Source organism: Streptomyces mesophilus (assembly GCF_040300965.1).
GTDB lineage: Bacteria > Actinomycetota > Actinomycetes > Streptomycetales > Streptomycetaceae > Streptomyces > Streptomyces mesophilus_A.
On the sequence record NZ_JBEPEW010000030.1, the window covers coordinates 28,958 to 70,436 of the forward strand.

A 41,479-nucleotide genomic window follows, 5' to 3' on the forward strand; every position below is an offset into this window, starting at 1 on the left:
TGTCACGACGCTCGAAGGAACGGCCGCCACGGTCGTCACGGCGGAAGCCGCCACGGTCGTTGTCACGGTCACGGTTGAAGCCGCCACCGCGGTTGTCACGGCTGTCGCGGTTGAACCCGCCACGGTCGTTGTCACGACGCTCGAAGGAACGGCCGCCACGGTCGTCACGGCGGAAGCCGCCACGGTCGTTGTCACGGTCACGGTTGAAGCCGCCACCGCGGTTGTCGCGGTTGAAGCCACCGCCGCGGTTGTCACGGCTGTCACGGTTGAAGCCGCCACGGTCGTTGTCACGACGCTCGAAGGAACGCTCGGAGCGGTCACGGCGCTCGTAGTTGCCCCGCTCGTCGCGGCGCTGCGGACGCTGGTCCGAGTAGGAAGCGGCGGGACGCTCCTCGGTCACCGGCTGCTCCGGCACCTCGGCCACGGCCGCGGCCGCTTCCTCGACGACGGCCTCGGCCGCACGCTCGGCGATGGCCTCGTCCGGGTCGTCGCCGCGCTCACGGGCCGCACGCGCGGTGAGGCGGTCGGCCTCCTCGCGCAGCTCGGTGGCGCGACGCTGCGCGCGCTCCAGCTCCTTGGTCAGCGAGGTGACGTCGCGCTCGGCCTGCTGAGCGGCCTTGTCCGCGGAGTCGGCCTGGACCTCGGTCAGCGAACGCGCACCGGTGATCTCGGCGACCTCCGGGTCGAACGCGCCGGCGCCGCCCACGATGTGACGCGTGGCGTCGACGCCGGCGTCCTCCATGAGACGGAAGATCTGGCGGCGCTGGTGCGGCAGCGAGAGCGAGACGACGGTGCCGCTGCGGCCGGCACGGGCGGTACGGCCCGAGCGGTGCAGGTAGTCCTTGTGGTCGCCGGCCGGGTCCACGTTCAGGACCAGGTCGATGCCGTCGACGTGGATGCCGCGGGCGGCGACGTCGGTGGCGACCAGGGCGTTGACGTAGCCCTTCTTGAAGTCCTCGAGGACGCGGGTACGAGCGCCCTGCGTCATGCCGCCGTGCAGCGCGTCGGCCTTCACACCGGCGTCGCACAGCTGCTCGGCGATACGGTCGGCGCCCAGCTGGGTGCGGACGAAGATGATCGTGCGGCCCTTGCGCGCGGCGATCGCGGCGGTGACCGGAGCCTTGTCGCGCGGCTTCACGATGAGGATGTGGTGCGTCATGGTCGTGACGTTGCCCTGGGCGCTGTCGACCTCGTGCGTCACCGGGTTGTTCAGGTAGCGCTTGACCAGCGTGGAGATCTCGTTCTCCATCGTGGCCGAGAACAGCATCCGCTGGCCGCCGGCCGGCACCTGGTCGAGCAGCTCGGTGACCTCGGGCAGGAAGCCCAGGTCGGCCATCTGGTCGGCCTCGTCGAGGACGGCGACCTCGATGTTCTCGAGCGAGCAGGCGCCACGGTTGATGAGGTCGCGCAGCCGGCCCGGGGTGGCGACGAGGATGTCGACGCCGCGCTCGAGCGCGTAGATCTGGTTGCCCATGGACGTTCCGCCGCAGACGACCTTCATCTTCAGGCCGAGGACGTCGCCGTACGGCTGGAGCGCGTCGGCCACCTGCATGGCGAGCTCACGGGTCGGCGTGAGGATCACACCGCGCGGCTTGTGCTTCTCGGTGCGGCCCTCGGTCAGACGGGCGAGCAGCGGAAGTCCGAAGGACAGGGTCTTGCCGGAGCCGGTACGGCCACGGCCGAGGATGTCCTTGCCGGCCAGGGCGTCCGGGATGGTCGCGGCCTGGATCGGGAAGGGGGTGGTCACACCGTTCTGCGCGAGCTTGCGCACGACGCCCTCGGGCAGACCCAGGTCGGCGAAGGTGACCTCGGGGGTCTCGGGGGTCTCGTCGGCCTCTACGACGGTCTCGAGGACCGCCTCGTCCTCAACGGACGCGGGCATGACGGAGTGATCGGTACTGAAAGTGGACATGCGAAACTGAAACCTCTCGGAGTCTCGGCACGCGCCCATAACTCCGTGAAGTCACAATTCGACCGCCTCAATGCGGTCCAGTCACGGCAAGGGAGAGTACGCGCCTCACGGCGCTCTTCTCTGCGGCGCCGGGCAAATGGGATCAAACGATCTACCACTGTACGCACCCCCCGCACCAAAAGGCAAACCGGCCCCCTTCGGGGCAACTGCACCCAGGCCCTTTACGCAGGTCAGGGGCGTCCCGGACCACTCAGGCAGGGCCCCGGCGAGGCGAAGGCTCCCGCTCCTGGATCTCCTCGTACCGCTCTTCCTGGGACAGCTGCGTCTGGTGCGCTCCCGCCGAATCCGAGGGCTGCGGCGACGGCTCCTCACTCGGCGTCGGGGTCGGCGAGGGCTCCGGCTCGGGGGGCTCCTGGGACGGGCTGGGCCTCGGCTCCTTCGTGCGGGTCCGCGTCGGCGTCGGATCCGGGTCGGCCGGGCCCGCGGACGGCTCGACGGCGCCCGAGGGGGACGCGCTGGGCGTATCGGAGCCGGACGCGCTCGGGCTCGCCCCGTTCTTCGCCGCGGGCTGCCCGCCGCGCGCGCCGCCGGAGACCACCGCACCCCCGTCGGGCCCGGTTCCGTCGCCCTGCTGCGAGGAGGAGGGTCCCGGCGCGGGCTTGTCCCCGTCGCCCCCGAGGCTCACGCATCCCGCACTCGCTGCGACCGCGAGCAGCACGGCGGCCCACCGCAGCGAACGGCCGTATGGCGGGCGGTCGGGAAAGGGCGGCTGGCGCACGGCGGCACCTCCGGGGCACGGCGACAGGGATCGCCGTGCCCAACTCCCGTACGGCGTAAGAAGACACGGATGCGACAGGTGTGGCACCAGGTCCGCTCTGTTGCGGACATGCGGCACCACGGCCGAACCGACCCCGCCACAAACCATCACCCGCCGATCAGAAACCGGCCCAACCGACGGCCCGACGAAAACCGGCCGCCTCGCGGACAATGGCGATGTGCTGGAGATGACGCGTGAAGCCTTCGAAGAGCTGGTGAGCGAGGCGCTCGACCAGATTCCGCCGGAATTGACCCGGGTCATGGACAACGTCGCGGTGTTCGTGGAGGACGAACCCCCCGCCGACGACCCCGAACTGCTCGGCCTCTACGAGGGCACCCCGCTCACCGACCGCGGCGAGTGGTACGCCGGCGTGCTGCCGGACCGTATCTCCATCTACATGGGCCCGACCCTGCGCTACTGCGAGACCTCCGAGGACGTCGTCCACGAGGTCGCGGTGACGGTGGTCCACGAGATCGCCCACCACTTCGGCATCGAGGACGAGCGGCTGCACGAGCTGGGCTGGGGCTGACCTCGGCATCCCTGGGCGGGGCGAACCCCGTACCCAGACCCGGGCATAACCCCGTACCCATCCGGGCATACGGGCCCAATGGCCCGCGACCCGTACGCCGCCATAGCCCGCCTACGCCACGCAGCAGCACGCGTGCGCCGCACGACAACCCCCTTCCTGTGTCGTGCGGCGCGCGTACGGAACACACCTCGCGCACTCGTACGCCATTACCGCGCACGCCACCCGCACCCCGTCCCCGAACTGGTCCACCCCCCGCATCCCTACGCCCGCGCGCTCGGCATGGTGGCCGTGGTGCTGCTCGGCGCGTGGCTCGGGCTCCTGATCGTGGGCAGTGTCCGCACCCCCGTGGGTCCGATGGACACCAAGATGACGCTGCGACCCTCCGTCAGCGGCGGCACGAAGATCAATATCTCGCCGCTCGGCTCCCTGCGGCTCGAGTCGCACCGCGCCCCCATCCGGCTCGACGTCGACGTCGACCGCCTCGACCCGGACCGCGCCCAGGCCCTGGTCGACCACCCCGAGCGCTTCTCCGGACTACAGGACGAGGTCACCGCCGACGTCACCTCCGGCACCCGCGACCTGGCCCTTCGCTCCTGCATCGCGGTGGTGTCCGGCGCCACCGTGCTCGGCCTCGCCGTCTTCCGCACCCCGCGCCGCGCCCTCGCGGCCGGCGGCACGGCCCTCGCGCTGCTCGCGGCCTCCGGGCTCTCGGCCTTCGCCACCTGGAACCCCAAGTCGGTCCTGGAGCCGAAGTTCGACGGCCTGCTCGCCTCGGCCCCCTCCCTCGTCGGCAACGCGCGCAGCATCGTCACCGAATTCGACGTCTACCAGAAGGAGTTGGCGCGCCTGGTCACCAATGTCACCAGGCTGTACGACGCCGCCTCCACGCTCCCGCAGTACGCGGCCGACCCCACCACCATCCGCCTCCTGCACGTCTCCGACATCCACCTCAACCCCGCGGCGTGGCAGATCATCGGCTCCCTCGTCGAGCAGTACGACATCGATCTGATCGTCGACTCCGGCGACACCATGGACCACGGCAGCCCCGCCGAGAACCCCTTCCTCGACCCGGTCCAGGACCTCGGCGCCCCGTACGTCTGGGTCCGCGGCAACCACGATTCACAAGCCACCCAGGCGTATCTGGAGGGCCTGAAGAACGTCCACGTCCTCGACGACGGCGAAGCGGCCGACGTCGCGGGGCTGCGCATCGCCGGCATGGGCGATCCGCAGTACACCCCGGACCGCTCCGTGGCCGCCGAGGGGGATCCGGCGGAGGAGATCGCCGGGTCCACCCTGGCCTCGGCGCTGTGGGCACAGCGCTCCCGCGGCACCCCCGTCGACATCGCGGTCGCCCACAACCCGGTGGCGGCCCGCCAGACCGACGGCGCGGTCCCGCTCGTCCTGGCCGGGCACGTGCACCACCAGGAGATGGAGGTCATGGACCGGGGCACCCGGCTCCGTATCGAAGGGTCCACGGGCGGCAGCGGTCTGCGCGCGGTCGAGGTCGACGAGGGGGACGACCCCGACCCCATCGAGGCCTCCGTCCTCTACCTGGACCGCGAGACCAAGCACCTCCAGGCCTGGGACGAGATCCGACTCGGCGGTCTGGGGCTGACGAAAGCCGAGGTCAGCCGCCATCTCCCGGAGGAGAACACCCCTGGCGCGACCCCCTCCCCGACGGGGCCTCCCACGCGCTCGAGCCGGGGTCCGTAAACCGTTTTGGCGATACCTCCCCCCATCCCATATGCTTCTCACGTCCCCGACGCGCTGCGCAGTGTTCATTCACCGAGTGGCGCCCAGGCGGGCCGATAGCCCTCATCGTCTAGCGGCCTAGGACGCCGCCCTTTCAAGGCGGTAGCACGGGTTCGAATCCCGTTGGGGGCACGCACCACCCTGTGCGACACTTGAGTCGCGCAACAGCATGGTCCTGTGGAGCAGTTTGGAGTGCTCGCCACCCTGTCAAGGTGGAGGCCGCGGGTTCAAATCCCGTCAGGACCGCTGAGGTTTTTTCCAAACCTCGTGGCTGGGTAGCTCAGTTGGTACGAGCGATCGCCTGAAAAGCGATAGGTCGCCGGTTCGATCCCGGCCCCAGCCACCGCCCCTGAAAAGGGAACAAGGCCCCTCCGAGGTTCTCGGAGGGGCCTTGTCGTTGCCTCCCGCGCGGTCGCCGTCCGCACCGGCGCCGCCAACACCCGTACTCAGCGCGCCCGTCGGACCAGCCGGTCCAGGCTCGGCTCGACGACGGGGCGCAGCACCGTACGCACCGGGCGGGTGCACAGCAGGGTCACCACGGCGGCCGCCGCGAGGGAGACCGCGACCCGGCCCGCCGGGGTCGCCAGGAACTCGTGGTCGTACCAGCCGAGATAGGACGCACCCCGGATCACGAAGCCGTGCAGGAGATAGCCGTAGAGCGTGCCGGCGCCGAGCGTGGTGAACCACATACGGCGCCCCGGGGTCCACGCCAGGAAGCACACGCCGAGCACGAGGGCTGCGGCGAACAACGCGAACGTCATGACCGGTCCTGTCCAGGCGGCCATGCCCAAGTCCTGCGCGTTGTAGCGGTGGAAGAACCAGGATGTGTTCATGCGCGGCACCGCCCAGTAGGCCACGAGCAGAGCCATCGCGACCACGGGGACCGCCGCGATACGCACGCGCCGGTCCCGCACCCGTGCGATGTGCTCGGGCCGCAGGCACAGACCGAGCACGAAGTACGGCAAGTACTGCAGGACCCGCCCCAGGTCCAGATCGTCACCGATCCCGCCCGCCACCGACGCCACCGCCGCGACCAGCAGAGCGAGCGGGAGCGGCCACCGCACCGCGCGCCACACCGGTACGGACAGGCGCCACAGGAACAGCGCGGGCAGGAACCACAGGATCCAGTACGGATCGGCCAGGGAGAGCGGGAAGTCGGGCTGCCGCAGCTGCCGTTGGAAGAGCGTGTACGCCACTTCGAAGACCACATACGGAACCAGCACCCCGCCGAGGAGCCGCTGCACCTTGGCCGTACTGCCGTCGAAGGTGCGGGAGAAATAGCCGGCGATCATGATGAACACCGGCATGTGCACGGCGTACACCAGCGTGTAGACCGCCTCCACGATCCGTCCGCTGCCGGGCAGTGGCTCCCATGCGTGTCCCATCGCGACCAGCACGATGGCCAGGTACTTCGCATTGTCGAAGAACGCGTCCCGGCCCGGACGCCGGCGGACGACCTCCGGCGCCGGGACGGGCAGGGCGGGTGCGGTGCGTATCGCGTACATCAGCTGTGCCACCCAGGCACCCTAGCCACGTCACGCCCTCGGCGCTGCGGCCTGCATCACGGCCCCTCCACGGCGGCCGGCTCCGCGGTACGGAGCCGTCGGCGCCACTCCCGTACGCCGAAGAAGGTCCCGACCGCGGCCACCACGCCCGCGAGGACGGCCCAGTCCGGCACCGCGTCGCCCACGCGGCGGGCCCACTGCTCGACCGTGAACGAGGAGTCCACGGAGAGGAGTCCGGGCAGTGCTGTCGTGCCGTCGAAGGCGAGGAACAGGGTGCCGAGGAGGATGAAGAAGAGGCCCGAGGCCAGCGAGGTGGTGTGCAACGACAGGCGGCCGAGGCGGAGTTCACGGCCGCGAAGCCAGCGCCGCCGGCCGAGCGAGAAGCGGTCCCACAGCAGGGCCAGGACGAAGAGCGGGGCCGCCATGCCCAGGGCGTACACGGCGAGCAGCGCACCGCCGTACGCCGGATTGCCGCCGAGGGCCGCCACCGTGAGCACGCTGCCCAGGATCGGGCCCGCGCAGAAGCCCGCGAGTCCGTAGACCGCGCCGAGCGCGTACACGGAGAGCGCGGAGGTGGGCCGGATCCGGCCGGAAAGCTCCGCCATACGGCGGGAGGCGAAGCCGAGGCCCAGGATCTGCAGCACGCCGAGCGCGATGATCAGCCAGCCGCCGAGCTGTACGAGCAGATCGCGGTTGCCGTAGAAGAAGCGGCCCGCGAAGGAGCCCGCCGCGCCCAGCGGTACCAAGGTGGTCGCCAGGCCCAGGTAGAAGATGCCCGTGCGGGCCAGGAGCCGGCCGGTGCTGTCGATCGTGTACGCGAAGAAGGCGGGCAGGAGCAGCGCGCTGCACGGGCTCAGGAGCGCGAGGAGGCCGCCGAGGAAGGCGGCCAAGTAGCCGATGTCCGCCGTCACTTGGGGTCCCGGTCGGCAGCGGCGAGCGCCTCGTCGATCGCCTGCGTGAAGGTCTCGGCGGGCTGCGCGCCCGCGATCGGGCGGCCGTTGACGAGGAAGGACGGCGTCGAGGCCGCCCCCAGTCCGTAGGCCTCCTGCTGGTCCCGGGTCACGGCCTTGCGGGCCTCGTCGCTCGCCACATCCCGTACGAAACGGTCCACGTCCTTGACGCCCGCCTGCTCGGCCAGGGCCTTCAGACGGTCCGCAGCGAACCCCTTCTCCTTCGCGCCCTCCGCGTACGCCGCCGCGTGGAACTCCCAGAAGCGGCCCTGCTGCCCGGCCGCCCAGGCGCCCCGCGCCGCCGCCTCCGACTCCTCGCCGAAGATCGGGAAGTTGCGCCACTCGATCCGCAGCTTCCCCGCGTCCACGTACTTCTTCACAAGGTCCGGCTCGGTGTCCCGCGCGAACTTGCCGCAGAAGCCGCACTTGAAGTCCGCGTACTCGATCATCACGACGGGTGCGTCGGCACGCCCCTGTGCGAGCGGGTCCTTCGCGTCGCGCCGCGCGAGCTTCGCCAGTTGCGTGTACGTGTCGTTCTGCTCGGGAGCGGACTCGGGTGTGGACACGTCGGCCACCGCGTCCGAACCGGAGGGGCCGGAGGCCGACTCGGGCTTGGTCGCCGAGTACGAGAACCAGCCGAAGAGCAGCGCGGCGGCGACCACACCGGCACCGATGGCCAGACCCCGCTTCTTGGGGTCACGGGCGGGGGGCTGCTGAGAAGGCGCTGTGGAGTTGGACATGGAGTTCTCCGTGAGGGAAGGCTGCGGCAAGGGCGACGGCCCTGCGGCAAGGCGTTCGGAAGCCGGGTGCGCGCAGGAAGGTCGTACGGGCAAGGCGAAGTAGCGCGCGGTGCGGGCTACACGCGCAGCACGGAGAGAGTGACGGGAGTGGGCGGGTCACCCGGCGGCGGGCCGCGCTCGGGGGTGACACCCACGAAAGCGCCGCAGTCGGCGAGGCCGGCCGGTGCGGCGGCCTGGCCGGCGAGCAGTTCCTGCGCGCCGGTACCGCGCGAGGGCGCGGCCGGCTGGGACCCGCGCTCGGCCGGGTCGCTCTCGCCGCAGCCGGGCAGCGCGTCGTCCACGACGGTGACGGCGGCCGAAGCCCCGTAGGACGAAGAGGATGAAAAAGAGGAAGAAGACGCCGGGGCGGCGGCGGAGGCCCCGCAGAGCACCCCCACCACGGCGAGCAGCACGCCCACGAGCAACGGCACCGCGAAGAGGCGGCGGGCGGGGGCGGCGGGCATGGGGACCAGTGTGCCCTACGGGACACAGGGGGCTGTTACCGGGACACAAGGGGCGGATGCGGGGGACGCAGGGGCACAGGCAGGGGGACGGAGGTGGGGGACACAGAGGGACGGAGGTGGGGGACACAGGGGACAGAAATGCGTTCGCCACCGCCGAGGCCCGGGTGAGATCCTGGAGTCCGTATGTCTACTTCCTTCGACGATCTCGCAGCCCTCCTCGGCGAGAGTTCGCTCCGCGACGCCCACCGCCTCGGCCGCCGGCTCGAGGGGGCCCGCCGTATCCGCAAGCCCGAGGCGCGTCAGGCGGTGCTCGACGAGATCGCCGGCGAGGCCGAGAAGTCGGCTGCCCGCATACGGGAGCGGCGGGCCGCGCTGCCGGCGATCACGTATCCCGAGCAGCTGCCGGTCAGCCAGAAGAAGGACGAGATCGCCGCCGCGATCCGCGATCACCAGGTGGTGATCGTCGCGGGCGAGACCGGCTCCGGAAAGACGACGCAGATCCCGAAGATCTGCATGGAGCTCGGCCGCGGCGCCCGCGGCATGATCGGCCATACGCAGCCGAGGCGCATCGCCGCCCGTACGGTCGCCGAGCGCGTGGCCGAGGAGCTGAACACCCCGCTCGGCGAGGTCGTCGGCTGGAAGGTCCGCTTCACGGACCAGGTCAGCAACTCCACGTACGTGAAGCTGATGACGGACGGCATCCTGCTCGCCGAGATCCAGACGGACCGCGAGCTGCGCGCGTACGACACGATCATCATCGACGAGGCCCACGAGCGGTCCCTCAACATCGACTTCCTGCTCGGCTATCTCGCCCAGCTGCTGCCCAAGCGCCCGGATCTGAAGGTCGTCATCACCTCGGCGACCATCGACCCGGAGCGGTTCTCCCGGCACTTCGGCGACGCCCCGATCGTCGAGGTCTCGGGGCGTACGTATCCGGTCGAGGTCCGCTACCGCCCGCTCCTCGAAGACGACAGCGAAGATTCCGACCGCGACCAGATCACCGCGATCTGCGACGCCGTGGAGGAGCTCCAGGGCGAGGGCAAGGGCGACATCCTCGTCTTCCTCTCCGGTGAGCGCGAGATCCGCGATACGGCGGACGCGCTGGAGAAGAAGAAGTACAAGTTCACGGAGGTCCTCCCCCTCTACGCGCGCCTGTCGCACGCCGAGCAGCACCGGGTCTTCCAGCCGCATACGGGCCGCAGGATCGTCCTCGCCACGAATGTCGCGGAGACCTCCCTCACCGTCCCCGGCATCAAGTACGTGATCGATCCGGGCACCGCCCGTATCTCGCGCTACAGCCATCGCACCAAGGTCCAGCGGCTCCCCATCGAGGCGATCTCCCAGGCGAGCGCGAATCAGCGCAAGGGCCGCTGCGGCCGTACGTCGGACGGCATCTGCATCCGGCTGTACTCGGAGGAGGACTTCGAGTCCCGCCCGGAGTTCACGGACGCCGAGATCCTCCGTACGAACCTGGCCTCCGTCATCCTGCAGATGACCGCGGCCGGCCTCGGCGACATCGAGAAGTTCCCCTTCATCGACCCGCCGGACCACCGCAACATCCGCGACGGCGTCCAACTCCTGCAGGAACTGCACGCGTTGGACCCCACGCAGAAGGACGTCCGCAAGCGCCTTACGCCGATGGGCCGCAAGCTCGCCCAGCTGCCGGTCGACCCGCGTCTTGCCCGCATGGTCGTGGAGGCCGACAAGAACGGGTGCGTACGCGAGGTCATGGTGATCGCGGCCGCCCTGTCCATCCAGGACCCGCGCGAGCGCCCGGCCGAGAAGCAGACGCAGGCGGACCAGCAGCACGCGCGGTTCAAGGACGAGACGTCCGACTTCCTCGCGTATCTGAATCTGTGGCGCTATGTGCGCGAGCAGCAGAAGGAGCGCGGCTCCAGCTCGTTCCGCCGCATGTGCAAGCAGGAGTATCTGAACTTCCTGCGCATCCGCGAGTGGCAGGACATCTATACGCAGCTGCGCACCGTCGCCAAGCAGATGGGTATCCATCTCTCCGACGAGGACGCTCCCGCCGCCGACCAGCAGGTCCACGTCTCGCTCCTCGCGGGCCTTCTCTCCCATATCGGGATGAAGGATGTGAAGGACGGCGCGAAGAACGAGTATCTGGGCGCCCGCAGCGCCAAGTTCGCGATCTTCCCGGGTTCGGCGCTCTTCAAGAAGGCCCCGCGCTTCGTGATGTCCGCCGAACTGGTGGAGACCTCGCGCCTGTGGGCGCGGGTCAACGCGAAGATCGAGCCCGAGTGGATCGAGCCGCTCGCCGAGCACCTGGTCAAGCGCACCTACTCCGAGCCGCACTGGGAGAAGGACCAGGCCGCGGTGATGGCGTACGAGAAGGTGACGCTCTACGGCGTCCCGATCGTCACCGAGCGCAAGGTGAACTACGGGCGGATCGACGCGGAGGTCAGCCGCGAGCTGTTCATCCGCAACGCCCTGGTCGAGGGCGACTGGCGTACGCACCACAAGTTCTTCGCCGACAACCGACGGCTGCTCACCGAGGTCGAGGAGCTGGAGCACCGGGCCCGGCGCCGCGACATCATGGTCGACGACGACACCCTCTTCGACTTCTACGACGAGCGCGTGCCCGAGCACGTCGTCTCCGGCGCTCACTTCGACTCCTGGTGGAAGCAGAAGAAGCGCGAGGAGCCCGAGCTGCTCGATTTCGAGCGCTCGATGCTGATCCGCGAGTCCGCGGAGGCCGTCACCAAGGACGACTATCCGGACTCCTGGCGGCAGGGGCAGCTGAAGTTCCGGGTGACGTACCAGTTCGAGCCGGGCGCGGACGCGGACGGCGTGACCGTCCACATCCCGCTGCAGGTCCTCAACCAGGTCACCGACGAGGGCTTCGACTGGCAGATCCCGGGGCTGCGGGAGGACGTGGTCACCGAGCTGATCAGGTCGCTCCCCAAGCCGATCCGCCGCCATTACGTACCGGCGCCGAACTACGCGAAGGCCTTCCTGGAGCGGGCGACCCCGCTTCAGGAGCCGCTTCCGGTCACATTGGCCCGTGAGCTGAAGGCAATGGTGGGCGTCCCGGTCACGGCCGAGGACTTCGATCTCACCCGCGTACCGGACCACTTGAAGATCACGTTCCGGATCGTCGACGAGCGCCGCAAGAAGCTCGCCGAGGCCAAGGATCTGGAGGCGCTGCGGCTCCAGCTCAAGCCGAAGGCACGGCAGGCCATCTCCAAGGCGGCCGCGGCGACGGCCGAACGCTCCGGCGGCGAGGCCATCGAGCGGTCCGGTCTGACGGACTGGACGATCGGCACGCTCACGAAGGTCTTCGAGACCCGGCGCGCGGGCCAGCCGGTCAAGGCGTACCCGGCGCTCGTCGACGCGGGCTCCGCCGTGGACGTACGGCTCTTCGACACCGAGGCCGAACAGCAGGCGGCCATGTGGAAGGGCACCCGCCGCCTGATCCTCCTCAACATCCCGGTCAACGTCTCGAAGTTCGCCTCCGGCAAGCTGACGAACCAGCAGAAGCTCACGCTCTCCGCCAGCCCGCACGGCTCGATCCAGGCGCTCGTCGACGACTGCGTGACGGCCGCCGCGGACCGGCTGATCGACGGCTTCGGCGGCCCGGCCTGGGACGAGGAGTCCTACCGGAAGCTGTACGAGAAGGTCCGCGCCGACATCGTGGACGCCACCGTGCACACGGTCGGCCAGGTGCAGCAGGTGCTCGCCGCATGGCAGGCCTGTGAGCGCCGTCTGAAGTCCACGAGGAGCGCGGCGCTGCTGCCCAACCTCCAGGACGTACGGAAGCAGTTGGACGCCCTCGTGAAGCCGGGCTTCGTGACGGCGACCGGGCTGCGGCGCCTTCCCGACGTGATGCGCTATCTCGTCGCGGCCGACCGCCGGCTGCAGCAGATGCCCACCTCCGTGCAGCGGGACACCTCGCGCATGGAGAAGGTGCACGAGATGCAGGACGAGTACGCCTGGCTCCTGGAGCAGTTGCCGCAGGGGCGGCCCGTGCCGCAGGAGGTCCTGGAGATCCGCTGGATGATCGAGGAACTGCGCGTCAGCTACTTCGCGCACGCCCTCGGCACCGCGTATCCGATCTCCGACAAACGCATCGTGAAGGCGGTGGACGCGGCGGCCCCGTAGGCGGCCTGGGCTGTGACGATCCCGTCGCGATAAGTGAGTTCGACCGGCGGGCCTGCACTGCTGTACAGTCTCTTCTCGCAGCGCAACGCAGAAATAAGCGCCGCGAAACCTGGTCCTGTGGAGCAGTTTGGAGTGCTCGCCACCCTGTCAAGGTGGAGGCCGCGGGTTCAAATCCCGTCAGGACCGCAGTAAAGAAGGCCCGCACCGTTCGGTGCGGGCCTTCTGCGTATCCGGGCCGGTTGTTCCGGACCTCCGGGCCGGTGCCGCACGCCTGAGCCGGCGCCGCACGCCCGGGACCGCCCCGCTTGTCCTGGACCGGCCGCACGCGGCCGAGGCCGTCTTGACGCCCGCGCCGGCCCCCGGTACTTCAACAGGGAGGCAGGAACTCCTCGTACGCCAGGAGGTGGCGCATGGCGGCATCCGCGCGGCATGAGACCCGAGCGCTCCTGCGTGCCCATCTCTCGGCCGCGACCGGCTATCGCCATCTCACCCGGCACTGCGCGATCTGCCACCGGCTCCTGAGGCTCGCGATGCAGCCGGAAGGGCAGGAGCCTCGGGAGGGCCAGGAGGCCCCCGAGGACGAAAGTCCCGTCAAGGGATGACCAAAGCCGATTCCGGGCACCCGTGCCCGGTGGGAAGCTGATGCCGGGTCACGGATGTTCCTCCCGGCTCCCTACCGCAGTCACGTCATATGCCACAAGCGGTCTGACCTGTGACGGGTGTCACCGAACGGGTTTTGGGAAAGCCGGAACTTACACCCCTCCTACAACAGGTCGATTTAATATGTGCAATTGCACCGCCTCGTGGAGGGTACCGAGGGGCACGCACCAAGCCTGAGCAGAGTCGAACAAGGCCGCTCAGCAACCGCCCGGACAGGGCGTCGAGCAGGGCTCCGAGCGCACAAAAAAGATCGCGCTGGACCCGGCGGAGTCCAGCGCGATCGACGACGCACCCGAAAGTCTTGGGCAGGGCTCCCGTTGGGGCGGGGACCCGGTGTCGTATGGAGCTATATGCGGGCAGATACCGAGTTGGGGGACCCGGAACAGCCCTTATGCGGAGCTAAGGGGTGGTTCAGGCCTCGCTGCGCTGCTGCGGAATGCCCGCAAGCAGTGCGCGGACCTCAGCCTCGCGGTAACGACGGTGCCCACCCAGCGTGCGGATGGACGTGAGCTTGCCGGCCTTCGCCCAGCGCGTGACCGTCTTCGGGTCGACGCGGAACATCGTGGCGACCTCAGCCGGGGTCAGCAGCGGCTCGGCATCAGGGGTGCGAGCGGTCATGAGCGGCCTCCTCGGGAGAACCGAACCTTCTCGGTTCTTTCCTTTAAATTCTGCACCTTGACCCGCGTTGCCCGATATGGCGGACACGGGTCGAGTCGGTTATAGGACGAACGGCTTGTCCTCGGCACTACAACTACACCATCCGTCCAGCCGCGTCGGCCAAACCGATGGAATTGCCCTCTCAGGTGTCCATCAACGACGGAAGCCGATGGACCATGCCATAGCGGACAGTCACGCCATTGTGACGATCAGTCACAGCGTGATCAGAAGTCATCAGGCCCCCCAATCAGAGTGCAATGCCGAGCGTTCCGCCCCCAGTTGGGCGGATGGAGCCCTCCCCGGACTCCTTGTCCTATTTTGGCATGGAGCAAGGGGAAGGATGCAAGGGTGATGTAAGTGCGGTCCGTCACGCTTGACCCAATGGCCCGGATCGGGACCTACGTCCTCGCAGTCCTCCGACCATAGCCCCAAGCGAGATGCGCAAAAGACCCGAGAGTTTGCGAGATGTACCGATTTGGTCAGCTTGCGAACTGCATCGCGCGAACCGTCCGCCACCGTTCCATAAGTCGTGCATACGCGACACCGGCCCGCTCGCCGTCGCCCTGACGGAGCGCTGCGATCCCCTCCGCGACATCCGCGGCCGAGTGGTCCTCGTCGAGGTGATCGGAGGGCAGGGTGTGCACGAGCCCGCCGTAGTCCAGCTCGACGAGGGAACGCGGATGGAACTCTTCGAGCCACCGCCCGACATCCATCAGACCGTCGATCAGCGGCCCCTCCTCGAGGGTGTCGCGCAGCGTCTTCAACGCCCGCGCGACCCGTCGACGGGCCTGCACCATCGGTGTGCGGTAGCGCAGCAGGGGCGCACCGTCGCCCGCGCCCGCCTCCTCCTCGGGCGCCGGCTTCTCCTCGTACAACCGCTCCTCGTCGGTGAAGAGGACGAACCAGCTCAGCGGGACATGCCAGGTGGCGGAGCGGATCCAGGGGCGGGCGTCGGGGTTGCGCTCGAGCCAGGACTCGTAGTCGGAGGCCGTCTGCCGGCGCAGCACGGGCGGCAGGACCGCGTCCAGTACGGGCTTCGGCAGCTGCTCGTCCAGTGCACCGAGCGCCTGCCAGCCGCGCAGCCGGGTGCGCCAGGGGCATACGCACAGCACCCCGTCCACGTACGCGACGAAGGCGTCACTGCTCTCGTGGACCGGGACCGGGACGGGCGGGGTGGGCACCAAGTCCCTCAGCGAGCGGCGGAGTTCGTCCTGGTACGAGGGGCGCTCCTCGCGCTCCGCGTACCGCACCCAGTGGGTGCGCTCGGGCTCGGGAAACGCGGCCAGCGGCTCGTACACGCGCAGATAGGACGCGTAGGGGACACACACCGCCGAAGCCTTGGCCACGCCTGCTCCCTCCCCTGCGGGTCGCCTCGGAAACCCGCCGAGGACCCTCGGAACTTGTTCCGAATCGTCCCACGGCCCTCCTTCACGAGAGAGTGATCCGCGGCACTCCGGTGCTGGGCGGGCCCGACAGGTCTTAATCTGCTGTCCAACGGCCTCCCCACCCACAGGAAGCCGCTCCAACCGCCGCAATATCCATGGGAGTCACCACCGTGACCGAAGTGACCGGCGCCCCTGCCGACGTGCTGCACACCCTGTTCCACTCCGACCAGGGCGGCCATGAGCAGGTAGTGCTCTGCCAGGACCGAGTGAGCGGCCTCAAGGCCGTCATCGCCCTCCACTCCACCGCTCTGGGCCCCGCCCTCGGCGGCACCCGTTTCTACCCGTACGCGAGCGAGGCCGAGGCCGTCGCCGACGCGCTGAACCTCGCGCGCGGGATGTCGTACAAGAACGCCATGGCCGGACTCGACCACGGCGGCGGCAAGGCCGTGATCATCGGGGACCCCGAGAAGATCAAGAGCGAGGAACTGCTGCTCGCCTACGGCCGTTTCGTCGCCTCCCTCGGCGGCCGCTATGTGACGGCCTGCGATGTCGGTACGTACGTCGCCGACATGGACGTGGTCGCGCGCGAATGCCGCTGGACCACCGGCCGCTCCCCCGAGAACGGCGGCGCGGGCGACTCCTCCGTGCTCACCGCCTTCGGCGTCTACCAGGGCATGCGCGCCAGCGCCCAGCACCTGTGGGGCGACCCGTCGCTGCGCGGCCGCAAGGTCGGTGTCGCCGGCGTCGGCAAGGTCGGCCACCATCTCGTGGAGCACCTGGTCTCCGAAGGTGCCGAGATCGTCATCACGGACGTCCGCGAGGAATCCGTACAGCGGATTCTGGACAAGCACCCGGGCCTTGTGACCTCGGCCGCCGACACCGACGAGCTGATCCGCGCCGAGGGCCTCGACATCTACGCCCCTTGTGCGCTGGGCGGCGCCCTCAACGACGTCACCGTGCCGATGCTCACCGCGAAGATCGTCTGCGGTGCGGCCAACAACCAGCTCGAGCACCCGGGCGTGGAGAAGGACCTCGCGGACCGCGGCATCCTCTATGCCCCCGACTACGTGGTGAACGCCGGCGGCGTGATCCAGGTCGCCGATGAGCTGCACGGTTTCGACTTCGACCGCTGCAAGGCCAAGGCCTCGAAGATCTACGACACGACGCTGGCCATCTTCGACCGCGCCAAGGCGGACGGCATCCCGCCGGCCGCGGCGGCGGACCGGATCGCGGAGCAGCGGATGGCAGAGGCGCGGGCGGCCAGGCGTACGGCCTGAATTCATGCGTTTGGGCGGGTCCTGGACGCCTTTTGTTCGGGACCCGTCCATGTCATCGGGGAGACAAGGCTCACGCTCGTCGGCGGGTCGCACGCCAAGAACAGGTTAAAATCGGGGCTGACCAGCGGGGACGGGGCTCTTCGCAGGTCCTCGCAGCAGGCGCGTCCTGTGGGCGGCGTACCGTATGGGCGCCGAAGCAGGTACCGTTGAAGCCCTACGGCACGGTCTCTCCACGGAGAGTCCGTTCCTGATCATGAACGCGTGTCAAGACTCTGGGGCCAGTGCGCCCCATATCCAAGGGGGTCGAGCCATGGGGCGCGGCCGGGCAAAGGCCAAGCAGACGAAGGTCGCCCGCCAGCTGAAGTACAGCAGCGGCGGGACTGACCTGTCGCGTCTGGCCAACGAGCTGGGCGCTTCGACTTCGCAGCAGCCGCCTAATGGCGAGCCGTTCGAGGATGACGAGGAAGACGACCCGTACGCCCAGTACGCGGATCTGTACAACGACGACGAGGATGAGGACGAAGAGTCCGATCCGCCGTCGTCTCAGCGCCGCGGCGCTTGACCTCGTAAGGCGATAACAGAACCCGGTCCGGCGAAGTCTGCCGGACCGGGTTCTGTGCTGCGTTCATTTTGTGGCGGCAGCACAGGTCTTGTCCGCCGGGCACACACAACGGCGCCCGCTCCTCGTGAGGAGCGGGCGCCCTTGCGCAAAGGTCAGGCGCTGTAGTCGCCGACCATCTCGGCACCCACCGTACGGTCGCCGCGGTCCGTGATCTCGCCCGCGACCCACGCCTCGACCCCACGGTCCGCCAGCGTCTGAACGGCGACCTCCGCGGACTCCTCCGGAACGATCGCGATCATGCCGACGCCCATGTTGAGCGTCTTCTCCAGCTCCAGGCGCTCGACCGAGCCCGCCTTGCCGACCAGGTCGAAGACCGGGTCGGGGGTCCAGGTGGAGCGGTCCACGGTGGCGTGCAGACCGGACGGGATCACCCGGGCCAGGTTGGCCGCGAGGCCGCCGCCCGTGACGTGGCTGAACGCGTGCACCTCGGTGGTGCGCAGCATCGCCAGGCAGTCCAGGGAGTAGATCTTCGTCGGCTCAAGGAGCTCCTCGCCGAGGGTGCGGCCGAGTTCGGCCACCTCCTGGTCGAGGCGCATGCCGGCGCGGTCGAACAGGACGTGCCGTACGAGCGAATACCCGTTGGAGTGAAGACCGGAGGACGCCATCGCGATGACCGCGTCCCCCTTACGGATACGTTCCGCGCCCAGGACCTGGTCCGCCTCGACGGCGCCCGTACCCGCGCCCGCGACGTCGAAGTCGTCGGGACCGAGCAGACCGGGGTGCTCCGCGGTCTCGCCGCCGACGAGCGCGCAGCCCGCGAGGACACAGCCCTCGGCGATGCCCTTGACGATGGCGGCGACCCGCTCGGGGTGGACCTTGCCGACGCAGATGTAGTCGGTCATGAAGAGCGGTTCGGCGCCGCAGACCACGATGTCGTCCATGACCATCGCGACGAGGTCGTGGCCGATGGTGTCGTAGACCCCGAGCTGCCGCGCGATGTCGACCTTGGTGCCGACGCCGTCGGTGGCCGAGGCGAGCAGCGGGCGGTCGAAGCGCTTGAGCGCGGAGGCGTCGAAGAGGCCGGCGAACCCGCCGAGGCCGCCGAGACCGGTGGTCTCGGGGCGCTGCGTCTTCTTCACCCACTCCTTCATCAGCTCGACGGCGCGGTCGCCCGCCTCGATGTCCACGCCGGCGGAGGCGTAGGACGCACCGGACTGGGTGCCCGGGGACGGAGTCCCCTGATGCGGCTCAGCAGACATTGCCTGGGATCTTTCGGTCGAGAGAGGTGAAGGTGGCTTACGGCCGGCGGATCGCGTCGGTCGCTGCCGTGGCGGCGGCGCCCGCCGCCAGTTCCGTCTCCAGAAGCTGCTTGCCGAGCAGTTCGGGGTCCGGAAGCTCCATCGGGTATTCGCCGTCGAAGCAGGCACGGCACAGATTCGGCTTGGCGATGGTGGTCGCCTCGATCATGCCGTCGATGGAGATGTACGAGAGGGAGTCGGCCCCGAGGGACGTGGCGATCTCGTCGACCGTCATGCCGTTGGCGATGAGCTCGGCGCGGGTCGCGAAGTCGATACCGAAGAAGCAGGGCCACTTCACGGGCGGCGACGAGATGCGGATGTGCACCTCGGCGGCGCCGGCCTCGCGGAGCATCCGGACCAGCGCGCGCTGGGTGTTGCCGCGGACGATCGAGTCGTCGACGACCACCAGGCGCTTGCCCTTGATGACTTCCTTGAGCGGATTGAGCTTGAGACGGATACCGAGCTGGCGGATCGTCTGCGAGGGCTGGATGAAGGTGCGGCCGACGTAGGCGTTCTTCACCAGGCCCGAGCCGTACGGGATGCCGCTGGCCTCGGCGTAACCGATGGCGGCGGGCGTGCCGGACTCCGGTGTCGCTATCACCAGGTCGGCCTCGACCGGGTACTCCTTGGCGAGCTTGCGGCCCATCTCCACGCGGGAGAGGTACACGTTGCGGCCGGCGATGTCGGTGTCGGGACGCGCGAGGTACACGTACTCGAAGACGCAGCCCTTCGGCTTGGCCTCGGCGAAACGTGAGGTGCGCAGGCCGTTCTCGTCGATGGCGATCATCTCGCCGGGCTCGACCTCGCGGACGTACGCGGCGCCGCAGATGTCGAGGGCCGCGGACTCGGAGGCCACGACCCAGCCGCGCTCGAGGCGGCCGAGTACCAGCGGGCGGATGCCCTGCGGGTCGCGGGCCGCGTACAGCGTGGACTCGTCCATGAAGACGAGCGAGAAGGCGCCACGGACCTCGGGCAGGACCTTCGCGGCGGCCTCTTCTATGGTCAGCGGCTTGCCGTCGTCGTCCTGCTGGCCCGCGAGGAGCGCGGTGACCAGGTCGGTGTCATTGGTCGCGGCGACCTTGACCGAGCGGCTGCTGTGGTCCTGGGGCAGATCGGCGACCATCTCGGCGAGGTGGGCCGTGTTGACCAGGTTGCCGTTGTGGCCGAGCGCGATCGAGCCGTGCGCCGTGGCGCGGAACGTCGGCTGTGCGTTCTCCCACACCGAGGCGCCGGTCGTCGAATAGCGGGCGTGACCGACCGCGATATGACCCTGGAGCGAACCGAGGGAGGTCTCGTCAAAGACCTGGGACACGAGGCCCATGTCCTTGAAGACGAGGATCTGGGAACCATTGCTGACCGCGATTCCCGCGGACTCCTGGCCCCTGTGTTGGAGGGCGTAAAGCCCGAAGTAAGTGAGTTTGGCGACCTCTTCGCCGGGAGCCCAGACACCGAAGACGCCGCAAGCGTCCTGGGGGCCTTTCTCGCCGGGGAGCAGATCATGACTGAGTCGACCGTCACCACGTGGCACGCCCACGAGTGTAGGCGAGATCGACCCATGCTCCGAATGCGGTACCCCTGGATCTTCGTACGAACGTACGGGAGGCCCCCCGGACGTGGGACGTTCGGGGGGCTTCCCGTGTGGGGGAGGGTCAGTCGGTGATCGCGGACTGCAACAGCGGTGTGGAGACCTCCGGGACCTCGCCCACCTCCGGCACCTCGGGCGCCGTGGGGACCATGGGCAGCTGGGTCTCGAAGCTGCCGTACCAGTCGGCCGTCGCCGTCTGCGTGGTGATGACCGTCGGCTCGGCGGCAGCCTGCCGCTCGGCTGCGCGGTCCGTGGGCAGAGCGCTCGGCACCGCACTGGCCGTCGGCGACGGGGGCTGCGAGACGGGGGGCTGCGAGGCCGGGGGCTGCGAGGCCGGGGGCTGGACGCCACCGAGGAGTCCGCCGAGGATCCCGTCGACCGTGCCGAGCAGGCCGCCCTCGATCTTGGCGCCGACATTGGCGTCGAGCTTGAGGCCGAGGACCGCGAGCAGGTCGATGTCGTTGAGCAGCGACAGGGTCGCGTTGACGTTCAGGAGCGGGGAGCCGCCGACGAACAGGTCCACGCCGAGGTCGGCGTTGAGCTTCGCGGCCACAGCGGCGTCGAGTGCGACGTCGGCGTCGAGCATCACGCTGTTCGTCTTGGCGTCGACGTTGCCCTTGGTGAGCTTCGGCGCCGTGAACGTGCCGAGCTTCACCTCGGCCGAGGCCTTCGCGTCGGCGAGCGTGCCGACGATCGCGCCTGCGGTGAGGTCGGCCTTGAGGTCCTTGAGCAGGACGGCCGTCTTGGCCTTGGTGTTCACCAGGCCGAGGCAGGTCTTCGCGAGCTCCAGATTGCCGGCGACCTTGGCGTCCACCGAGGCGAGACCGCCGGCCTGCACACCGAGGCTGAGTCCGGTGGCGAGCTGGAGGAGCTCCTGGCCCTTGTCGTCCTTGGGGACCTGGCAGTCGGCGGTCAGCTGGGTCAGGATCAGGCCCTTGGCCTTGAGATCGGCCAGCAGCTTCGCGTCGAGGTCGAGCTTGACGATGCCGCCGTCGACGGGGGCGGTCTTCCCGTCGGCGTTCGCGGCGGCCGGCGGCGGTGTGGGCTCGGCGGCCGCGGTGGCGGAGGCGATGGGCAGGGCGACGGCGGTGGCCGTGAGCGCGGTGGCGAGCAGCGCGGCAGGTATGTGGGGCTTCATGCGTCTCTCTCCTTGACGGGTTGCGCAAGTACGCACAGTCGAGCCAAGGGCACGGAGAGTCACTCCGCGATTCCTGGGGGTGCGTACGGGGGACTGCGCCATTCCGGCGTACGGGGACTGAGCCCATTCCGGCGTACGGGGACTGCGCCCCTCCCGGCATTCGGGCGGCTGCGCCCCTTCCGCCCGCTCCCGCCATGTCGTACGGCGGCTTGATTCTTAGCCGGGCCTTAAGCGGGCCCTAAGGCAGGGAGAGGAGGGGACCGATTCCGGCATGTGATCGCTAGCGTGCGCCGGGCACATCGGAGTTGATCGCAGTTCGCAGTCCGGAAGGATCCCCCCACATGCGTCTGTCCCCCCGCACCCTGCTGATATCGGCCACCGCCGTCGCCCTGGCCGGTATCGCCGCGCCGGTCCAAGCCGCCGACTCCCCTCAGGAGCGCCGGGTGCAGGTCGTGATGGTGAACTTCTCCGACAGCACGTTCCCGGACCCGGGGGCGACCAAGTCCCTGCTGCAGAAGTCCTACTTCGGCGAGAACAAGTCGCTGACCTCGTACTACAACGAGGTGACCCGGGGAGCCACGACCTTCGAGGCGGCCGGTGGAGGCATCCTCGATCCGATCGAGCTGCCCATGTCGGCGGCCGGCTGCGACAGCTCGAAGATCTCGGACCTGACGTACCAGGCGCTGGAGAAGAAGGGCATCACCGAGGAGGACTACGAGCATGTCTCGATCGTCTTCCCGAACCAGAAGACCGACTGCGACTATCTCGCGCTCGGTTCCGTAGGCGGCGGCACGACCTGGATGCCGATCGACGGCGCGGAGATCTCGATGACGGCCCTGGTGCACGAGTTCGGGCACAACTTCGGCTACAGCCACCAGCTGCGCGAGCGCTGCGCCTCCGCCGATCTCGCGAGCTGCAAGGCGAGTGAGGACACCAGCCACAAGACGCCGATGGGCGGCGGTGGTTGGGCCGCGGGGCTCACGGCGCCCGAGCTGATCCACAGCAAGTGGCTGTCGGGCGATGAGGCGGTGAAGGTCGCCAAGTCCGGTACGTACACGGTGCGTTCGCTGTACGGCAGCGGCACCGGGGTGCGTGCCCTGGACATTCCGCTCGGTGAGGACCGGCTGGTGGTCGAGGTGCGCGGTGCGTCGGGGACGGTGGACGGGCGGATCTCGGGCGTGCACGCGTACCGGGCGCCGAAGGGCGACTACGCCGAAGCGGCCCTTGTGGACACCACGGACGCCGACCACTGGTCCGACAAGGGGGAGGCGGACGCGGACGCGCTGGCCGAGGGCACGACGCTGACCGACGCGGGCGAGAAGGTGTCCGTGAAGGTCCTCGCGTCAGGCGGCGGCAAGGCGACGGTCGCGGTGAGCCTGGACGGCGTACCGGCTCCGGCCGAGGCACCCGCGGAGAAGCCCGCGCAGGACACCTCCTCAGGAGACTCCGCGCAGAAGCCCACGGACAAGCCCGCCTCGGGAGCCGAGCCCCAGACCGAGAGCGAGCAGCCCGCCCCGGCCTCCGATGACGAGGAACTCGCCGAGACCGGGGCCGAGTCGGACACCGCCGTCCCCGTGGCCGCGGGTGGTGCGCTGCTGCTCGCGCTGGGCGCGGTCTTCGCGGCACGCGGCCGTCGTCGCGCCGCTACTGTCCGCTCGGGGCGGCATTCGCGCTGATTCCGCTGCCGTCCTTGGTCAGCGTCAGTGCGCGATGCGTGACCTTGTAGTCGACCGTGCCGTCGAAGAGCTGGAGCAGCGCGCGCTCCGTCTTCATCTGGTCGTCCGGACACATCTTTCGGGTGGTGCCGGCCGGCCCGAGGGTGAGGGTGCCGTTCTTGTGGACGGTGGCCTTGGCGTTGACGTTGTTGCAGCCAAGGCTGCCGGTCACCCGGCCGTCCTTGCCGAAGGTCAGATGCGCCTTCGCCTCCTTCGGCAAGGACGCCGCCGTGTCTCCCTTGAGCACCGCGGTGACCTGCCACTTCGTGCCGGTCAGCGGGGCGGGCTCGACGCGCTTGAGCGTGATGAAGTCGCCCTTGGCGCCGGTCAGTTCGACCTTGTCGCCGTCCGCCTTCGCCTTCAGCTCGCCCTCGAACACGGAGAACGCGCGGTCCTCGAAGTCGTCACCGCAGTGCATCTCGGTCCGCGCGAGCGAGCCCACCTTGACCGTGCCGCCGGTGAGATCGACCTTGCCGGAGAAGGAGTTGCATCCGAAGGTCCCCTGGACCCGGCCGTCCTTCGAGATCTCGAAGTACGCCCCGCCGCGCGGCGGCTCCGCCTTCTTGCCGCCGACGGTGAGGCTCTCGACGCCCCACTGGACGCCGGTGAGCTCGGGTCCGGTCGCGACGGAGGTCTTCCCGGAGCCCGCACCGCCGCCCCCGGTGGCCTTCTCGTTACCGCAGGCGGCGAGCAGTCCGAGCGCGGCGAGCGCGGCGGCGGAGCTGATCACTGCCTTGTGTGTTCCTCGCTGGGTGTGCATGCCGATGTGACGGGCGAGGTGGGGGTGTCGGTTCCCCTCAGCTCATGACCGGCTGGACTCAGGTCGTGGCCTGCTGGGCTCAGGTCATGGCCTGCTGGGCTCAGCTCATGACCGGCAGGAGGGCGGACAGATCTGCCCGTTCCCCACTGGCGGCGACCTTGGCTTCCCTCACGGCGGTCGCCCACTCCGTACGCCCTGTCGCGAGCCGCACCCAGGTCAGCGGATCCGTCTCGACCACATTGGGCGGGGTGCCGCGCGTGTGCCGGGGTCCCTCGATGCACTGCACGACGGCATACGGAGGGACACGGACCTCCGTGGACGCGCCCGGTGCCTTGGCGGCGAGGGTGTCGGCGAGGAAACGCGTGCAGGCGGCGAGTGCCTGGCGCTGCATCGGGATCTCCACGCCGGCGGTGCGGTTCAAGTCGTCGGTGTGGACGATGAGTTCGACGGTCCGGGTGACCATGAGGTCGTCCAGGGTCATCGCACCGATCCGCATCTGGACGAGCCGTCCGGGGGGTGCGATGTCGAGCAGTGCCGTGACCCGGTCGGCGAGCTCTCCGAACCAGGCGTCGAGATCCTTGTGCTCCTCGGCGAGCGCCCGGGCGGTCTCGGCCACGGACTGCGCGTACGGGGCGCCGACGGACGGATACCGGTCGAGCGACAGCTCTGCCCGCCGCGGCTCCTCGGTCTCCAGGCCCCGTACGACGGCGTACATCGTCATCCCGATGTGCGCGGCGAGCTCCCGCACGGTCCACGGCTCCAGATGCGTCGGCCGCGCCAACTGCTCGTCGTCCAGCGCGCGTACGGCCTCCCGTACGGCGGCGAACTGGGCGAGCACGGCGGTACGGGTCTTGGCGCGGTCGTAGGTACGGGGGCGGGTCTTCGGCGGCATGGGTTGAGCCTACGACCACGGTGCTCACCCGGTGCCCTCCGCCAAGGGGTCAACCAGCGGCGGGTAGTAGGCGGCACACGGTGGGCACGCGTACACGTTGAAGCCGGGGCCTGTTGCGGCGTACACCTCGTAGACGAGTACGGGCTCTTCGGTGATCTGCTGGCAGCGTGCGCACCACCGGGTCGGGGGACGGCGGTCGTCGTGCCGCATCAGGCCGTCCCCCTCGTCAGGGCGACACCGTGGATGCGCTCCGGCCCGATGTCGACGCCGAGTGTCGCGAGGTAGAGGGCGCGGCGGCGTTCACGCTGCCGACGACGCTCCAGGAAGTCTTCAGCGCTGCCGAACAGATACGGGCGCACGAGCGGTGATGCGGAACCGTCGAACAACCGCTGCGCAGCCACGGATTGCGGCCGGTCCCCCATCGCGCGACAAGCGACCGCACGATGCCGTCCACGGGGTAACGGTGTACAGAGGACCACGGCCCAGAGCAGTAGTTGGAAGATAGCGTTACGCATGTCGGCGCTCCTTGCAGCGTCGGCCAAGCCCCGGGACGGCTCCACCCGTCGCCGGGGCGCTTGAGTTGCAGCGTAGTGGGGGTGTACTACCCCCGTCTACCCTCTGGGGTAGCTATCGCGCGTAAACGCTGGCCACCTACAGTCGCGATCATGTCCAGCATTGACCGGGAAGGCCCAGTTCCCCCGTATCGGCAGATCGCCGCCGCACTGCGCGAACGGATCGCTGACGGAACGATTCCGCCAGGGCGACGCATCCCGAGCCTCGTCGAACTGGAGGCCGAGTTCGGTGTCGCACGAGACACCCTGCGCAAGGCAGTCCAAGTGCTCAAGGATGAAGGCCTCGTGCACACGGTCACCGGCATGGGCGTCTTCGTGCACGACCGCGTCGAGACTCAGTAGCCCGACAGCGTCTTCCCCGCCGGCACCAGCTCCGCGCATGTCGCGTTGACCTCCGGCAGGACCGCGTACGTCTCGTATCCACCCCAGCCCGCACCGGCCACGGCAGTCGGCCCAAGCATCACGTTGAGGGCGCGACGCGCCCGCTCACCGATGACCACAGCTCCCCCGGAATCACAGACTCCGGCGAACCTGTCAACCGGTCAGGGACTGCCCGGCGGGCACCGTGAACCGCTCTCCGTTGGCGGGGACTCCCACGCCACGCCAGGTGAACGGGAGGCCTCGGGCCGCGGTCGGGTCCGGGGCGTCCATCAGCTGGAAGTGGACGTGCGGCTCGGTGGAGTTGCCGGAGTTGCCGCAGCGGGCAAGCTGTTGGCCCGTGGTCACCCTGTCGCCCGTACGCACGCGGAGCGAGCCGCGCTCGAGGTGCGCGTACAAGGCGTACGTGCCGTCGCCGAGGTCGAGGACGACATGGTTGCCGACGACCCGGCGGGCTCCGCCCAGGGTCCGGCCGACGCTCTCGACGAACATCAAGTAGAGGAGCGCGAGCAGGGAGTTGCGGCTGCGGTGGTCGCGCTGGCCGTCCTCCGCGTGCACGACGGCGGCATCGGCCACGGCGAGCAGCGGCGCGCCGAAGGCCGGGAAGGCCGCGTTGGGCCGCGTCACGGGCCGGACCCAGGCGAAGCCGGGCCGATCCCTGTCCTCGGGCTCGGCCACGATGTCGATGGCGTAGGTCTGCCCGTACGCGTGCGTGCCGTGGCTCGGCACCTTGGTCGCGGGGCTGTTCAGGGCGGTCCAGCGGCCGGTGACGGGCGGGTCGATCAGCACCGGGTCCTGCGGGTGGGCCGCCGTCTCCCGGTCGGCCGACCTGCGCCGCACGAAGGCGATCACGAGGATGGCGACGATCGGGATCCAGCCTGCCCAGTACGGGTACGGCAGCTCCGTGAAGGACCCGACGACCACCTGGACGAGGACGTACAGGACGAGCAGGTACTGCAGGCGTGCGGCGAGCTTGCTCCGGCGTACGGACATGATCGTTCCCCCTGTGCTGATCGGTGACGGCCTGCTGGTCGGTTACGGCCTGCTGGTCGGTGACGGCCTGCTGATCGGCTACGGCCGCGCGGCGCTCAGCAGCACGAGCAGCGGGACCACGCGTCCCGCCGGCACCTCGTAGCGGCCGCGCCCGGTGGTGTGCAGCCAGCCCGCGCCGGTCAGTTGGCGCAGGTGGTGGTAGATCTGGCCGGTCGTGCCGGTCTCCTCGAGCTCGGCCAGCGCGGCGGCGGTGCAGCGGCCGCCGAGGATTTCGCGCAGGAGCCGCAGTCGTACGGGATGGCCGAGCGCGGCGAAGGAGTCGGCGGCCCCCGACCAGTCGCGGTCGAACAGGTCCTCGGCCACAGCGCCGGTCTGCCACTCGTACCGGTGCCCGGTCGGCAGCCGTACGGCACCGGTGAACAGGACACCGCCGTCGGCCGCGCCGAGCCCCGCGAGCTGGGCCTTCAGCCCTTCGAGCGCCCAGAATTCACCCTCGGCCGGTGCGGGCGCGGTCCGTTCCGCGCCCTCCAACTCGGCCATGCGGCGCTCCAGTCGGGCGACACGCTCTTCCAGATCCATACATCGAGATTACGTAGTTACGTAATGCCGCGCAATGGTGCGCCGGAGGGGAAGCCCGCCGAGCGGATGGAGGCCGGTCCTCACCTCCGCCGCCCGCGCACCGCCGTCCCGCCGTACACCCGGGCCTTGCCCTTGCCCGCCATCGTGAGCACCACGATGTCGGCCCCGTCGTACAACTCCCCGTAGAGGACGGCCTGCCGGGGTGCCTCCCTGCGGTTCCAGGGGATGCCGTTCCCCGACGAGCCCCGCAGCAGGGCCGCGCGCTCGCGTACGCGGTCGTACAGCAGGAACACCCGCTCCGGGTCCTCTTCCGTCCGTACGGCGACGGTCGGCCCCTCGTTCTCGGAGACCAGGACGCGCAGCACCGGCTGGGGATCGGTGCGCAGGGCGCGGAGCCTGCGGTGCAGCAAGGTGCCGCGCGTGATCATCGCCAGGCCGGGGACCGTGAAAAGCAGGGACGCCATCTGCTGCCCCATCGCGTCGTACGGCTGCGCCACGAGCCGCGCCCAGCCGCCGTCGGCCAGCACACCGGCCTCGCTGCCGGGCCGGAACTCCTCGGGGAAGGCGGCCGGGAGACTGCGTACGGTGCCGTCCGGCATCCGCACGCGGAGCCGGCTGTCGCCGTCGGGGCCGAGCACCTGGGCGGTGAGACGTTCGGCACCCCGCGCCCGGTCGGCGGACTCCCGCTCGGCCAGCACGCCGTGCAGCAGCACGAGAGCGCCGGCCAGGCACAGACCCGCGCCGATGAGGATCCGTCGCAACCCCTGCTTGCTGCGCGGCAGCTGTTTCGGTACGAGGGCGCGCAAGCCTCCCGTCGCCCGCAGCGCAAGCTCCCGCTGCCGGGAGCGGGCCCGGATCCGCAGCAGGACACCGGCCCACACCAGGGCCGTGAGGCCGGTGAGCAGCGCCATGACGACCTGGTCGGCGGCCGTGAACGACGTACCGTCGACGAGCGCCGTCAGCAACCCGCCGACCCCCACCACGGGGAGCAGCACGGCGGCGGCCCGGGGCAGCCGCCAGACGCAGTACGGAGCGAGCGGGATGAGCAGCATCACGCCGTACGCGGTCCAGTCGGTGCCGCACGGCGCGGCATCCGTACAGCTCGGGGTGCCGGTGCCCGATACGGCGATCACCGCGAGCACGGCCGAATACCCGGCGCAGAGCACCAGCGCGAGCACCCCGCCCCCGGCCCAGCGCGGCACACCCGCCACCGCCCAGCGGTCCGCGTCACCCGGCTCCAAGGGCAGGGCTTCGGGCCGGTGACCGGCGGATATGGGGACGTACGGGCTGTTCACCGCCGCAGTATCAACCGGCGCTCCGCCCCTGAACAGCCCCTCCCGCCGACCCTCGGAAGGCCGGCACACGCACCTCGGCCCCGCCCAGAACCCTGGACGGGGCCGAAGTCACGTACAGCCGAAGGCGGTTGCCGGTACTACGCCAGCAGACCCGGAATCGTCTCCTCGTGCGCCTCGCGCAGCTCGCTCAGCTGAAGGCTGAACTCGCCCTGCAGCTCCACCGCATCGCCGTCGACGACGCCGATCCGCGTCGCCGGCAGACCCCGCGCACCGCACATGTCGGTGAAGCGGAGCTCCTCGCTGCGCGGGACGGCGACGACCGCGCGGCCCGCCGACTCGGAGAAGAGGAAGGTGAAGGCGTCGAGACCGTCCGGCACGACCAGGCGCGCACCCTTGCCGCCACGGAGGCAGGACTCGGTGACCGCCTGGATCAGACCGCCGTCGGACAGGTCGTGCGCGGCGTCGATCATGCCGTCGCGCGAACCGGCGATCAGGATCTCGCCGAGCAGCTTCTCGCGCTCCAGGTCCACGACGGGCGGCAGACCACCGAGGTGGTCGTGCACGACCTGGGACCAGGCGGAGCCGCCGAACTCCTCGCGGGTCTCGCCCAGGAGGTAGAGCAGCTGGCCCTCTTCGGCGAAGGCCATCGGCGTACGGCGCGTGACGTCGTCGATCACACCGAGCACGGCGACCACGGGCGTCGGGTGGATCGCCGTCTCGCCGGTCTGGTTGTAGAGCGAGACATTGCCGCCGGTCACCGGGGTGCCGAGCTCCAGGCAGCCGTCCGCGAGACCACGGGTGGCCTCGGCGAACTGCCACATGACCGCCGGGTCCTCGGGCGAACCGAAGTTCAGGCAGTTGGAGATGGCGAGCGGCTTGGCGCCGGAGGCGGCGACATTGCGGTACGACTCGGCGAGCGCGAGCTGGGCGCCCGCGTACGGGTCGAGCTTGGCGTACCGGCCGTTGCCGTCCGTCGCCACGGCCACACCGAGGTTGGTCTCCTCGTCGATGCGGACCATGCCGGAGTCCTCGGGCTGGGCGAGGATCGTGTTGCCCTGCACGAAGCGGTCGTACTGGTCGGTGATCCAGGACTTGGAGGCCTGGTTCGGGGACGCGACCAGCTTCAGGACCTGCTCACGCAGCTCGTCCGAGTTGGCCGGGCGCGCCAGCTTGTTCGCGTCGTCCGCCTGCAGCGCGTCCTGCCAGGACGGACGCTCGTACGGGCGGTGGTAGACCGGCCCCTCGTGGGCGACGGTCCGCGGCGGTACGTCCACGATCTGCTCGCCGTGCCAGAAGATCTCCAGCTGGGAGCCCTCGGTGACCTCACCGATGACCGTGGCGATGACGTCCCACTTCTCGCAGATCTCGAGGAAGCGGTCGACCTTGCCGGGCTCGACGATCGCGCACATGCGCTCCTGCGACTCGCTCATGAGGATTTCCTCGGGCGAGAGCGTCGCGTCACGCAGGTGGACGCGGTCCAGCTCGACGCGCATGCCACCGGAGCCGGCCGAAGCGAGCTCGCTGGTCGCGCAGGAGAGACCGGCGCCGCCGAGGTCCTGGATACCGTCCACGAGGTTCTCGCGGAAGATCTCCAGCGTGCACTCGATGAGCAGCTTCTCCTGGAACGGGTCGCCGACCTGGACGGCCGGACGCCGCGAGGGGCCGGTCGAGTCGAAGGTCTCGGAGGCGAGCACCGAGACGCCGCCGATGCCGTCGCCGCCGGTGCGGGCCCCGTACAGGATGACCTTGTTGCCGGTGCCGGAAGCCTTCGCGAGGTGGATGTCCTCGTGCTTCATGACGCCCACGCACAGCGCGTTGACCAGCGGGTTGCCCTGGTAGCAGGAGTCGAAGACGACCTCGCCGCCGATGTTCGGCAGACCCAGGCAGTTGCCGTAGCCGCCGATGCCCGCGACGACGCCCGGCAGGACGCGCTTGGTGTCGGGGTGGTCCGCGGCGCCGAAGCGCAGCGGGTCCATCACGGCCACCGGACGCGCGCCCATCGCGAGGATGTCGCGCACGATGCCGCCGACGCCGGTCGCGGCGCCCTGGTACGGCTCGATGTAGGAGGGGTGGTTGTGCGACTCGACCTTGAAGGTGACCGCGTAGCCCTGGCCGACGTCGACGACGCCCGCGTTCTCACCGATGCCGACGAGCAGCGCGTCGGACTCGGGGGCCTTCTCGCCGAACTGCTTCAGATGGACCTTGCTGCTCTTGTACGAGCAGTGCTCGGACCACATGACCGAGTACATGGCGAGCTCGGCGCCGGTGGGACGGCGGCCGAGGATCTCGCGGATCCGGGCGTACTCGTCCTCCTTGAGGCCGAGTTCCTTCCAGGGCTGGGAGACGTCGGGGGTCCCGGCCGCGTGCTTGACCGTGTCCAGAGTCATCAGGCAGTGACCAGCTTCTTGAGGATCGAGGTGAAGAATCCGAGCCCGTCGGTACGGCCGGTGCCGACCAGGGGCTCGACCGCGTGCTCCGGGTGCGGCATGAGGCCGACGACGTTGCCCGCCTCGTTGGTGATGCCGGCGATGTCGCGCAGCGAGCCGTTGGGGTTCATGTCCAGGTAGCGGAACGCGACCCGGCCCTCGGCCTCGAGCTCGTCGAGCACGCGCTCGTCGGCGACGTACCGGCCGTCCATGTTCTTGAGCGGGACCTGGATCTCCTCGCCCTGCTCGTAGTCGGACGTCCAGGCCGTCGTCGCGTTCTCGACGCGCAGCTTCTGGTCGCGGCAGATGAAGTGCAGGTGGTTGTTGCGCAGCATCGCGCCGGGGAGCAGATGCGCCTCGGTGAGGATCTGGAATCCGTTGCAGATACCGAGTACGGGCATGCCCGCCTTGGCCTGCTCGATGATCGTCTCCATCACCGGCGAGAAACGGGAGATCGCGCCGGCCCGCAGATAGTCGCCGTACGAGAATCCGCCGGCGAGCACGACCGCGTCGACCTGCTTGAGGTCCTTGTCGCGGTGCCACAGCGAAACGGCCTCGGCGCCCGCGAGCCTGGCGGCGCGCAGCGCGTCCTGGTCGTCGAGCGTCCCGGGGAAGGTGACGACGCCGATACGAGCGGTCACTTGGACTCCTCGACCTTCACGACGAAGTCCTCGATGACGGTGTTGGCGAGGAAGGTCTCGGCCATTTCGTGGATACGGGCGAGCGCGGCCTCGTCGACGTCCCCATCGACCTCGAGCTCGAAACGCTTGCCCTGACGTACGTCCGCGATGCCGTCGAATCCGAGGCGCGGCAGTGCACGCTGCACGGCCTGGCCCTGGGGGTCGAGGATCTCCGGCTTGAGCATGACGTCGACTACGACGCGTGCCACTGGCACTCCCGGTGTGCTGGTGCTGAGCTGGTGCTTCAGCGGCGATGCTGAGCGTGGCTGCAGCACGATGCTGAGCTGGTCGGTTCAGCGTATCCGACGTAAATTTCTACCCGCGTAGACTCGTAGGTTCCTACGTGATCGCGCTCACTTTTACCGTGATCTTTGCGCCCCGTCGCGGCCCGATACCCGAGCAATGGGCAGGGAAAATTCCGGGAAACCCCGCAAGAAACCTCCGGCGTTCCATTGCGCCCGGACACGCGGAGAGATTTAGTCGGTCTTCCCCATGCAATGCTCGGCACTGTACAAAGGATTCGTCGGCGGATTCGCGGGCAAATAAGCGAAAGCCGGATCATGGGCCTAAAGTGCCGATAACGGCTGGGAAAACGGGGCGTCGACCGGCGTGCGGGCGCGACAGAAGCGCATGTCAGGCCGACATCGAAGCGGTGATTCCGCAGGAAAGGACCGATATTCGTGGCGCAGCGTGTCGTGGTCACTCTCTTTGACGACATCGACGGCTCAGAAGCGGCGGAAACGGTCGCCTTCGGTCTTGACGGCAAGTCGTACGAGATCGACCTCAATCAAGCCAATGCCAAGAAACTGCGCAAGACGCTCGCTCCGTACCTGGAGGCGGGCCGCAAGCAGTCGGGGCGTGGCACGGGCAAGGCGAACAAGACCGTGAAGCACACCGCGGTCGCGGCGGACCCGGCGGCGGTCCGGGCCTGGGCGCGGTCCAACAAGATGGACGTGCCGGCCAGGGGACGCATCCCCAAGAAGGTCTACGAGGCCTTCGAAGCCGCCAACTGAGGCCCCCGGACCCGGGTTCGCGGAGCCCCGGACCACAACCGACTTGCATTGCACCCCCGCAGGTCGGCTAGAGTCTGGAACGCGCCGCGGGGCCCGGGAGACCGGACACCACGGAGAACGCGCGGGTGTAGTTCAGTAGCAGAACACCCCCCTTCCAGGGGGGAGGCGCAGTGTGCAATTCCTGTCACCCGCTCCGATACGAGGCTCCGACCACTCATGTGGATCAGGTAGTCTTGTATCAGCGCCGCCCGGTGAGAGCCGGACGGATGCTGTGCGAACGTAGCTCAGTTGGTAGAGCGCAACCTTGCCAAGGTTGAGGTCGCGAGTTCGAACCTCGTCGTTCGCTCCACATCGAAAGCCCCCGGGAAACCGGGGGCTTTCGGCGTTCCGGGATCTCCCCGCTCTGTTTATGACAGGTGTCATGTGCGGCTGTGAGAGCTGTCACCCCAGCTCATGACCGCACGCACTGCCCGCGTCCCTTGATCGCGGGGAGGCTTGAGGCATGAACACCACCACCGAAGAACGCGTGATCGACGTCACCGATCTGCGACGCACGTACGCGGGCGGCTTCGAGGCGGTACGGGGGATCTCCTTCAGCGTCGGCAAGGGCGAGCTGTTCGCTCTGCTCGGCACCAACGGCGCGGGCAAGACCTCCACCGTCGAACTCCTCGAAGGACTCGCGAAGCCGGCCGCCGGCCGGGTCCGGGTGCTCGGGCACGACCCGTACAGCGAGCGGGCCGCGGTGCGGCCGCGGATCGGCGTGATGCTGCAGGAGGGCGGGTTCCCGTCCGAGCTGACCGTCAGCGAGAGCGTACGGATGTGGGCCGGCTGCACGAGTGGTGCGCGGCCGATCCGTGAGGCGCTCGAACTCGTCGGTCTGGCCCGCAGGGCCGACGTCCGCGTGAAGATGCTCTCCGGCGGCGAGAAGCGGCGGCTCGATCTGGCGATGGCGCTGCTCGGCCGGCCCGAGGTGCTCTTCCTCGACGAACCGACCACCGGGCTCGACGCCGAAGGGCGCGTCGACACCTGGGAGTTGGTGCGCGCGCTGCGTGCGAACGGCACCACCGTGCTGCTCACCACGCACTACCTCGAAGAGGCCGAGGTGCTCGCCGACCGGCTCGCGATCCTGCACGAAGGACAGATCGCGCTGACCGGCACCCCGGACGAGGTGACCGCGACCCAGCCGTCCCGGATCTCCTTCGAACTGCCCGAGGGCTACTTCGTGGGAGACCTGCCGCCGCTGGGCGAGCTCGGCGTCACCGGACACGAGACGGAAGGACAGACCGTACGGCTGAAGACGCCCGAGCTCCAACGGTCCGCCACCGGGCTGCTGTTGTGGGCCCGGGAGGCCGGGGTGGAACTGCGCCGGCTCGATGTGCGGCCCGCCTCGCTCGAAGAGGCCTTCCTGCACATCGCCCGCGAGGCGCGGGACGGACAGTCCGCGGATGACGCCGTACGTACGAAGGAGACCGTGGCATGAGCACCACCACCCTCACGGGACGAACCGCCCCCGCGGCACGCACCACCCCCGCGGGACGGATGACCGCGCTGGCGCGCACCGAACTGACGCTGCTCGGACGGGCGAAGGGCACCCTGGTGACCGCGCTCATCGTGCCGCTGATCCTGCCGTTCAGCGTGCAGGCCACCGTCAAGGAGTCGACGCTCGAGGGCACCGGCGTGAAGGTCGGTGAGCTGCTCCTGACCGCGGCGGTCGGCTTCTCGCTCCTCTTCGCGGTCTACAGCGCCCTGGTGACCACCTTCGTAGTCCGCCGCGAGGAGCTGGTCTTCAAGCGGCTGCGTACCGGCGAACTGCGCGACCAGGAGATCCTCGCGGGCGCCGCGCTGCCCGCCTCCCTCATCGGCCTGCTGCAGTGCGTGGTCGTGACGGTCGGGGCGACCCTGCTGCTCGACCTGGGGGCGCCGCCCGCCGTGTACTGGGCCGTGCTCGGTGTGCTCCTCGGACTCGTGATCGCCGTCGGCCTCGCCGCGGTGACCGCGGGGCTCAGCAAGACCGCCGAGAGCGCGCAGGTGATGGCGCTGCCGATGGTGTTCGTCTCGATGATCGGCTCCGGGATGACCGTGCCGCTCGAGGTCTTCCCCGACCGGCTGGCGTCCGTCCTCGAACTGCTGCCGTTCTCGCCCGTGATCACGCTCGTGCGCGGTGGCTGGACCGGCACCCTGTCCACGGGTGACGCGCTGTCGGCGCTGGCCGTGGCGGTGGCCTGGATCGTGGTGGCGGTGTTTGCTGTACGACGGTGGTTCCGTTGGGAGCCGAGGCGCTGAGCGGGGAGAGCGACAACGTGCTGGAGCGGTATCGGCGGTGGCGCAGGGGCGTCTGGGACGAGCGCAGTCATGTGGAGCGCATGGAGTTCCAGAGCCTGCTCATCGTGCGGCTCATGGTCTGGTTCTTCTTCCTGGCCTGGCTGGTGATGCCGGTCGCCCAGCTCGCCTCGGAGCCGGCCGGACTGCCCTTGGCGCTCGGCGCGCTGCTGCTGATCTGTGCGACCGCCCAGTGCGTGCTCTCCTGGCGGCTGCTGCCGCTCGCGTTCGGCGAGTACCTGGGCCGCGGCGCCGTACCGGCCCGGAGCTGGCTGCTCGCCGGTGCGCTGATGGCCGGCACGCTCGCCCTCGATCTCGGGCTCGAGGCGACCGGTGCGCTCGACAAGGAGTTCACCGTCTTCGTGGCGCTCTTCGCGGTCATCCCGTACACCGCGGAACGCTGTCTCACCATGCCGCTGCGTACGTTCCAGCAGTGGTCGCTGGCCGCCGCCGTGGTGGTGACCGGCGCGTTCGCCCTCGTCGGGGTGCGCGACATGTCCCTGCTCGGCTACGCGGTGGGGGTGTACGGCGGGGCCATGATCTGTCTGGCCAGCATCCGCTGCTCCGCCTGGAGCCTGCGTGTCATGTGGCAGGCGGAGCGCGGCCGCGAGGCGCAGGCGCGGCTCGCGGTCGCCGAGGAGCGGCTGCGGTTCGGGCGGGATCTGCATGACGTGATGGGCCGGAATCTGGCGGTGATCGCTTTGAAGAGCGAGCTCGCCGTGCAACTGGCCCGGCGCGGCCGCCCCGAGGCCGTGGAGCAGATGATCGAGGTGCAGCGGATCGCCCGGGAGTCGCAGCGGGAGGTGCAGGAAGTCGTACGCGGCTATCGCGAGGCGAGCATCGGGTCCGAACTGGCCGGTGCGCAGGCCGTGTTGAGCGCCGCCGGGATCGACTGCCGGGTGACCGGCGCCGAGGCGGCGGACAAGCTGCCGACGGGCGCCCACGCGGCGCTCGGCTGGGTGGTGCGCGAGGCGGCCACCAATGTGCTGCGGCACGGGGACGCGACCCGGTGCTCGATCGCGCTGCGGGTGGGGGCGGGGAGGGCTGTGCTCACGGTCGACAACGACGGTGCGGGAGACGACGGCCAGGGTGCGGGAACAGACCCCGCCCTCCCGGGGGCCGAGCCCCTTAAAGGCTATCGGGGCCCTCTGACAACGCCGGGCCCCGGCGGTTCCGGGCTCGCCGGGCTGCGGGAACGGCTCGCGGCGCTCGGCGGTCGGCTCGAGGCGGGGCCGGCCGGGGACGGCGTGTTCGAGCTGGTCGCCGAGGTGCCGCTGGGTGTGCCCGAGCCTGGTCCCGCCGCCCGTACGGCATCGAGGCCTTCCCGTACGGCATCGAGGCCCGCTTCCCGTACGGGCGAAGAGGAAGCCACCCCCCGTACGAACGAGAACGAGGCCGCCCGATGACCGAGCCCGCTTCCATGGATGTGCAGTCCCTGAGAATCCTGCTCGCCGACGACGAGCATCTGATCCGCGGGGCGCTGGCCGCGCTGCTCGCGCTCGAGGACGATCTGACCGTCGTCGCGGAGGCGGCCTCCGGGCCCGAGGCGCTCGCCATGGCGCTCGCGCACCGGCCGGATGTGGCCGTACTGGATCTGCAGATGCCGGGGGCGGACGGTGTGAGCGTGGCCACATCGCTGCGGCGTGAACTGCCCTCCTGCCAGACCATGATCGTGACGAGTCATGGGCGGCCGGGGCATCTGAAGCGGGCGCTCGAAGCGGGTGTACGGGGGTTCGTACCGAAGACCGTGAGCGCGCAGCGGCTCGCCGAGATCATCCGTACCGTGCATGCCGGAAACCGTTATGTGGACCCGGAGTTGGCGGCCGACGCCATCTCCTCCGGGGACTCTCCGCTGACCGCGCGCGAGGCGGAGGTCCTCGAGCTGGCGGCGGACGGTGCGCCGGTGTCGGAGATCGCCGAACGGGCGGCGCTGTCGCCGGGGACCGTGCGGAACTATCTCTCCGCGGCCGTCTCGAAACTCGGGGTCGAGAACCGTCACGCGGCGGTGCGCCTCGCGCGCGAGCGCGGTTGGGTATAGTGGTCTCCGCACTACGGCGAAAGCTCACCGTGCGTGCGAACGTAGCTCAGTTGGTAGAGCGCAACCTTGCCAAGGTTGAGGTCGCGAGTTCGAACCTCGTCGTTCGCTCCATATGGGAAAGGCCCTCGGTTCTCACCGGGGGCCTTTCGCGTGCGCGGTGTGCGCGGTGTGCGTGGTGTGCTCGGTTACCAGGCCGTCCCCGTCAGCAGCTCGTACGCCTCGATGTAGCGCGAGCGGGTGCGCTCCACGATCTCCGGCGACAGCGGCGGGGGCGGGTTCTCGCCCTGCGGGCCCTGGCGGACCCAGCCGGCCTCGGCGGACTTCAGCCAGTTCCGGATGATCTGCTTGTCGAAGGACGGCTGGGTCTGCCCCGGCTGCCACTGGTCCGCAGGCCAGAAACGCGAGGAGTCCGGGGTGAGGACCTCGTCGGCGATGACCAGCGTCTCGCCCTCGTAGCCGAACTCGAACTTGGTGTCCGCGAGGATGATGCCCCGGTCGCGGGCGATGTCCCGGGCGCGGCCGTAGACGGCGAGGGTCGTCTGGCGCAGCTGGGCGGCGGTCTCGGCGCCGACTTCGCGGGCCACTTCCTCGTACGACACGTTCTCGTCGTGCTCGCCGACCGCGGCCTTCATCGCGGGCGTGAAGATCGGGGCGGGCAGCTCCGAGCCGTCGACCAGGCCCTCGGGCAGGGCGAGGCCGCAGACCGTGCGGCTCTGCTCGTACTCGACGAGGCCGGAGCCCGTGAGATAGCCGCGCGCGACGCACTCGACCGGGACCATCGCCAGGGACTTGCAGATCAGGACCCGGCCCGCCCAGTCCGCGGGCGCGCCGGCCGGGACCTCGGTGGACAGGACGTGGTGCGGGACGAGGTCCGCGAGCTGGTCGAACCACCACAGGGACAGCTGCGTGAGGATGCGGCCCTTGTCGGGAATCTCCGTGGGCAGCACCCAGTCCATCGCGGAGGTGCGGTTGCTGGCGACCATCACGAGGTCGCCCGCTTCGTTCTGGTACAGGTCGCGCACCTTGCCGGTGTGCAGGTGCACCAGGCCCGGCACCTCGATCGGCTCGGGCTTTTCTACGAATCCGGGCATGGTTCCTCCCCGTCGTTTCGGCCAGCGGTCCGATTCTCGCCTATCGCGAAGGTGCCGCTGACCAGGGGTGGGGCACGCGGCGGTCGCGCGCGCCTCGGTGGGCTGCTCAGGTGGCGGCCTTGGTGGGCCGCCTTGGCGGGCGGCCATGGTCGGCTGCCCTGGGTGGCTGCCTTGGCTGACGGCCTCGCTCGGCCGCCTCAGGTGGCTGCCGCAGGCCGGCTGCCTCAGTCGCGCTTGCAGATGCGGTCGAGCAGATTGGCGGTCGCCCGTTGGATACGGGTGTCCACATGGCCCGGCCGGTCGAGCGCCGGTGACCACGCGAAGGTCCCGGACGCGAAGACCAGCGCGCCGGACGGTGCCCGGTACAGGGAGGTCTCCTGGTGGCGCTTGGCCCCCTCGCCGTCCCGGTACGGGGAGTGCGCCAGCAGGATGCGGCCCTGGTGCTCGGGCAGCGGGGTGCGCGGGAAGTAGCGGTCGGCCTCGCCCGCGACCAGGTCCTCGATCTCGTCGCCTTCGTGCGCGCCGGTCGCGTCCCACAGCCAGTGGTCCGCATTGCGTACGACGAGGGGCGACGGCTCGGGGACCCGGCCCGCGTACTGGATGCCCATCAACTGCTGTTCCGCGCGGTCCACTTCACGCCAGAGCGTGGGCCTGCCCGGGCCGCGGCGCTTGCGGCAGGTGAGCAGGCGGTCGGGCACGCCGGAGGGCGAGGGGCTCAACTCCACTTGCCAGTACATGGTGTTGGCGGAGAGGAAGACCAGCGATGTGCCGCTGTCACGGGCCTGTTCCGTCGTACGGCGCATCGGCACCGACCAGTACTCGTCGTGGCCCGGGAAGACCAGGCCCCGGTAGCGGGTCGGATCCACGCGTCCTGCGTGCAGATCGCGCGTATCGGCGTACGCGAGGTCATAGCCGTAGCGTTCGGCCCAGCGGATGAAGTCGTAGGCGTGGCCCACGTGGAGCGGCAGTCCCGCGCCCGCGTACGGGCGGTCGAAGGAGACCGTGATGGCGGCGTCGCTCTCGCCGAGCAGCGAGCCCTGTTCGTCCCAGGCGTGGTAGAGGCTGGCGCCCGTTCGGCCGTCCTCCGGATAGAGGTTGTACGCCTGCCAGGTCACGTCCGGGAGCAGGAGCAGCAGATCCGCCGGGCGGTCGTCCCGGACCGTGAACGGGATGTGCGAGCGGTACCCGTCGGCGGTGGTCAGGACGGCCACGTACGCGCCCGTGTTCCAGTAACTCGGGATCTGCAGCCGCCAGGAGAGCCACCAGTGGTGGCAGGAGACCGTACGGTCGGCGGCCAGCGGAGGCGGCTGGACGATGCCGGAGAGCCGGGGGCTCGTGGTGATCTTCGAGGCGCCGTCACCGCCGTAGTGCCCGATCCGGTAGATGTCGACGCCGAACTGCTGCGGCGGGTCCACGGTGATGTGGAAGTCGATGGATTCGCCGGGGGCGGCGGCACCCGTGGAGGTGAATCCCTTCACCTGCTGGTGCACATCGTCGGCCGTGCGCGGTCCCGTGGTGCTGCGGGGCGCGGGGATACGGGCGCCGGGCGCCGGGGCGTGGTCGATGTACCAGGGGACTACCTGGCCCGTGTCGTCGAAGTAGTGCTCGCTGCCGCGCAGCCAGGGCAGCGGGCCCTGGCCGAAGGGGTCGCTCACGGCGTGGGCGAGGGCTCCGGACTCCCAGCGCCTGATCGGCGTTCCCGCGCCGGCCGTTGCGTTTTTCGGCACTCTGCCGCCACCCATGCCGCTCCCCTCCCTCGTCCCCCGGGTCCTGCGTCTGCTGTGACCGGCCGCGACCGGTGTCCTCGTGCTGACGGATCGGTGGCCGGCGTCTGCTGATACGTGCGCCGAGCTGTGTCAGTCGACGGTCGGTCCCAGCACATCACATTAAGCACGCATCCCGTCACCGTTCGTCGCGGATTGACGTGAACGGAACGTGGCACTCCGGGGAGCGGTGACTCAGACCAAGCGCACCGGCTTCTCCGGTCGTACGCCAAGACCCGCGAGCCAGCCGCGCAGGGGTTCGGGGTCGCCGTCCTCGACGAGGCTGAGCACCCGGGGGCTGAGGTCGGCGGCACGTACGCCGTCCACGAGCAGGGTCGGGCCGTCGAGCCAGTCGAGTCCGGGGGCCGCGCCGGCGGTGTCGACGGCGGCGCAGCAGACCATCGCGGTGACGTGGTCGGCCAGCAACTCCCGCCCGGAGCGCGGTGGTTGCATCGGGAACAGCGGCAGCAGCGCATCGTCCCAGGACGCGTCGTCCGTCACGGCCGGCTGAGGCGGGGCACTCGGTGCGGTGCTCTCCTCGCGGGCCAGCTCCACGGTGAGTACGGCGGCCAGTTGCTCGCCCTGGGGGGCGAGGGCGGAGGGCTCTGTGGGGTCGTGGTCTGCGTCGGGGGCTTCGTTGTGGTCTGCGTCGAGGGCTTCGTTGTGGTCTGCGTCGAGGGCTTCGTTGTGGTCCGCGTCGAGGGCTTCGTTGTGGTCCGCGTCGAGGGCTTCGTTGTGGTCCGCGTCGAGGGCTTCGTTGTGGGTGAGGTCGGGGGTGGCCGGGTCCAGGTGGCTGAGCCCAGGATCCACCTGGCCGGTTTCAGGCGTGAGCTCCGAGCCGGCTGCCGGCCCCGTCGGCACAGCCTCCGTACCCGAGCCGGCCGGAGCCGCGGACGGAACCTCGGTGTCCGAGGCGACCGAACCCGTCGGCACCGCCTCTGCGCCCGACTCCCCTTCGCCAGCGCCCGGTTCACAGGTCTCGGACGCCAGATGTTCCATCACCCGCGCAAGGGTGGGCGCCTGCGGGTCCATGTCCGGTGCCGTGGCCCGTCCCACGCCCAGGGAGTCGAGGGCGCGGTGCAGCCGGGCCGCGTCCATCCGCCACTTGCGGTCGACGACCTCCTCCGGATACTCCTGCCAGTCGACCGGCGCCCAGCCCGCGCCTTGTTCGCCATGGAAGAGCCGGGCCGCGAGCAGCGAGGCCGCCTCGTCCACCGCGCCGGGCTCCTCGAGCAGATCGCACGCGGGCCGCTCCCCGAGCCGCGAGGCGAAGCCTTCGGCGAGGCGGTCGCGGCGGGACAGCTCGGTGAGCGCGGCGACCACTCCGGCGTCGAGCCGGGACGGCCAGCGGCCCATGCGCCAGGCGGGCAGCGCGACCTTGGTGAGCAGCCGGTCCCAGCCGGCGTACGCGAGGCCCACCTGCTCCTGAGCGACGATCCGCAGCCCGTAATCCACAGTCTGTGCACGGTCGGCGGCGGCCGCCGCGACCCCCCGCTCCATCTCCGCCGCATGCCCGCGGCAGGCGCGGAGCATCAGCCGGCAGACCCAGCCGACCCCGGCGAGCACCAGTCGCCCG

Annotated in this window: 36 protein-coding genes, 7 tRNA genes and 1 pseudogene; 20 read left to right on the plus strand and 24 right to left on the minus strand. The window is 69.9% G+C overall.

Features of this window, described 5'->3' with window-relative positions; genetic code table 11:
• Together ABT367_RS13880 and ABT367_RS13885 are read right to left on the minus strand one after the other, a co-directional pair.
• A partial coding sequence (locus tag ABT367_RS13880) for a DEAD/DEAH box helicase (protein ID WP_352252919.1) occupies nucleotides 1-1,912 on the minus strand: 1,912 nt, incomplete at its 3' end.
• Between the two features lie 250 nt (nucleotides 1,913-2,162).
• On the minus strand, nucleotides 2,163-2,690 hold the full coding sequence (locus ABT367_RS13885) for a hypothetical protein (protein WP_352252921.1): 528 nt from the start codon (nucleotides 2,688-2,690) through the stop codon (nucleotides 2,163-2,165).
• 217 nt (nucleotides 2,691-2,907) lie between these two features.
• Here ABT367_RS13885 and ABT367_RS13890 point away from each other — a divergent pair, with 217 nt between their 5' ends.
• The 5 genes from ABT367_RS13890 (at nucleotide 2,908) to ABT367_RS13910 (ending at nucleotide 5,353) form a co-directional block, all read left to right on the plus strand.
• Nucleotides 2,908-3,258 carry a metallopeptidase family protein gene (locus tag ABT367_RS13890; protein ID WP_352252923.1) on the plus strand — a complete coding sequence of 117 codons (351 nt, stop codon included), beginning with the start codon at nucleotides 2,908-2,910 and terminating at the stop codon, nucleotides 3,256-3,258.
• 78 nt (nucleotides 3,259-3,336) lie between these two features.
• Nucleotides 3,337-4,971, plus strand: a complete 1,635-nt coding sequence (locus ABT367_RS13895) for a metallophosphoesterase family protein (protein ID WP_352252925.1) — start codon at nucleotides 3,337-3,339, stop codon at nucleotides 4,969-4,971.
• Between the two features lie 98 nt (nucleotides 4,972-5,069).
• Nucleotides 5,070-5,142: transfer RNA gene (locus ABT367_RS13900), tRNA-Glu, on the plus strand.
• A gap of 39 nt (nucleotides 5,143-5,181) precedes the next feature.
• Nucleotides 5,182-5,256, plus strand: a tRNA-Asp gene (locus ABT367_RS13905).
• A gap of 23 nt (nucleotides 5,257-5,279) precedes the next feature.
• Nucleotides 5,280-5,353 (plus strand) — tRNA-Phe (locus tag ABT367_RS13910).
• Nucleotides 5,354-5,456: 103 nt separating this feature from the next.
• Here ABT367_RS13910 and ABT367_RS13915 read toward each other — a convergent pair.
• From ABT367_RS13915 to ABT367_RS13930, 4 genes are all read right to left on the minus strand, one after another.
• Nucleotides 5,457-6,515 carry an acyltransferase family protein gene (locus ABT367_RS13915; protein WP_434975465.1) on the minus strand — a complete coding sequence of 353 codons (1,059 nt, stop codon included), beginning with the start codon at nucleotides 6,513-6,515 and terminating at the stop codon, nucleotides 5,457-5,459.
• Nucleotides 6,516-6,571: 56 nt separating this feature from the next.
• On the minus strand, nucleotides 6,572-7,426 hold the full coding sequence (locus ABT367_RS13920) for a cytochrome c biogenesis CcdA family protein (RefSeq protein WP_352252928.1): 855 nt from the start codon (nucleotides 7,424-7,426) through the stop codon (nucleotides 6,572-6,574).
• Nucleotides 7,423-8,205 carry a DsbA family protein gene (locus tag ABT367_RS13925; protein ID WP_352252930.1) on the minus strand — a complete coding sequence of 261 codons (783 nt, stop codon included), beginning with the start codon at nucleotides 8,203-8,205 and terminating at the stop codon, nucleotides 7,423-7,425. The genes ABT367_RS13920 and ABT367_RS13925 overlap by 4 nt, the downstream gene beginning before the upstream one ends.
• Nucleotides 8,206-8,321: 116 nt before the next feature.
• A complete protein-coding gene (locus ABT367_RS13930) occupies nucleotides 8,322-8,708 on the minus strand; it encodes a hypothetical protein (RefSeq protein WP_352252932.1) in 387 nt (128 codons plus the stop codon).
• Nucleotides 8,709-8,891: 183 nt separating this feature from the next.
• Here ABT367_RS13930 and hrpA point away from each other — a divergent pair, with 183 nt between their 5' ends.
• From hrpA to ABT367_RS13945, 3 genes are all read left to right on the plus strand, one after another.
• On the plus strand, nucleotides 8,892-12,827 hold the full coding sequence (gene hrpA, locus ABT367_RS13935) for an ATP-dependent RNA helicase HrpA (protein ID WP_352252934.1): 3,936 nt from the start codon (nucleotides 8,892-8,894) through the stop codon (nucleotides 12,825-12,827).
• A gap of 111 nt (nucleotides 12,828-12,938) precedes the next feature.
• Nucleotides 12,939-13,013: transfer RNA gene (locus ABT367_RS13940), tRNA-Asp, on the plus strand.
• A gap of 224 nt (nucleotides 13,014-13,237) precedes the next feature.
• Nucleotides 13,238-13,429 (plus strand): DUF6274 family protein, encoded by a 192-nt coding sequence (locus ABT367_RS13945; RefSeq protein ID WP_352252936.1) that lies wholly within the window; start codon nucleotides 13,238-13,240, stop codon nucleotides 13,427-13,429.
• Nucleotides 13,430-13,898: 469 nt separating this feature from the next.
• On the opposite strand, the gene bldC is transcribed toward ABT367_RS13945, so the two are convergent.
• Both bldC and ABT367_RS13955 read right to left on the minus strand, forming a co-directional pair.
• On the minus strand, nucleotides 13,899-14,105 hold the full coding sequence (gene bldC / locus ABT367_RS13950; RefSeq protein ID WP_003949541.1) for a developmental transcriptional regulator BldC: 207 nt from the start codon (nucleotides 14,103-14,105) through the stop codon (nucleotides 13,899-13,901).
• A gap of 518 nt (nucleotides 14,106-14,623) precedes the next feature.
• Entirely contained in the window at nucleotides 14,624-15,490 is an 867-nt protein-coding gene (locus ABT367_RS13955) for a hypothetical protein (protein ID WP_352252938.1), read from the minus strand.
• 209 nt (nucleotides 15,491-15,699) lie between these two features.
• On the opposite strand from ABT367_RS13955, the gene ABT367_RS13960 reads away from it, so the two are divergent.
• Both ABT367_RS13960 and ABT367_RS13965 read left to right on the plus strand, forming a co-directional pair.
• Nucleotides 15,700-16,806 (plus strand): Leu/Phe/Val dehydrogenase, encoded by a 1,107-nt coding sequence (locus ABT367_RS13960; protein ID WP_352252940.1) that lies wholly within the window; start codon nucleotides 15,700-15,702, stop codon nucleotides 16,804-16,806.
• Nucleotides 16,807-17,116: 310 nt separating this feature from the next.
• Nucleotides 17,117-17,368 (plus strand): DUF3073 domain-containing protein, encoded by a 252-nt coding sequence (locus ABT367_RS13965; RefSeq protein WP_187819520.1) that lies wholly within the window; start codon nucleotides 17,117-17,119, stop codon nucleotides 17,366-17,368.
• Nucleotides 17,369-17,520: 152 nt separating this feature from the next.
• On the opposite strand, the gene purM is transcribed toward ABT367_RS13965, so the two are convergent.
• The 3 genes from purM to ABT367_RS13980 all read right to left on the minus strand — a co-directional run bounded on the left by purM (nucleotide 17,521) and on the right by ABT367_RS13980 (nucleotide 21,389).
• Nucleotides 17,521-18,627 (minus strand): phosphoribosylformylglycinamidine cyclo-ligase, encoded by a 1,107-nt coding sequence (purM, locus tag ABT367_RS13970; protein ID WP_352252942.1) that lies wholly within the window; start codon nucleotides 18,625-18,627, stop codon nucleotides 17,521-17,523.
• 37 nt (nucleotides 18,628-18,664) lie between these two features.
• On the minus strand, nucleotides 18,665-20,194 hold the full coding sequence (purF, locus tag ABT367_RS13975; RefSeq protein ID WP_199552533.1) for an amidophosphoribosyltransferase: 1,530 nt from the start codon (nucleotides 20,192-20,194) through the stop codon (nucleotides 18,665-18,667).
• 121 nt (nucleotides 20,195-20,315) lie between these two features.
• Entirely contained in the window at nucleotides 20,316-21,389 is a 1,074-nt protein-coding gene (locus ABT367_RS13980) for a hypothetical protein (RefSeq protein ID WP_352252944.1), read from the minus strand.
• 341 nt (nucleotides 21,390-21,730) lie between these two features.
• On the opposite strand from ABT367_RS13980, the gene ABT367_RS13985 reads away from it, so the two are divergent.
• A complete protein-coding gene (locus ABT367_RS13985; RefSeq protein ID WP_352252946.1) occupies nucleotides 21,731-23,065 on the plus strand; it encodes an LPXTG cell wall anchor domain-containing protein in 1,335 nt (444 codons plus the stop codon).
• Here the strand turns inward: ABT367_RS13985 and ABT367_RS13990 are convergent.
• The 3 genes from ABT367_RS13990 to ABT367_RS14000 form a co-directional block, all read right to left on the minus strand.
• A complete protein-coding gene (locus ABT367_RS13990; RefSeq protein ID WP_352252948.1) occupies nucleotides 23,034-23,834 on the minus strand; it encodes an META domain-containing protein in 801 nt (266 codons plus the stop codon). The two genes, ABT367_RS13985 and ABT367_RS13990, sit on opposite strands and share 32 nt — an antisense overlap.
• 130 nt (nucleotides 23,835-23,964) lie before the next feature.
• Nucleotides 23,965-24,756 (minus strand): maleylpyruvate isomerase family mycothiol-dependent enzyme, encoded by a 792-nt coding sequence (locus tag ABT367_RS13995; protein WP_352252949.1) that lies wholly within the window; start codon nucleotides 24,754-24,756, stop codon nucleotides 23,965-23,967.
• Between the two features lie 209 nt (nucleotides 24,757-24,965).
• Entirely contained in the window at nucleotides 24,966-25,271 is a 306-nt protein-coding gene (locus ABT367_RS14000; RefSeq protein ID WP_352252951.1) for a hypothetical protein, read from the minus strand.
• A 150-nt stretch (nucleotides 25,272-25,421) separates the two neighbouring features.
• On the opposite strand from ABT367_RS14000, the gene ABT367_RS14005 reads away from it, so the two are divergent.
• The gene (locus tag ABT367_RS14005; RefSeq protein ID WP_352252953.1) at nucleotides 25,422-25,670 is read left to right on the plus strand and encodes a GntR family transcriptional regulator; all 249 of its coding nucleotides are present in this window, start codon (nucleotides 25,422-25,424) and stop codon (nucleotides 25,668-25,670) included.
• Here ABT367_RS14005 and ABT367_RS14010 read toward each other — a convergent pair.
• From ABT367_RS14010 to purS, 7 genes are all read right to left on the minus strand, one after another.
• Complete coding sequence (locus ABT367_RS14010) at nucleotides 25,664-25,789, minus strand: hypothetical protein (RefSeq protein WP_352252955.1); 126 nt, start codon at nucleotides 25,787-25,789, stop codon at nucleotides 25,664-25,666. The genes ABT367_RS14005 and ABT367_RS14010 overlap by 7 nt on opposite strands.
• A gap of 73 nt (nucleotides 25,790-25,862) precedes the next feature.
• Entirely contained in the window at nucleotides 25,863-26,699 is an 837-nt protein-coding gene (locus ABT367_RS14015; RefSeq protein WP_352252957.1) for a M23 family metallopeptidase, read from the minus strand.
• 78 nt (nucleotides 26,700-26,777) lie between these two features.
• Nucleotides 26,778-27,278: an ArsR/SmtB family transcription factor gene (locus ABT367_RS14020; RefSeq protein WP_352252959.1), complete on the minus strand. Its 501-nt coding sequence runs from the start codon at nucleotides 27,276-27,278 to the stop codon at nucleotides 26,778-26,780.
• Nucleotides 27,279-27,358: 80 nt separating this feature from the next.
• Nucleotides 27,359-28,573 (minus strand): hypothetical protein, encoded by a 1,215-nt coding sequence (locus ABT367_RS14025; protein ID WP_352252961.1) that lies wholly within the window; start codon nucleotides 28,571-28,573, stop codon nucleotides 27,359-27,361.
• Nucleotides 28,574-28,710: 137 nt separating this feature from the next.
• Nucleotides 28,711-30,960 carry a phosphoribosylformylglycinamidine synthase subunit PurL gene (purL, locus tag ABT367_RS14030; protein ID WP_352252962.1) on the minus strand — a complete coding sequence of 750 codons (2,250 nt, stop codon included), beginning with the start codon at nucleotides 30,958-30,960 and terminating at the stop codon, nucleotides 28,711-28,713.
• Nucleotides 30,960-31,640: a phosphoribosylformylglycinamidine synthase subunit PurQ gene (gene purQ, locus ABT367_RS14035; RefSeq protein ID WP_352252964.1), complete on the minus strand. Its 681-nt coding sequence runs from the start codon at nucleotides 31,638-31,640 to the stop codon at nucleotides 30,960-30,962. The genes purL and purQ overlap by 1 nt, the downstream gene beginning before the upstream one ends.
• Entirely contained in the window at nucleotides 31,637-31,888 is a 252-nt protein-coding gene (gene purS, locus ABT367_RS14040) for a phosphoribosylformylglycinamidine synthase subunit PurS (RefSeq protein WP_165331620.1), read from the minus strand. The genes purQ and purS overlap by 4 nt, the downstream gene beginning before the upstream one ends.
• Before the next feature lie 471 nt (nucleotides 31,889-32,359).
• Here purS and ABT367_RS14045 point away from each other — a divergent pair, with 471 nt between their 5' ends.
• The 8 genes from ABT367_RS14045 (at nucleotide 32,360) to ABT367_RS14080 (ending at nucleotide 37,160) form a co-directional block, all read left to right on the plus strand.
• Complete coding sequence (locus tag ABT367_RS14045; RefSeq protein WP_165331621.1) at nucleotides 32,360-32,692, plus strand: histone-like nucleoid-structuring protein Lsr2; 333 nt, start codon at nucleotides 32,360-32,362, stop codon at nucleotides 32,690-32,692.
• 121 nt (nucleotides 32,693-32,813) lie between these two features.
• Nucleotides 32,814-32,885: transfer RNA gene (locus ABT367_RS14050), tRNA-Gly, on the plus strand.
• A gap of 80 nt (nucleotides 32,886-32,965) precedes the next feature.
• Nucleotides 32,966-33,041 (plus strand) — tRNA-Gly (locus tag ABT367_RS14055).
• 153 nt (nucleotides 33,042-33,194) lie between these two features.
• Entirely contained in the window at nucleotides 33,195-34,172 is a 978-nt protein-coding gene (locus ABT367_RS14060; protein WP_352252966.1) for an ABC transporter ATP-binding protein, read from the plus strand.
• Complete coding sequence (locus ABT367_RS14065; RefSeq protein ID WP_352252968.1) at nucleotides 34,169-34,975, plus strand: ABC transporter permease; 807 nt, start codon at nucleotides 34,169-34,171, stop codon at nucleotides 34,973-34,975. Before ABT367_RS14060 ends, ABT367_RS14065 begins: the two co-directional genes overlap by 4 nt.
• Nucleotides 34,948-36,417, plus strand: a complete 1,470-nt coding sequence (locus tag ABT367_RS14070) for a sensor histidine kinase (RefSeq protein ID WP_352252970.1) — start codon at nucleotides 34,948-34,950, stop codon at nucleotides 36,415-36,417. The genes ABT367_RS14065 and ABT367_RS14070 overlap by 28 nt, the downstream gene beginning before the upstream one ends.
• A complete protein-coding gene (locus tag ABT367_RS14075; RefSeq protein WP_352252971.1) occupies nucleotides 36,414-37,049 on the plus strand; it encodes a response regulator transcription factor in 636 nt (211 codons plus the stop codon). Before ABT367_RS14070 ends, ABT367_RS14075 begins: the two co-directional genes overlap by 4 nt.
• Before the next feature lie 35 nt (nucleotides 37,050-37,084).
• Nucleotides 37,085-37,160 (plus strand) — tRNA-Gly (locus ABT367_RS14080).
• A gap of 74 nt (nucleotides 37,161-37,234) precedes the next feature.
• Here the strand turns inward: ABT367_RS14080 and ABT367_RS14085 are convergent.
• The 3 genes and pseudogenes from ABT367_RS14085 to ABT367_RS14095 all read right to left on the minus strand — a co-directional run.
• Nucleotides 37,235-38,140 (minus strand): phosphoribosylaminoimidazolesuccinocarboxamide synthase, encoded by a 906-nt coding sequence (locus tag ABT367_RS14085; RefSeq protein WP_352252973.1) that lies wholly within the window; start codon nucleotides 38,138-38,140, stop codon nucleotides 37,235-37,237.
• A 224-nt stretch (nucleotides 38,141-38,364) separates the two neighbouring features.
• A complete protein-coding gene (locus tag ABT367_RS14090; RefSeq protein ID WP_352252975.1) occupies nucleotides 38,365-39,867 on the minus strand; it encodes a N,N-dimethylformamidase beta subunit family domain-containing protein in 1,503 nt (500 codons plus the stop codon).
• A gap of 231 nt (nucleotides 39,868-40,098) precedes the next feature.
• Nucleotides 40,099-41,479 (minus strand): annotated as a pseudogene (locus ABT367_RS14095) (hypothetical protein); the annotation flags it as partial.

Coding starts and splice junctions, on each gene's coding strand:
- ABT367_RS13895 (WP_352252925.1), top strand. CDS start 3,337: ATGGCCCGCGACCCGTACGCCGCCATAGCCCGCCTACGCCACGCAGCA.
- bldC (WP_003949541.1), bottom strand. CDS start 14,105: ATGACCGCTCGCACCCCTGATGCCGAGCCGCTGCTGACCCCGGCTGAG.
- ABT367_RS13915 (WP_434975465.1), bottom strand. CDS start 6,515: ATGTACGCGATACGCACCGCACCCGCCCTGCCCGTCCCGGCGCCGGAG.
- ABT367_RS13980 (WP_352252944.1), bottom strand. CDS start 21,389: ATGAAGCCCCACATACCTGCCGCGCTGCTCGCCACCGCGCTCACGGCC.
- ABT367_RS14085 (WP_352252973.1), bottom strand. CDS start 38,140: ATGCCCGGATTCGTAGAAAAGCCCGAGCCGATCGAGGTGCCGGGCCTG.
- ABT367_RS13925 (WP_352252930.1), bottom strand. CDS start 8,205: ATGTCCAACTCCACAGCGCCTTCTCAGCAGCCCCCCGCCCGTGACCCC.
- ABT367_RS14065 (WP_352252968.1), top strand. CDS start 34,169: ATGAGCACCACCACCCTCACGGGACGAACCGCCCCCGCGGCACGCACC.
- ABT367_RS13930 (WP_352252932.1), bottom strand. CDS start 8,708: ATGCCCGCCGCCCCCGCCCGCCGCCTCTTCGCGGTGCCGTTGCTCGTG.
- ABT367_RS14000 (WP_352252951.1), bottom strand. CDS start 25,271: ATGCGTAACGCTATCTTCCAACTACTGCTCTGGGCCGTGGTCCTCTGT.
- ABT367_RS13995 (WP_352252949.1), bottom strand. CDS start 24,756: ATGCCGCCGAAGACCCGCCCCCGTACCTACGACCGCGCCAAGACCCGT.
- ABT367_RS14005 (WP_352252953.1), top strand. CDS start 25,422: ATGTCCAGCATTGACCGGGAAGGCCCAGTTCCCCCGTATCGGCAGATC.
- ABT367_RS14060 (WP_352252966.1), top strand. CDS start 33,195: ATGAACACCACCACCGAAGAACGCGTGATCGACGTCACCGATCTGCGA.
- ABT367_RS13985 (WP_352252946.1), top strand. CDS start 21,731: ATGCGTCTGTCCCCCCGCACCCTGCTGATATCGGCCACCGCCGTCGCC.
- hrpA (WP_352252934.1), top strand. CDS start 8,892: ATGTCTACTTCCTTCGACGATCTCGCAGCCCTCCTCGGCGAGAGTTCG.
- ABT367_RS14020 (WP_352252959.1), bottom strand. CDS start 27,278: ATGGATCTGGAAGAGCGTGTCGCCCGACTGGAGCGCCGCATGGCCGAG.
- purL (WP_352252962.1), bottom strand. CDS start 30,960: ATGACTCTGGACACGGTCAAGCACGCGGCCGGGACCCCCGACGTCTCC.
- ABT367_RS13965 (WP_187819520.1), top strand. CDS start 17,117: ATGGGGCGCGGCCGGGCAAAGGCCAAGCAGACGAAGGTCGCCCGCCAG.
- ABT367_RS14010 (WP_352252955.1), bottom strand. CDS start 25,789: ATGCTTGGGCCGACTGCCGTGGCCGGTGCGGGCTGGGGTGGATACGAG.
- ABT367_RS13945 (WP_352252936.1), top strand. CDS start 13,238: ATGGCGGCATCCGCGCGGCATGAGACCCGAGCGCTCCTGCGTGCCCAT.
- ABT367_RS14075 (WP_352252971.1), top strand. CDS start 36,414: ATGACCGAGCCCGCTTCCATGGATGTGCAGTCCCTGAGAATCCTGCTC.
- purM (WP_352252942.1), bottom strand. CDS start 18,627: ATGTCTGCTGAGCCGCATCAGGGGACTCCGTCCCCGGGCACCCAGTCC.
- ABT367_RS14015 (WP_352252957.1), bottom strand. CDS start 26,699: ATGTCCGTACGCCGGAGCAAGCTCGCCGCACGCCTGCAGTACCTGCTC.